General features: G+C 70.0%; 57 protein-coding genes, 2 tRNA genes and 2 pseudogenes (1 of these 61 only partly in view). 28 read left to right on the top strand and 33 right to left on the bottom strand.

The window, feature by feature from the left end:
• Positions 1-187 carry the end of a helix-turn-helix transcriptional regulator gene (locus ASF39_RS16375; RefSeq protein ID WP_055888638.1) on the top strand. It extends 206 nt beyond the left edge of the window, so only the last 187 of its 393 coding nucleotides appear in the window; its start codon lies off the left edge, out of view; it ends in the stop codon at positions 185-187.
• A gap of 287 nt (positions 188-474) precedes the next feature.
• Here the strand turns inward: ASF39_RS16375 and ASF39_RS20755 are convergent, their stop codons facing one another.
• Entirely contained in the window at positions 475-687 is a 213-nt protein-coding gene (locus tag ASF39_RS20755; protein WP_082494621.1) for a hypothetical protein, read from the bottom strand.
• A gap of 107 nt (positions 688-794) precedes the next feature.
• Between ASF39_RS20755 and ASF39_RS16370 the strand changes: the two genes are divergently transcribed.
• The gene (locus ASF39_RS16370) at positions 795-1,112 is read left to right on the top strand and encodes a hypothetical protein (protein WP_055888636.1); all 318 of its coding nucleotides are present in this window, start codon (positions 795-797) and stop codon (positions 1,110-1,112) included.
• A gap of 257 nt (positions 1,113-1,369) precedes the next feature.
• Positions 1,370-2,404, top strand: coding sequence for a tyrosine-type recombinase/integrase (locus tag ASF39_RS16360; RefSeq protein WP_056285869.1), 1,035 nt, complete (start codon positions 1,370-1,372; stop codon positions 2,402-2,404).
• A gap of 88 nt (positions 2,405-2,492) precedes the next feature.
• Here ASF39_RS16360 and ASF39_RS16355 read toward each other — a convergent pair.
• Both ASF39_RS16355 and ASF39_RS16350 read right to left on the bottom strand, forming a co-directional pair.
• Positions 2,493-2,577 (bottom strand) — tRNA-Leu (locus ASF39_RS16355).
• A 231-nt stretch (positions 2,578-2,808) separates the two neighbouring features.
• Positions 2,809-3,114 (bottom strand): FliM/FliN family flagellar motor switch protein, encoded by a 306-nt coding sequence (locus ASF39_RS16350; RefSeq protein ID WP_055888628.1) that lies wholly within the window; start codon positions 3,112-3,114, stop codon positions 2,809-2,811.
• Between the two features lie 93 nt (positions 3,115-3,207).
• Between ASF39_RS16350 and lipB the strand changes: the two genes are divergently transcribed.
• Together lipB and ASF39_RS16340 are read left to right on the top strand one after the other, a co-directional pair.
• Positions 3,208-3,909 carry a lipoyl(octanoyl) transferase LipB gene (gene lipB / locus ASF39_RS16345; protein WP_244472451.1) on the top strand — a complete coding sequence of 234 codons (702 nt, stop codon included), beginning with the start codon at positions 3,208-3,210 and terminating at the stop codon, positions 3,907-3,909.
• Positions 3,910-4,241: 332 nt separating this feature from the next.
• Complete coding sequence (locus ASF39_RS16340; RefSeq protein WP_056285867.1) at positions 4,242-6,227, top strand: calcium-binding protein; 1,986 nt, start codon at positions 4,242-4,244, stop codon at positions 6,225-6,227.
• Positions 6,228-6,302: 75 nt separating this feature from the next.
• Here ASF39_RS16340 and ASF39_RS16335 read toward each other — a convergent pair whose 3' ends face one another.
• From ASF39_RS16335 to ASF39_RS16325, 3 genes are all read right to left on the bottom strand, one after another.
• Entirely contained in the window at positions 6,303-7,190 is an 888-nt protein-coding gene (locus ASF39_RS16335; protein WP_055888624.1) for a cation diffusion facilitator family transporter, read from the bottom strand.
• Between the two features lie 135 nt (positions 7,191-7,325).
• Positions 7,326-7,607 carry a hypothetical protein gene (locus ASF39_RS16330; RefSeq protein WP_244472441.1) on the bottom strand — a complete coding sequence of 94 codons (282 nt, stop codon included), beginning with the start codon at positions 7,605-7,607 and terminating at the stop codon, positions 7,326-7,328.
• Positions 7,604-7,852, bottom strand: a complete 249-nt coding sequence (locus ASF39_RS16325) for a hypothetical protein (protein ID WP_056285863.1) — start codon at positions 7,850-7,852, stop codon at positions 7,604-7,606. Before ASF39_RS16325 ends, ASF39_RS16330 begins: the two co-directional genes overlap by 4 nt.
• A gap of 251 nt (positions 7,853-8,103) precedes the next feature.
• Between ASF39_RS16325 and queA the strand changes: the two genes are divergently transcribed.
• Positions 8,104-9,174, top strand: a complete 1,071-nt coding sequence (gene queA / locus ASF39_RS16320; protein WP_055888619.1) for a tRNA preQ1(34) S-adenosylmethionine ribosyltransferase-isomerase QueA — start codon at positions 8,104-8,106, stop codon at positions 9,172-9,174.
• A gap of 49 nt (positions 9,175-9,223) precedes the next feature.
• On the top strand, positions 9,224-10,372 hold the full coding sequence (gene tgt / locus ASF39_RS16315) for a tRNA guanosine(34) transglycosylase Tgt (protein WP_056285861.1): 1,149 nt from the start codon (positions 9,224-9,226) through the stop codon (positions 10,370-10,372).
• A gap of 13 nt (positions 10,373-10,385) precedes the next feature.
• Here the strand turns inward: tgt and ASF39_RS16310 are convergent, their stop codons facing one another.
• From ASF39_RS16310 to ASF39_RS16300, 3 genes are all read right to left on the bottom strand, one after another.
• Positions 10,386-11,516, bottom strand: coding sequence for a hypothetical protein (locus ASF39_RS16310; RefSeq protein ID WP_056285857.1), 1,131 nt, complete (start codon positions 11,514-11,516; stop codon positions 10,386-10,388).
• A gap of 73 nt (positions 11,517-11,589) precedes the next feature.
• Positions 11,590-12,318 (bottom strand): LuxR family transcriptional regulator, encoded by a 729-nt coding sequence (locus ASF39_RS16305; protein WP_055888613.1) that lies wholly within the window; start codon positions 12,316-12,318, stop codon positions 11,590-11,592.
• A gap of 148 nt (positions 12,319-12,466) precedes the next feature.
• Complete coding sequence (locus ASF39_RS16300) at positions 12,467-12,910, bottom strand: DUF488 domain-containing protein (protein ID WP_056286108.1); 444 nt, start codon at positions 12,908-12,910, stop codon at positions 12,467-12,469.
• A gap of 166 nt (positions 12,911-13,076) precedes the next feature.
• Here ASF39_RS16300 and ASF39_RS16295 point away from each other — a divergent pair, with 166 nt between their 5' ends.
• Positions 13,077-13,931, top strand: coding sequence for a GH25 family lysozyme (locus ASF39_RS16295; RefSeq protein WP_056286104.1), 855 nt, complete (start codon positions 13,077-13,079; stop codon positions 13,929-13,931).
• 451 nt (positions 13,932-14,382) lie between these two features.
• Here the strand turns inward: ASF39_RS16295 and ASF39_RS21500 are convergent.
• Positions 14,383-14,496: pseudogene (locus ASF39_RS21500) on the bottom strand (IS5/IS1182 family transposase); the annotation flags it as partial.
• A 244-nt stretch (positions 14,497-14,740) separates the two neighbouring features.
• On the opposite strand from ASF39_RS21500, the gene ASF39_RS16290 reads away from it, so the two are divergent.
• Positions 14,741-15,352, top strand: coding sequence for a PepSY domain-containing protein (locus tag ASF39_RS16290; RefSeq protein ID WP_082494620.1), 612 nt, complete (start codon positions 14,741-14,743; stop codon positions 15,350-15,352).
• A gap of 382 nt (positions 15,353-15,734) precedes the next feature.
• Here the strand turns inward: ASF39_RS16290 and ASF39_RS16285 are convergent.
• Positions 15,735-15,810 (bottom strand) — tRNA-Glu (locus ASF39_RS16285).
• A 193-nt stretch (positions 15,811-16,003) separates the two neighbouring features.
• Here ASF39_RS16285 and rlmB point away from each other — a divergent pair.
• Complete coding sequence (gene rlmB, locus ASF39_RS16280) at positions 16,004-16,840, top strand: 23S rRNA (guanosine(2251)-2'-O)-methyltransferase RlmB (protein ID WP_082494641.1); 837 nt, start codon at positions 16,004-16,006, stop codon at positions 16,838-16,840.
• A gap of 136 nt (positions 16,841-16,976) precedes the next feature.
• Here rlmB and ASF39_RS16275 read toward each other — a convergent pair whose 3' ends face one another.
• Positions 16,977-18,503, bottom strand: a complete 1,527-nt coding sequence (locus tag ASF39_RS16275) for a CHAD domain-containing protein (protein ID WP_056285853.1) — start codon at positions 18,501-18,503, stop codon at positions 16,977-16,979.
• Between the two features lie 237 nt (positions 18,504-18,740).
• Here ASF39_RS16275 and ASF39_RS16270 point away from each other — a divergent pair, with 237 nt between their 5' ends.
• Both ASF39_RS16270 and ASF39_RS16265 read left to right on the top strand, forming a co-directional pair.
• Positions 18,741-19,499 (top strand): TlyA family RNA methyltransferase, encoded by a 759-nt coding sequence (locus ASF39_RS16270; RefSeq protein WP_055888607.1) that lies wholly within the window; start codon positions 18,741-18,743, stop codon positions 19,497-19,499.
• A 56-nt stretch (positions 19,500-19,555) separates the two neighbouring features.
• Entirely contained in the window at positions 19,556-20,818 is a 1,263-nt protein-coding gene (locus tag ASF39_RS16265) for a methyltransferase (protein WP_056285851.1), read from the top strand.
• 92 nt (positions 20,819-20,910) lie between these two features.
• Here ASF39_RS16265 and ASF39_RS21495 read toward each other — a convergent pair whose 3' ends face one another.
• Complete coding sequence (locus ASF39_RS21495; protein WP_156648535.1) at positions 20,911-21,078, bottom strand: hypothetical protein; 168 nt, start codon at positions 21,076-21,078, stop codon at positions 20,911-20,913.
• 707 nt (positions 21,079-21,785) lie between these two features.
• Here ASF39_RS21495 and oxlT point away from each other — a divergent pair.
• Positions 21,786-23,084: an oxalate/formate MFS antiporter gene (gene oxlT / locus ASF39_RS16260; protein ID WP_055888603.1), complete on the top strand. Its 1,299-nt coding sequence runs from the start codon at positions 21,786-21,788 to the stop codon at positions 23,082-23,084.
• A 168-nt stretch (positions 23,085-23,252) separates the two neighbouring features.
• The gene (locus ASF39_RS22460) at positions 23,253-23,558 is read left to right on the top strand and encodes a hypothetical protein (protein WP_244472440.1); all 306 of its coding nucleotides are present in this window, start codon (positions 23,253-23,255) and stop codon (positions 23,556-23,558) included.
• A 64-nt stretch (positions 23,559-23,622) separates the two neighbouring features.
• On the opposite strand, the gene ASF39_RS16250 is transcribed toward ASF39_RS22460, so the two are convergent.
• From ASF39_RS16250 to ASF39_RS16230, 5 genes are all read right to left on the bottom strand, one after another.
• Positions 23,623-23,874 carry a hypothetical protein gene (locus ASF39_RS16250; protein ID WP_055888599.1) on the bottom strand — a complete coding sequence of 84 codons (252 nt, stop codon included), beginning with the start codon at positions 23,872-23,874 and terminating at the stop codon, positions 23,623-23,625.
• 83 nt (positions 23,875-23,957) lie between these two features.
• Complete coding sequence (gene rpsI / locus ASF39_RS16245; RefSeq protein WP_055888597.1) at positions 23,958-24,437, bottom strand: 30S ribosomal protein S9; 480 nt, start codon at positions 24,435-24,437, stop codon at positions 23,958-23,960.
• 2 nt (positions 24,438-24,439) lie between these two features.
• A complete protein-coding gene (rplM, locus tag ASF39_RS16240; RefSeq protein ID WP_055888960.1) occupies positions 24,440-24,901 on the bottom strand; it encodes a 50S ribosomal protein L13 in 462 nt (153 codons plus the stop codon).
• Positions 24,902-25,102: 201 nt separating this feature from the next.
• Complete coding sequence (gene rsgA / locus ASF39_RS16235; protein ID WP_056285847.1) at positions 25,103-26,110, bottom strand: ribosome small subunit-dependent GTPase A; 1,008 nt, start codon at positions 26,108-26,110, stop codon at positions 25,103-25,105.
• A 179-nt stretch (positions 26,111-26,289) separates the two neighbouring features.
• Positions 26,290-26,748, bottom strand: a complete 459-nt coding sequence (locus tag ASF39_RS16230; protein ID WP_056285843.1) for a PaaI family thioesterase — start codon at positions 26,746-26,748, stop codon at positions 26,290-26,292.
• Between the two features lie 46 nt (positions 26,749-26,794).
• On the opposite strand from ASF39_RS16230, the gene ASF39_RS16225 reads away from it, so the two are divergent.
• The 3 genes from ASF39_RS16225 (at position 26,795) to ASF39_RS16215 (ending at position 29,325) form a co-directional block, all read left to right on the top strand.
• Positions 26,795-27,340: a CoA-binding protein gene (locus ASF39_RS16225; protein WP_055888591.1), complete on the top strand. Its 546-nt coding sequence runs from the start codon at positions 26,795-26,797 to the stop codon at positions 27,338-27,340.
• A 201-nt stretch (positions 27,341-27,541) separates the two neighbouring features.
• Entirely contained in the window at positions 27,542-28,714 is a 1,173-nt protein-coding gene (locus ASF39_RS16220) for a zinc-dependent alcohol dehydrogenase (protein WP_055888590.1), read from the top strand.
• A 71-nt stretch (positions 28,715-28,785) separates the two neighbouring features.
• A complete protein-coding gene (locus ASF39_RS16215; RefSeq protein ID WP_056285837.1) occupies positions 28,786-29,325 on the top strand; it encodes a hypothetical protein in 540 nt (179 codons plus the stop codon).
• Here the strand turns inward: ASF39_RS16215 and ASF39_RS16210 are convergent.
• Entirely contained in the window at positions 29,306-30,601 is a 1,296-nt protein-coding gene (locus ASF39_RS16210) for an MFS transporter (RefSeq protein ID WP_056286101.1), read from the bottom strand. The two genes, ASF39_RS16215 and ASF39_RS16210, sit on opposite strands and share 20 nt — an antisense overlap.
• A 109-nt stretch (positions 30,602-30,710) precedes the next feature.
• A complete protein-coding gene (locus tag ASF39_RS16205; RefSeq protein ID WP_055888586.1) occupies positions 30,711-31,055 on the bottom strand; it encodes a DUF3140 domain-containing protein in 345 nt (114 codons plus the stop codon).
• A 127-nt stretch (positions 31,056-31,182) separates the two neighbouring features.
• Here ASF39_RS16205 and ASF39_RS16200 point away from each other — a divergent pair, with 127 nt between their 5' ends.
• The 4 genes from ASF39_RS16200 (at position 31,183) to ASF39_RS16190 (ending at position 34,461) form a co-directional block, all read left to right on the top strand.
• Positions 31,183-32,463, top strand: coding sequence for an O-acetylhomoserine aminocarboxypropyltransferase (locus ASF39_RS16200; RefSeq protein ID WP_055888584.1), 1,281 nt, complete (start codon positions 31,183-31,185; stop codon positions 32,461-32,463).
• Positions 32,464-32,516: 53 nt separating this feature from the next.
• Entirely contained in the window at positions 32,517-32,693 is a 177-nt protein-coding gene (locus ASF39_RS21490) for a hypothetical protein (RefSeq protein WP_156387794.1), read from the top strand.
• A gap of 61 nt (positions 32,694-32,754) precedes the next feature.
• Positions 32,755-33,141 carry a response regulator gene (locus tag ASF39_RS16195; protein WP_055888582.1) on the top strand — a complete coding sequence of 129 codons (387 nt, stop codon included), beginning with the start codon at positions 32,755-32,757 and terminating at the stop codon, positions 33,139-33,141.
• A 24-nt stretch (positions 33,142-33,165) separates the two neighbouring features.
• Positions 33,166-34,461: an aminotransferase class I/II-fold pyridoxal phosphate-dependent enzyme gene (locus ASF39_RS16190; protein WP_056285834.1), complete on the top strand. Its 1,296-nt coding sequence runs from the start codon at positions 33,166-33,168 to the stop codon at positions 34,459-34,461.
• A 21-nt stretch (positions 34,462-34,482) separates the two neighbouring features.
• On the opposite strand, the gene ASF39_RS16185 is transcribed toward ASF39_RS16190, so the two are convergent.
• The 3 genes from ASF39_RS16185 to ASF39_RS16175 all read right to left on the bottom strand — a co-directional run bounded on the left by ASF39_RS16185 (position 34,483) and on the right by ASF39_RS16175 (position 38,208).
• Positions 34,483-36,819: a bifunctional diguanylate cyclase/phosphodiesterase gene (locus ASF39_RS16185; protein WP_056285831.1), complete on the bottom strand. Its 2,337-nt coding sequence runs from the start codon at positions 36,817-36,819 to the stop codon at positions 34,483-34,485.
• A gap of 65 nt (positions 36,820-36,884) precedes the next feature.
• Positions 36,885-37,640, bottom strand: coding sequence for an RNA methyltransferase (locus ASF39_RS16180; RefSeq protein WP_056285828.1), 756 nt, complete (start codon positions 37,638-37,640; stop codon positions 36,885-36,887).
• A gap of 19 nt (positions 37,641-37,659) precedes the next feature.
• Positions 37,660-38,208 carry a formaldehyde-activating enzyme gene (locus tag ASF39_RS16175; RefSeq protein ID WP_055888954.1) on the bottom strand — a complete coding sequence of 183 codons (549 nt, stop codon included), beginning with the start codon at positions 38,206-38,208 and terminating at the stop codon, positions 37,660-37,662.
• 207 nt (positions 38,209-38,415) lie between these two features.
• Between ASF39_RS16175 and ASF39_RS16170 the strand changes: the two genes are divergently transcribed.
• Positions 38,416-39,627, top strand: coding sequence for an NADP-dependent isocitrate dehydrogenase (locus ASF39_RS16170; RefSeq protein ID WP_055888574.1), 1,212 nt, complete (start codon positions 38,416-38,418; stop codon positions 39,625-39,627).
• Between the two features lie 284 nt (positions 39,628-39,911).
• On the opposite strand, the gene ASF39_RS16160 is transcribed toward ASF39_RS16170, so the two are convergent.
• The 4 genes from ASF39_RS16160 to ASF39_RS16145 all read right to left on the bottom strand — a co-directional run bounded on the left by ASF39_RS16160 (position 39,912) and on the right by ASF39_RS16145 (position 44,201).
• Positions 39,912-40,991, bottom strand: coding sequence for a phytoene/squalene synthase family protein (locus ASF39_RS16160; protein ID WP_056286099.1), 1,080 nt, complete (start codon positions 40,989-40,991; stop codon positions 39,912-39,914).
• 61 nt (positions 40,992-41,052) lie between these two features.
• Positions 41,053-42,591, bottom strand: a complete 1,539-nt coding sequence (locus ASF39_RS16155) for a phytoene desaturase (protein ID WP_056285824.1) — start codon at positions 42,589-42,591, stop codon at positions 41,053-41,055.
• Positions 42,592-42,754: 163 nt separating this feature from the next.
• Positions 42,755-43,186, bottom strand: a complete 432-nt coding sequence (locus ASF39_RS16150) for a CBS domain-containing protein (protein WP_055888568.1) — start codon at positions 43,184-43,186, stop codon at positions 42,755-42,757.
• Between the two features lie 187 nt (positions 43,187-43,373).
• On the bottom strand, positions 43,374-44,201 hold the full coding sequence (locus tag ASF39_RS16145) for a rhomboid family intramembrane serine protease (protein WP_056285821.1): 828 nt from the start codon (positions 44,199-44,201) through the stop codon (positions 43,374-43,376).
• Between the two features lie 233 nt (positions 44,202-44,434).
• Here ASF39_RS16145 and ASF39_RS16140 point away from each other — a divergent pair, with 233 nt between their 5' ends.
• The 4 genes from ASF39_RS16140 (at position 44,435) to ASF39_RS16125 (ending at position 47,739) form a co-directional block, all read left to right on the top strand.
• Complete coding sequence (locus ASF39_RS16140; RefSeq protein ID WP_056285818.1) at positions 44,435-45,040, top strand: PAS domain-containing protein; 606 nt, start codon at positions 44,435-44,437, stop codon at positions 45,038-45,040.
• A gap of 303 nt (positions 45,041-45,343) precedes the next feature.
• Entirely contained in the window at positions 45,344-45,970 is a 627-nt protein-coding gene (locus tag ASF39_RS16135; protein WP_055888562.1) for a PilZ domain-containing protein, read from the top strand.
• A gap of 376 nt (positions 45,971-46,346) precedes the next feature.
• Positions 46,347-46,859, top strand: a complete 513-nt coding sequence (locus ASF39_RS16130; RefSeq protein WP_244472449.1) for a transglutaminase-like cysteine peptidase — start codon at positions 46,347-46,349, stop codon at positions 46,857-46,859.
• Between the two features lie 151 nt (positions 46,860-47,010).
• A complete protein-coding gene (locus tag ASF39_RS16125; RefSeq protein WP_244472439.1) occupies positions 47,011-47,739 on the top strand; it encodes a transglutaminase-like cysteine peptidase in 729 nt (242 codons plus the stop codon).
• 18 nt (positions 47,740-47,757) lie between these two features.
• Here the strand turns inward: ASF39_RS16125 and ASF39_RS16120 are convergent, their stop codons facing one another.
• From ASF39_RS16120 to ASF39_RS16095, 6 genes are all read right to left on the bottom strand, one after another.
• The gene (locus ASF39_RS16120; RefSeq protein WP_055888556.1) at positions 47,758-48,087 is read right to left on the bottom strand and encodes a hypothetical protein; all 330 of its coding nucleotides are present in this window, start codon (positions 48,085-48,087) and stop codon (positions 47,758-47,760) included.
• A gap of 122 nt (positions 48,088-48,209) precedes the next feature.
• A complete protein-coding gene (locus ASF39_RS16115; protein ID WP_055888555.1) occupies positions 48,210-48,422 on the bottom strand; it encodes a DUF3126 family protein in 213 nt (70 codons plus the stop codon).
• A gap of 246 nt (positions 48,423-48,668) precedes the next feature.
• A complete protein-coding gene (gene cysE, locus ASF39_RS16110) occupies positions 48,669-49,514 on the bottom strand; it encodes a serine O-acetyltransferase (RefSeq protein WP_055888553.1) in 846 nt (281 codons plus the stop codon).
• A 230-nt stretch (positions 49,515-49,744) separates the two neighbouring features.
• Positions 49,745-50,629: a helix-turn-helix transcriptional regulator gene (locus ASF39_RS16105; protein ID WP_055888551.1), complete on the bottom strand. Its 885-nt coding sequence runs from the start codon at positions 50,627-50,629 to the stop codon at positions 49,745-49,747.
• 418 nt (positions 50,630-51,047) lie between these two features.
• Entirely contained in the window at positions 51,048-51,908 is an 861-nt protein-coding gene (locus ASF39_RS16100; protein ID WP_055888549.1) for a transglycosylase SLT domain-containing protein, read from the bottom strand.
• A gap of 240 nt (positions 51,909-52,148) precedes the next feature.
• Complete coding sequence (locus ASF39_RS16095) at positions 52,149-52,682, bottom strand: gluconokinase (RefSeq protein ID WP_056285811.1); 534 nt, start codon at positions 52,680-52,682, stop codon at positions 52,149-52,151.
• 222 nt (positions 52,683-52,904) lie between these two features.
• On the opposite strand from ASF39_RS16095, the pseudogene ASF39_RS22455 reads away from it, so the two are divergent.
• Both ASF39_RS22455 and ASF39_RS16090 read left to right on the top strand, forming a co-directional pair.
• Positions 52,905-53,161: pseudogene (locus tag ASF39_RS22455) on the top strand (sugar transporter); the annotation flags it as partial.
• A gap of 102 nt (positions 53,162-53,263) precedes the next feature.
• On the top strand, positions 53,264-54,309 hold a 1,046-nt coding region (locus ASF39_RS16090; RefSeq protein ID WP_056286095.1), incomplete at its 3' end, for a polysaccharide biosynthesis/export family protein.

Here is a 54,309-nt window from a genome sequence, read left to right as displayed (position 1 = left end):
GGCCCTGTTCGACGAGGGCGGCGAGGAAGGTACGTCCGAGATGTTCGACCTTAAGGTCGAAGCAGGCGCCATCGAACTACTCAAGGCCTACGCCGCGATCGAGGATGTGGACCTGCGCCGGAACGTGCTCGCCATCGTCCGCACCGCCGTGCACCTCGGGCACGGACCTAAAGCGATCAGCGCATGATGAAAGGGACGCTCCCGCTATCCCTCCCCTTTCTGGGCTCGTTCGACAGCCTCGGTGGCTCGCTCGCTCGGCTCGGCCGGTGTCTCTTGCACCTCGCCGCTGACCGAATCCTGCGGACCGGAAGCGAGGCCTTCCTCTGGGCGACGGGACAGCCGACCCTTGCTCTGATCGTAGCTCGATTCCGCCAAGGATCCGGGATCAGTCTTCCGTTCGTTCGACATGCGCTGCGCTCCTGTTTTGCAGGAAACGCTTTGACGGAAAGGTCTGTTCGCGCGACCGGCGCCGTCTCAAACCAAAATGTCGACCACCCGGCTCTGCGATGCTGGAAGAGGCCGAGGGGAGTCTTGCTCGCGCGCCTCGGCATCCACCGATCGCCCGATATCGACCGAGACGAGCCGCGGGCCAGCCTCACGGTCAATTGCCGCATCGGTGCGTGCCGCTTGGATCAGTTCCGTCGCTTTCAGCAGCCCCACGGATGTAATCGAGGTCGTGATCGACATGGCTCGGATCTCCTCTCCGATGAGAGGAGCACGAGAACCATGACCGGGAAGTATCGGAAATCGGTCGGTTTCAATCGACCCTTCAACAGCATGCCCAAGGTGCGTGCATGACTACGGACACCCCCATCGCCTGGACCATCGTCGTGACCGACGGCGCCGTCCTGCGCACCATCCACCCGGCCGCGCTCGGGTCGGCCGCTGCGGAGATCGAGCGCATCCTGCGCACCCACCTGTTCGAGAGCGCGCAGGCAGATCCGGTTCCCGCGGTGCAAGCACCGGCTGCGGGCACGCCTCCGGCCCACGAGATCGCACGATCACGCGGCTTTACCGGTGACGCGTGCGGGACATGCGGCAGCTTCGCGATGCGCAGGGCCGGCACCTGTCTAACCTGCCAGGCCTGCGGATCCACGACGGGGTGCGGGTGATGTTGGCCAACGGGAGGCACGGGTGACCACGTTGCCGATCGGCCTCGTTCCGCGCGGGCTCGCCCGCGACCAGGCTGCGGAGTATTGCGGCTGCGAATCCCTCGCGGCCTTCGACGATTGGGTCCGCCGAGGCATCGTGCCCAGAGCCATGGCCGGGACGACCAGGTGGGATCGCAAGGCGATCGATAGGGCCCTTGATCGCCGCTCGGGCCTTCTCGAGAGTGCCGATGCATCCTTCGAGGAGTGGGCGGCGGGCCATGCGGGTTAAGCTCAAGGGCATCAACACCGTGAGCCATACAGCCGCCGATGGCTCGACGACGAAGTACTTCTACCACCGCGCCAGCGGCAAGCGCCTCACCGGCGTGCCGGGGACCGCCGAGTTCATTGCCTCGTTCGAGGAGGCCGGCCGGTCCGTCGCCCAGGCGCGTGGCACCGGCACGGTGATGTGGTTGATCCGCCAGTACTGCGGCTCCCGGCAGTGGGAGAAGCTCGCCGATTCCACGCGCGCGATCGGGCGCCTCAACCTCAACGCCGTCGAGGCAAAATGGGGGGCGACCCCGCTCAAGCACGTCGAGAACCCAAAGAGCCGAGCGATCTTCCTGCGCTGGCACGACGAGCTCGCCCGCACGCAGCCGCGTGCGGCCGACAATAAGCTCGCCGCGCTCGCCCGGGTCTTCTCGTGGGGCTACAACCGCGGCCACCTCACCCATAACCCGATTGCGACGTTCGAGCGCGCCTACGGCAGCAACCGGGCCGAGCTGATCTGGCTCCCCGAACACGTCGCAGCCTTCGATGGAGTAGCGACGCCGGAGCTCAGGCTGTCGCTGCTCCTGGCGCTCCACACCGGCCAGCGCCAGGGCGATCTTCTAAGATTGCCGTGGTCGGCGTTCGATGGCGAGGCCATCGCGCTTCGGCAGGGCAAGTCGGGGCGCAAGGTGTGGATCCCGTGCACGGTGGCGCTGCGCACGGCGCTCGAGGCGGCGCCCAGGCGGGCCGTGACGGTACTGACGAAGGCGGACGGGAAGACCTGGACGAAGAACGCCTTCCACAACGCGTGGAAGTCCGCCTACGAGAAGGCCAAGATCGCCGAGGATCTCCACTTCCACGACCTGCGCGGAACAGCGGTCACGATGCTGTCAGAGGCAGGGTGCACGCCGCAGGAAATTGCGACCATCACGGGTCACACCCTCGCGTCCGTGAATAAGATCCTGGAGGTGTACCTCGCCCGAACACGGGCCCTGGCGCAGAGCGCCATCATCAAGCTGGATGCCCACCGGCGAAACGCTAAGTGAACATCGTCCGCAAAAAGTTTTGCAAAACATAGGTCGGCACGCATGCCGACTTCAGATCATCGAAGGGAAAACACCAACAAAAACAAGTTGGTGCGGCCAAGAGGACTCGAACCTCCACCCCTTGCAGGACTAGCACCTCAAGCTAGCGCGTCTACCAATTCCGCCATGGCCGCATCGTCGCCACGAAGGTCCGTCCCTGTGTCCCGGAGGACGTCGGCGGTTCCGTGTGGAGCGGCGCAGCGGATAACAGATCGATTTCGCCCCGACAAGCACTCCGTTTCGCGACCGGCCCGGAAACGACGCCCGGATCGGGCGGTGCCCGGTCTCAAGCCTTTGGCGGCGCAGACGTTTGCTCCCCGACCGACGAACGGCGAAGAATAGCTGCGCGCACGATGCGACGGGCCTCAGAGAAAGTCGACGCCGCTCTCCAGGATCGGCACGGCGCCCTCGCCGATGGTGACGCCGGGCAGCCGCACCACTTCGGCCTTGCGGATGAGCTGCGTGATCTCGACGGAGATGCGGTTGCCGGTCACCACGATCTGACCTCGCGCGATCGGGTGGTCGTTGGCCAGGATCTCGACCATATCGCTCTCGGTGGATTCGAGTTCGATCACCGCGCCCCGGCCCATGCGCAGCAGCATGTGCAGCGGCATGTGGCTGCGCCCGAGCACCACCGTCAGATCGACCTTGAGGTCTTCCAGAACCGACACGCGCCCGTCTCCCGTCGCCCGAGCGGCCGGACAACGGCGGGCTCTTCGCGCCGACTGTCCACGCCCGATGGTGAAGCCTTGGTAAACGAAACCTTGCGATCGGCCCGCCGCGCCGGCGATTTCACCCCGACCCGCCCGGGTAGCCCGGTGGCGTGGCGGATCGGCGACGCGCCGGTGCCCTACGAGGAGGCCGTGGCGGGCATGGAAGCCCGGGCCGCGGCCATCGCGGCGGGCGAGGCTCCGGAACTGGTGTGGCTTCTCGAGCATCCGCCGCTCTACACGGCGGGGACCTCGGCCCGCGAGGCCGACCTCGTCACGCCTGGCCGCTTTCCCGTCCACACGACCGGGCGGGGTGGGCAATACACCTACCACGGGCCTGGCCAGCGGGTGGCCTACGTGATGCTCGACCTCAACCGGCGACGACCCGACCTGAGGGCCTATGTGGCGGCGCTGGAGGCCTGGATCGTCGCCACCCTCGACGCCTTCGCCATCCGCGGCGAGGTCCGCGAGGACCGCGTCGGCGTCTGGGTGCGGCGGCCCGAGAAGGGCGCGGGCGTCGAGGACAAGATCGCGGCCATCGGCATCCGGGTCCGGCGCTGGGTGAGCTTTCACGGCATCAGCCTCAACGTGGAGCCCGACCTCTCGCATTTCTCCGGCATCGTCCCCTGCGGCATCACCGGGCACGGCGTCACCAGCCTCGTCGACCTCGGCCACCTCGTCAGCATGGAGGAGGTCGACATGGCCCTGCGCGCCGCCTTCGAGACGGTGTTCGGGCCGACGGTCGACGACGGGTGACCGGAGGCGGGGATCGCAGCACCCTCCCGCCCACCCACCCGTCGAGCCCCGAATCATCGATCGTGCCCGACGAGGGCCGGTTCGGCCGCCCACGATCTCGAACCGATGTGCTCACCCACACCGCCCGCAGTGGTCTCGATCGATCCCGCCGCCGTCCAGACCTGACCCTCGATGGCAGACGCTCGGTTCGCGTGCGTCGAGACACATCTTTGCCGATTCCGAGACGACATCACTGCTGAAGACATTCGATCAAGACCTGTCGTCACGAAAAAAGACGACCCCGCAAGTGTGGGAATGGGTCTTCGACGCGTGCTATTCTTCAGGAGGGGTCGATGAAGACCACAGTCGCCATCACGCCGATCAAGACTCCCGTCCTCACGGGCAAGGCGCCGCTCGTCGTCCAGGGCACCGCCCGCAACGACGACCTTCGCTACACCGGCACGCGCCCGGTGAGCATCGATGGGGGCGCGGGCAACGACACGCTCCAGGGCGGCTCCGGCGACGACAGCCTCGTGGGCGGCACCGGCAACGATCTCTTCCTCCATTCCGACGGCGCCGACGTCTACGTCGGCGGCCAGCTGCCCAAATCCGGCGGGACGCCGGTCTTCCCGTTCCCGGCGCCCGAGGTCGACACCGTCAGCTTCGCCAATGCCGCCGTGAAGACCGGCGCCGTCATCGACCTCGTCCGCCAGGAGCAGAACGCCGGCCTCGCGGCGGGCGACCGCTTCGTCGGGATCGAGCGGATCGTCGGCAGCCTCGGCGGCGACACGATCAAGGGCGACGCCACCGCCAACACCTTCTACGGCATGGCCGGCAACGACATCCTCGAAGGCCGAGACGGCAACGACACCCTGGAGGGCGGCGCCGGGGCGGACCGCCTCGACGGCGGCGCCGGCAACGACGTGCTGAAGGGCGGCAACGAGGGCGACGTCGTCACCGGCGGCACCGGAAACAACACCGTCGACGGCGACCAGGGCGCCGACACCATCCTCGGCGCCAACGGCCTCGACACCGTCCATGGCGGCGACGGCAACGACCGGATCGACTACACCGGCAGCACGACGGTGCGGGCCGACCTCTACGGAGACGCCGGCGACGACGTCATCCTGAGCGGCTCGGCCAGCCTCGTCGACGGCGGCGACGGCAACGACGCCATCACCGGCAATGCGAAGTCGGGCAGCACGGTCGCCTACGGCGGGTCGGTCTACGGTCGTTCCGGGGACGACACGATCGACTATGCGGCTTCGTCGGGAACAACCCGCATCAGCGGCGACCAGGGAGCGGACTCCATCCTGGGCGGGGCGGGGTCCAACCTCATCTTCGGCGGGTCGATCCACACGACGCCGCAGGGCTACATCATCGTCGAGGACGTCGACGACGGCGACGGGGCCGACGTCATCGACGGCGGTGGCGGCAGCGACCGCATCTACGGGAACTGGGGCGACGACACCATCACCGGCAGCGCCGGCAGCGATACGGTTCTGGGCGGTCAGGGCCGCGACAGCCTCGACTACCACCAAGCCACCCTCTCCCAGGTCCTGGTGGGCGGGTCGGGCATGGACGCGATCCTGGGCGGGGCGGGCAACGACACGATCTACGGAGGGTCGACGATGCTCTATGGCGCCACCCAGATCGATGTCGGGACGACCTCCCCCACCCCCGCATTCGGCCCGCTTCTCCCCGACGGCGCCGACATCATCGAGGGTGGCGCCGGCAACGACCGGATCTTCGGGGACGAGGGCAACGACACCATCACCGGCAGCGCCGGCTCGGACATCGTCAAGGGCGGCGACGGCGACGACACCATCGACTACCGCGCCAGCGCCAGCCTCAACGACCTGAACGGCGGCACCGGCAACGACATCGTCCGCGGCGGCAGCGGCGTCGACTACATCACGGCCGGCCAGGGCATCGACCGGCTGAGCGGCGGCGCCGGGGCCGACGGCTTCAAGTTCGGCAGCGACCTGTCGGGCACCTTCGTCACCGGCAAGACCACGGCCACCGCCGACGCGATCACCGATTTCCAGACCGGGTTCGACTTCATCCTGACCGGCAACGGCGCCGGCAACGATGCGAACTACCGCGAGTTCGCCGACGTCCGCGTCACCAGCGCCGAGATGGCGCTGCTGGTCTACGCCAACACGACGCACGACAACCCGGCCGCCGGCGGCGCGTCCTACACCTTCGTCGCCGGGGCCAGCGACGGCTACCTCATCCTCGATGCCAACGGCATCGCCACGGACGGCGCCACCGGCGTCCTGCGCCTCGACGGCCTCAACCTCCTCACGGGATTTTCCGCCGTCGACCTGCTCGCCTGAGACGATCCTCCGGCCGGCGGCCGTCCTCGACCGCGACGGATCGAGGACGGCCGCCGGCCGGTTCGGATCTCGGGCTCAGATCACCGGCAGCCCGCGCGCCTTGGCGTGCTCGCCGGGTTCGACGTGGATCACCACCACCGCGCCGGGCACCGCCCCTTCGATGACCGTCTCGAGCCGGTCGCAGATCTCGTGGCTCTCCTGCACCGTCATCTCGCCGGGTACCACGAGGTGGAAGTCGATGAAGGTGGCCTGGCCCGCGTGCCGGGTGCGTACGTCGTGCGCCTCCAGGGCGCCCGCGCCGTGGTCGGAGATGAGGCGGCGGATCTCGCCCACCATCTCGGGGGGGGCCGCCTTGTCCATCAGCCCGCTCACCGACTCGCGCACCATGCCCCAGCCCGACCACAGGATGTTGAGGGCGACGAGGCCGGCGATGATCGGGTCGAGGACGAACACCCCCGTCACCGTCACGAGGGCGACCCCCAGGAGCACGCCGCCGGAGGTGACGACGTCGGCCATCACGTGGCGGGCATCGGCCACCAGGGCGGGCGAACGCCAGGCCCGGCCGCGGCCGAGCAGGATTGTCGCCCAGACGAGGTTGACGGCGGTGGCGAGCGCATTGATCGCCAGGCCCGCGAGCGGAGCGTCGAGGGGCGTCGGGGCCAGGATGCCATGGACCGCCTCGCGAAAGATCAGGAGCGCGGCGACGATGATCAGGGCGCCTTCGACCACCGCCGAGAAGAACTCGGCCTTGTGGTGACCGAACGGATGCTCCTCGTCCGCCGGCCTGGCCGCCACGCGCAGGGCGACGAAGGCGAACGCCGCCGCGACCACGTTGATGATGCTCTCGAGCGCGTCGGAATAGAGCGCGAGGCTGCCGGTGAGCCAGAAGGCGCCGAACTTGAGGGCCGTGACCACCGCGCCGATGCCGGCGCTGGCCAGGGCGGCCTTTTGGGTGCGGTCCAACGAAACCTCCGGGGCGGCGAACCGCCGACGAGGGGCGTCATACGGCAGGCCGGCGCGCCAAGGCCACGGCACAGGTTGAACCGCCGCCCACAGGGTTTAGCCCGGGCTATCGAGGGCCCGATCCGATGGGGTGGGTCAGGACGGCGCGTCGTCGGGCACGCGCGGCGCGCGCTCGGCCTCGCGCGCGCGGCTGCGTTCGGCCTGTGCCCGAGCCCGGGCCGCCTTTCGGGCGTAGCCGCGCGCGATCCAGCCCCAGCTCGCCTTTGCGGCGAGCTGGTCGAGGCGCAAGGCCTCGCGTTCCCAATAGGACAGGAGCTGCCCGTCCAGGGTCACGCGCTTGACGACGGGCCTGGGCCGTCGCGCGGGCGCCGTCCTCTCGCGCCCCGCCGGATCGTCCGTCATGGTAGCGTCCGTCATGGCTGATCCGGGGCGGCGGGTGCGTCACAGGGGTCGATGACGAGGGAATCGTCCTCGTGGAGCCCGGCCTCTCCCGCATCGGCCACGGGTGATCCCGGCGTTCCGAACGGCCGGCTCGGATAGGCTTCGAGGAACCGGGCCCTGGCCTCGTCGGGGTCGGCCGCCTTCAGCGTGATCACCGGGCTCTGCGGCAGCGGCCAGCGCGGGTCGGCGGCATCGCGCGGGCGGATCGCGTACCAGGGCATGAAGGTCCTCTCGCGTGCGCCGGGCGAAGAATTCGGCACCGGAACGCCTCGGCAAGAACAGGAGGCCGGGCCGGTGGTTCCATGGGAATACCCACACGTCAAGGTTGGACGCAGGTTTCGAACCCGCCCGATGCCTCCCGGACGGCACCGATTGTTCGATCGCCGCCCGAACGGGCGGACCGCCCCGTCGGGCCTCGCCCGACAACCGGGCGCCATTGATCCCGGCACGCAAACCATGCTGTTGGCGCGCCATGCGCGTCGACCTGTTCGATTTCGACCTGCCGGAGGCGAGCATCGCCCTGCGGCCACCCGAGCCACGCGATGCGGGGCGGCTCCTCGTGGTGCGTCCCGGGGCACCGCCGGAGGACCGGGTCGTGCGCGACCTGGCGAGCCTGCTCAGCCCCCGCGACGCCCTCGTCTTCAACGACACCCGGGTGATTCCCGCCCGGCTCCACGGCATCCGCCACCGCGAGAACGCGGCCGGATTGCGCATGGAGGCGATGCTCCACCTGCGTGAGGCGCCCGACCGCTGGCGCGCCTTCGCGCGGCCGGGCAAGCGACTGGCGGTGGGCGACCGCCTCGTCTTGGGGGCCGATGCGTCCGAGCCGCTGACCGCGCGCATCGTCGAGAAGGGCGAGGGGGGCGAGGTGGTGCTGCGCTTCGAGGCCTCCGGCCCGGACCTCGACGCGGCCATCGCCCTGGCCGGCACCCTGCCGCTGCCCCCCTACATCGCGGGCAAGCGCCCGGCCGACGCGCGCGACGCCGTGGACTACCAGACGGTCTACGCCCGCGAGCCCGGCGCGGTGGCCGCACCCACCGCCGGCCTGCATTTCTCGCAGTCGCTCCTGGCCGCGATCGATGCCGCCGGCATCGCCCGCCATAGCGTGACGCTCCACGTCGGGGCCGGCACCTTCCTGCCCGTGAAGGCGGAGGATACCGCCGACCACCGGATGCATGCCGAGATCGGCGTGCTCGACGCGGCCACGGCGGAGGCCCTGAACGCCGTGCGCGCGGGCGGCGGCCGCGTCGTCGCGGTGGGCACCACCGCCCTGCGCCTCCTGGAAAGCGCCGCCGATGCCGAGGGCGTGCTCCACGCCTTTTCGGGGCCCACCGACATCTTCATCACGCCGGGCACGCCGATCCGGGCGGTGGACGCCCTGATGACCAACTTCCACCTGCCGCGCTCGACCCTGTTCATGCTGGTCAGCGCCTTCTCTGGCCTGGAGACCATGCGCGCGGCCTACGCCCATGCCATCGCGGGCGGGTACCGCTTCTACTCGTATGGGGATTCGAGCCTGCTGTTTCCCGCCGCGCCCCGATAGCGGGCGGCATTGCGCTCGCCGACGTTGCCCGTGTCGGCGCGTTGCCCGTATGACACCGCCGATGTCGCAACATTTCACCTTCCGCGTCGACGCCACCGACGGTGCCGCCCGCACCGGTGCCATCGCCATGCCGCGCGGCACCATCCGCACGCCGGCCTTCATGCCGGTGGGCACGGCGGCCACCGTCAAGGCGATGTACCCGGGTCAGGTCCGCGACCTCGGGGCCGACGTGGTGCTCGGCAACACCTACCACCTGATGCTGCGGCCGGGCCCCGAGCGCATGGCGCGGCTGGGCGGGCTGCACCGGTTCATGAACTGGCCGCACCCGATCCTCACCGATTCCGGCGGCTTCCAGGTGATGTCGCTGTCGGCGCTCAGGAAGCTCGACGAGCACGGCGTCACCTTCCGCTCGCATGTGGACGGCTCCTCCCACCACATGAGCCCGGAACGCTCCATCGAGATCCAGGGGCTGCTCGGCTCCGACATCCAGATGCAGCTCGACGAATGCGTGCGCCTGCCCGCCGACGAGGCCACCATCGCCAAGGCCATGCACCTGTCCCTGCGCTGGGCCGAGCGTTGCCGGGTGGCCTTCGGCGAGCAGCCGGGCAAGGCGATGTTCGGCATCGTGCAGGGCGGCGACGTGCCGGCCCTGCGCGTCGAGAGCGCGCGGGCGCTGGTCGACCTCGACCTCAAGGGCTACGCGGTGGGCGGGCTGGCGGTGGGCGAGCCCCAGGCCGTGATGCTGGCGATGATCGAGACGGTGGAGCCGCACTTGCCGCGGGACAAGCCGCGCTACCTCATGGGGGTCGGCACCCCCGACGACATCCTGCGCTCGGTGGAGCGGGGCATCGACATGTTCGACTGCGTGATGCCGACCCGGGCCGGGCGCCACGGCCTCGCCTACACCCGCCACGGCCGCATCAACCTGCGCAACGCCCGCCATGGCGAGGACACCCGGCCGCTGGACGAGGCCTCCGCCTGCCCGGCGGCGCGGGACTACGGCCGCGCCTATCTCCACCACCTCGTGCGCACCGAGGAGATCCTGGGCATGATGCTGCTGACCTGGAACAACCTCGCCTACTACCAGGAGCTGATGGCGGGCATCCGCGCCGCCGTCGCCGCGGGCCGGTTCCAGGATTTCGCCGCCGAGACCCGCGAGGGCTGGGCCAAGGCCGAGGCCGAGCGGGCCGCGGCCTGAACCGAGACGACCCTCACTCGGCTCCGTCTGGGGCAGGCTCGGCCGGTGCCGCCTCGGCCGGAGCATGGGCGAGCACCCGGAAGAATCCCGCCTCATCGTCCGCGCCCGTGGTGCGGGCCCGGGCCAGGGCCTCGACGATCCGGGCCGCCACCGGCAGCCGGTAGTGCAGCGGGTCCCAATAGTTGCGGTCCTGCGTGGTGACGGGGGACGGCATCCGGAAATCCACCACCGTGGCGCCGCGGCGCCGGCCGATGGCGGCCACATGCGCCTTGCAGGCCGCCTCCCGGGAGCCCCTGGCCGTGCCGGGGCGGCCCTGGACCGCCACATGGACGGGCATGAAGGCCAGGAGCTTGGTGGTCGCGGCCGGCATCGCGGCGAGTAGGGCATCGAGCCAGTCGAGGGCGGGCATCGCCTGCGAGACCTCGGGCGCCCGGCCGGGTTCCTCTGCCCCCTCTGCTCCCTCCACCGCCGTGGTGCCGCCGTGGATGTGCCGGGCGGCGCGGGCGGCGTCGTAGTGCTCGTCCGGTGGGGTGAAGACGGCGTAGCCGTCCCTGCGGATGCGCGCGGGCCGTTGGCCGATGCGGTGCAGCACCACGTCCGCCCCGGTGACGAGGCTCTGCCAGTTCACCTGCCGCAGAACGGAGAGGTGCCGCATCATGGGGGACGGATCGGGCTCGTAGAGCCAGTTCGGAAACGGGCGCGGCGTCACGAGGCGGGTGTCGGCATCGGCCTCGCACCAGGTCGAATCGAGGGCGAGCAGCATCGTCCTCGGCGCCCCCTGCGCCAGGACGAGGCGGGCCATCGCGCGCTGCTCGAAGGGCGTCGCGGCATTCATCGCGAGGTTCGCGAAGCGTCCGCCGAGCGCCCGGTCGAGGTCGCGCGGATCGAGGAGGCGGGCGGTGGAGGTGCCGATGACGGCCGAGTCGTAGGCCCCTCCGCGCACGATCTGCGGATAGAGGAAGCGCTGGTTGGAATCCATGAGCGGGCCGGGCGCCCGCCCGGGTGCGGCGCGCAGGCCGTAGGGATCGGTCGCCGCGACGAAGCCGATGGCGCCGGCGCCGAGCACGAGGCTGCCGAGCGCGAAGGCGACGGCGAAGCGGCGCCAGGCGCTGTCCCGCGCCGTCGGGTCGTGATCGAGCCTCATCGGGCCCGCCGCTCCCACGAGATGATGGCGACGGCGGGGCGGCCGCCCTCGTCGCGCGCTGTCCCGCCGGCCGTCAGATGATGAGGCCGCGGCGCAGGGCCATGGCGACGGCCTGGGTGCGGTTGGTGGTCCCGAGCTTGCTGCGGGCCGAGCGCAGGTGGAAATCGACGCCGTGGGTCGAGATGCCCATGACCTCGCCGATCTCCCAATCCGTCTTGCCCTCCGCGGCCCACTGCAGGGCCTCGCGCTCGCGCGGGGCCAGCCGCACCGGCGCGGCGAGCCCCTGCCCGTTGAGCAGCAGCAGGTGCCCGAAGGCATAGGTGGCCACGAGCTGGAGCATGCCCCGGTCGATGGGGTCGATCCCGAGCCGCTCGCCCGAGACGCTGAAGCCTGCGATCTCCCCGTCCAGGGTCTGGAGCGGGATCGTCAGGCCTTCGCGAAGGTCGAACTCGGCGGCTTCGTCCATCACGCGGCAGGCGGTCGCGTCATCGGTGGCCGCGCGCACGTCGCCCCAGGCGAAGGGGATCGCGCTCGTCCCCAGGCGCCGGACGGTGGGATCGTGGAAGGCATAGCCCCGCGAGAGATAACGCCGGCCCCATTCGCTGGGGAAGGTGTTGAGCAGGACGTGGTTCTGGTGTTGCCGGGCCGGCGTGCCCGGTGTCGGCACCGTCGCGGCCATCACGTGGGTGACGCCGAGGTCGGACAGTTCCGCCAGGAGAAGATCCGCCACGTCGCCGCTGCTGGCCGTGCGGTCCAGGGAGCGCAGGAAACTGAGGGTGTGATCCAGGGATTTGCGCGTCATCCCCGTCACTCCGCCCGCCGTCCGCAATCGTCACAGAGAGGTATGACGTAGAGTCATTGTCAATGATCTCAGGTCGATAAAACGGACCGGTATCGCCCGCTGCGATCCTGCCTGCGCAAGCGCCATACAAGTGGTCGTCGCCGGTCCTTCAACCGAACAGGTCGACCACCGCGAAGCCCCGTTCGGCGAGGCGCTCGGCCAGGATGCGACGATGGCAGCGCTCCGGCTCGCGCTCGAAGCACAGGAGGCAGGTCGGTCCCCGTGCCGCCAGGTCAGCCAGGGCGTCGAGGGCGAGGCCGCCGTCGCCGGTGTCGAGCACCGCCTCGCAATAGATCCTGCGCATGAGGCCGGCATCGTGGGCCCGGGCGGCCTGCCGGCCGGCCTTGGGCGTGCCCAGTGCCCGGAGGTGATCGTAGGAGACGCCGCCGTCCTCGAGGAAGGCGGCGAGCGCCGTCTTCGAGAAGCCGCGCTTGCGCGAATTGGCCACCGCCCGGACGTCGGCGAGGCGGGTGACGCCGGCCCCTGTGAGGGCGGCGCGCAGGCGCTCGGGGTCGAGCCCTTCGTAGCCGATCGTGAAGAGGGTCCGCGTCATCGTGCGATCCATGCGGGGGGCGGTGTCCACACGTTGCTCACAGGCAACGGCTTCCGGAAATCTGCCTCAATCTCGGCAAACGTCTGTTAACTGCGCTCGGGCATCCATGATCCAGGTGTTTGCATGATCGAAGTGCGTGGCGCGTAGGGTGATGGACGTGGGTTCGATGTCTCTGACGAACGAGCGCCCCCCGACGACGGGTCGCGACCCCGGCGCCTGGATGCGCCGGACCGCTGCCATCGCGCTGATGGCGGGGCTGGCGGCCTGCGCGGGCGGCACCACGGACTTCTATCCCGACAAGGGCGACGTGAAGCCCCACCCCGGCGTCGCCCGCGCCAAGAGCCACCCGATCCAGGGCATCGACATCTCGAAGTGGCAGGGCCGGGTCGATTGGGCCTCGGTGCGCAAGGCCGGCACCCAGTTCGCCTTCATCAAGGCCACCGAGGGCGGCGACCACGTCGACGAGCGGTTCCGCGAGAACTGGGACGGCGCGGCGCAGGCCGGCGTGCCGCGCGGGGCCTACCACTTCGTGTTCTGGTGCCGCTCGGCGCAGGACCAGATGGCGTGGTTCAAGAAGAACGTGCCCAACGACCCCACCGCCCTCCCCCCCGTCCTCGACGTGGAGTGGAACGGCCATTCCCAGCTCTGCCCAAAGAAGCTGCCCAAGGCCCAGGCGCTCGCGATGGTGCAGTACATGCTCGACGAGATGGAGCGGTACACCGGCAAGCGCCCGATCATCTACACCGACATCACCTTCCACAAGGACGTGCTCGAGAACGAGCTGCCGGACTATCCCCATTGGGTCCGCTCCACCGCGGCCGAGCCCGAGCAGCGCTATGCCCGGCGCAAGTGGATGCTGTGGCAGTTCACGTCGACGGGCCGGGTGCCGGGCGTGCGCGGCGACGTCGACCGGAACGCCTTCTACGGGACCACGGCCGAATGGGCGTCGTTTCTCTCCACCGACTGCGATCCGCGCGATCATCACCGCCTCTCGCCGCAGGGCCTCTGCACGAACAAGTGAGACGGTGTCCGCTTGAATCAAGCGGGAGCCGTATCACCGGGCCCGCACGGCGCCTGAGCGAAGCCCATGTCGGCATCGCGACGTGATCGGCTGGACATGGTTATGAGCGCGCTCGCACCTGCGTTCAAACCCGAGGCGGTTGCCTTGCCGAAGCGCAGTGGCTGTCCGCTGAGAAAATCGCGATCCCGTCGGCCTCGGACGAGCCGTGGCGCATCGTGCCGACGGGTGGCTCTCGACCGTTGCCGTCGGCACGCTCACCGGGCTGACGTCGCCCCTCGCCGGCAGACCGTTCCACCTCATCCTCCGCGAGCGATCGCGCAAGTTCGTCGGCCGCTCTTACCCTGTCTGCCCACGGGGGCGGCGGGAATGGCCTGAGGTCCTTCGGGATCACCCGGCGGAATCGGTCCGTGCCAAGCCGGATCGCGCAGGACCTGCGACGTCAGGCCAGCGCAAGTGCGGCCCGGTTCTCGATCGGACGACGCCCACCCTTCGGATGGGACCGAGGCGGTGGAAGGAGCGGAGCGATCTCATCCCCGAGATCATCGGGAAGACGCGGTCCGGCCATGCCAAACGAAAACTCAAAACTCCGCTCGGTGCCATTCTGTCCGGCGCTCCGAGTGCTATCGCCCCCGCCTCCCCATGGGAAGCGCGCGGCGAAGGGCCTTTTGGATCAGGGATGGCTGGCGATCTGCGAACGAAGGCACGTTCGCGTTTCCGACAAGCCCCGCCACTTGCAGTGAACGCAATCCGCAGAACCGCGTTCTTTGCCCGGGCTTCGGCTCACTATCACATGGAAGATGGATACCAGCATGTTGAAGCGTTTTGCCGCTACCGCCGGTCTACTCGCACTCGGCACCGGTCTTGCCCTGGCTCAGACCACCGCCCCGGCTCCCGCGCCCACGCCGGGTACGCCATCGACTGCCGGAGGAGCCACCAACGCACCTGCCATGCGGACCAATGGTGACATGAAGGAATGGCAGGCTGCGAAGGTGGCTAAGGTCAGCCTGACGAAGGCGCTGATGGCTGCCGAGGGCAAGGGCGAGGAGAAAGGCGGCCGTGCCATCGACGCCGACTTCGAGAACGTCGAGGGCAAGGACCCGGCGCATTACGAGATCAAAGTGGTCTACCCGAGCGGCAAGCTCGTCGAGCACTACATCAACGCCGACACGGGCGAGGTTTACAAGACCGAGAACCAGCCGATCGAGCGGTACTTCACCCGTTTAAAGCCTGCCGATTTCCAGAATGCCAAAACCACGCTCAAGGACGCGCTGGCGATCGCCGAGCAGAAGGTGCCTGGCGGCAAGGCCTTCGAGGCTGACGTGTCCAAGGACGGTTCTGCGGTACAGTACGAGATCAAGGTGGCGGGCGCCGACAACGAGCAGACCGTCAAGGTTGGCGCGGACGGCAAGGTTGTCGACTGACCCGGTCGTGACGGTTTCACCTTAGCTGGCGAAGCCACCCTCTTCTGAGCCTGCTCACGGGCTCCGACAGAGACCGCGAAAGCTGACGAACAAGGCCTCCCCGCCGCCCGATCTGATCACGGGCCGGCGGGGTGGGTCGTCCATCTCACAGGTGAGCCGGTACGCAACTTGGCTCGTGACTGTGATGTCGGACGACAATTAGCCGAGCATCAAGCACGTCGCGGAGGCGTCGCACCAAAACGGGAATCGCAGTCTGTTCCTGACGAACGTCTGCGATCGTGGGCTGCGGGAAATCCTCCGGCCCACCGTTTGGCACACAGTGCTAAGTGAGACGTCTCTTATGAGACCACGCCCAAACCACGACCCAAGGCGTTGATTTGGTTGGCGCGCCCTACGGGAATCGAACCCGTGTTTTCGCCGTGAAAGGGCGACGTCCTGGACCGCTAGACGAAGGGCGCTTTGGTCGGGCGAGGGTTCTATAGGGGGGTTCGTCGCGCTGTGCAACGCTCCTCGTCGGTTGTCGTGCGGCGACGGGGTCGCGGACCGGGACGTTGCCGGACGATGAGGCGCATTGGCGCCGCTCGCGGGCCGGGGTGGCTTGACGAACGAGGTGCGGGCCGGTTTGTCGCGGGTTTGGATCGGACCGCCCTCATGACCAGCCACAGCGACGACCCGCCGACACACAAGCCCCGGCCGACCGGCGGGGATCGCAAGGAGCGCGGCCGCCGGTTCGGCTCCGGCGCGGTGCGGGATCGCTTCCGACCGACCGGGCCGAGCGGCGACCGGGTCGTCCTCTACGGCTGGCACCCGGTGTTCCAGGCGCTCGCCAACGACGGGCGGCGGCTGCATCGGCTGCTCGCCACCGAGAACGGGGCGGCCCGCCTGACGGCCGAACTCGGGACCCTGCGGATCGAGCCGGAACTCGTCCGGCCCAGCGCCATCAACGCCCTGCTCGGGCCCGATGCCGTGCACCAGGGGCTCTACCTCGAAGCCGATCCGCTACCCGGGCCGGACCTCGACGACCTACCCGACGATGCCCTCCTGCTCGCCCTCGACCAGATCACCGATCCCCACAACGTCGGCGCCATCGTCCGCACCGCCGCCGCCTTCGGCGTCGCCGCCATCGTCACCACCGCCCGGCATTCGCCCAACGCCACCGGCGTACTGGCCAAATCGGCCTCTGGCGGCCTCGAGCACGTGCCGCTGGTGGTGGTGCGCAACCTCGCCGAGGCGCTGATCGACCTGGGGAAGCGCGGGTTCACCCGCATCGGCCTCGATTCCGATGCGCAGACGACGCTCGACGCCGTCGGCCCGCGCCGGCCTGCGGTGATCGTGCTCGGAGCCGAGGGCAAGGGCCTGCGCCAGCGCACCCGGGATTGCTGCGACGTGCTCGCCCGCATTCCCTTCTCGGGGGAGATCCGCAGCCTGAACGTCTCCAACGCCGCGGCGATCACCCTCTATGCCCTGAGCGTCCGCCCCGCGGAGTGATACCGTTTCCGCTTGATTCAAGCGGAAACGGTATCACCGAGCCGGCGCGGCGCCTGAGCGAAGCCCATTTCCGCATCACGAAGTGATCACCCGGAAATGGTACGATCCGGTTCCTGCCTGGTCCCGAGCGGGCTCGTCAGCGCCAGAACGGCGTCACGTCGATGAGCGCCTCGTGCGCCTCGGCGGCCGCCTCGAGCAGGGCGCCGGCGCCGGCGTCCCCGTCGGCGGCGGTCAGCCCGGCCGCGAACAGGGCCTCGCCGTCCGCCTGCGTCACGAGGAGGCCCGAGACGATGCCGTGGGCGGTGGCGAGGTCGTTGAGGGCGCCGAGGTGGTCCTGCAGGTCCGAGAGCGCGGCGACGAAGGCCTTGTGGCGCTTGGCCGTCTTCTTGCCCGCGTAGAGCGACCCGAAGAACTCGGCGCCGTAGCGCAGCTTCTTCGCCTCGATCCGCACCCGGTGGCGCGCGTCGGCGTCGAGCCTGTCGAGGTGGCGCCCGCCTTTCTTGATCCGGCGGCGCGCCCGCTCCAGGATCGCGGCCGCGACGTCGCGCGCCGGCGCGGCGCTGGCCCCCTGTGCCCGCCACGGGCCGGTTTCGATCCAGGCAGCCAGATCGAGGACGAGGCCGCGCCACTCGGCCGCCTCGAGGATGGAGAGCACCACGTCGTAGGCGCGCAGCCTCTCGCCCTCCAGGGTCTCGCGCAGGGCGGTCAGGCTCGCCTCGTCCGGCCTGCGGGCGATCTCGGCGGGCAGCGTCTCGTTCAGGAAGACGTCGATGTTGCGCGCCTGGCCGAACGGCTCGGAGACCCGCTTGATCTCGGCGCGCAGGTGCTGCGCCGTGGCGTCGCCGGCCAGCATCGCCTTGAACAGGGTGAAGGCCGAGCGCAGGCGGCGCAGGGCGACCCGCATCTGGTGCAGGGCCTCCGGATCGCGGCCGTGCAGGAAGACGTCTTCGTTGCGGCGCAGGTGGCGCAGGCACGCCTGGGCGATCGCCAGGAAGGCGTCGCCGGCCGTGGCCGTCTCCTCCAGGCGGACCGCCCTGGCCTTGCTCGGCCGGCGCAGCGTCCCGTCGAGGAGAGCGAAGGCCCGTTCGCTCTTGCTCAGGGCGCCGAGCCGCAGCGGTACCGTCTCGGCGAGCGCCTGGGCGAGGCCGAACAGGTCGGCGGCCCGGCCCTCCACGAGTTCGAGCTCGACCTCGCACAGCGGCACGTCGCCGTCCGGCGTCTCGACCCGGCCCTGGTCCAGGGTCACCGAGATCCGCGACTCGCCGTAGCGGACGGGACGGGTCGTGCGCTCCACCACCGTGGCGAACACCGCGTGGAGACCTGCGCCTTTCGCATCCGCCAGGATCGCGGCCGCGGGCGTCGCCGCGAGGGCGGCGAGGTCGGGCTCGGGACCCTCGACGGGACATTCCCACTCGGGCCTATCGAACAGGCCGGCGCCGGCGGCGGCGGCCTTCACGGTCTGGACGTGTCCGGTCGGCGTCCTGCGCACGCGCAGAGTGAGGCCGGCGGCGGCGAGGTCCCGGTCGGCCGTGTCGAAATACGTCGCGCTCAGGACCGCCGTGTCCTGCGCCTCGCCGGTCCGCAGCAGTGGGTGTTCGGCCAGGGCGGCCATGTCGTGCAGGCCGGCTTCCAGCTTCAGCTCGATCTCGCGTGGGCCACTCATGGCGTCGATTCGCTCCTTGATGCCGCGTCTCCGGCGGTGTCCGCCGGGGCTGCGGCGCTCCGCCGTCGCCCGGTCGGATTTGTCGCGGGCAGCCTACCATGGCTTGCCACCGCATGTGAGACGCCTGCGGTGGGACGCTCCCCCCGTCTCCGCGGCCTTTGACAAGCCGGCCGAATGCCGTAGCTCCTCGCGGACCCCGCCGGGACGAGGCCGGGCGGAGGTCGTTGGGACATCGTGATGACGCAGGACCGGCCGAGGGCCGATCGCCTTCTGGTGGAGCGGGGGCATTTCGAGAGCCGAGCGCGGGCGCAGGCCGCCATCGCCGCCGGCCTCGTGCGGGCCGACGACCGCCCGGTGCTGCGCGCCGCCGACCGTCTCGACCCGCACGCCAGGATCGAGGCGGAGCAGCCCCACCCCTTCGTCTCGCGCGGGGGGCTCAAGCTGACAGCGGCCCTCGATGCCTTCGGGATCGACCCCGCCGGTCGCCACTGCCTCGACGTCGGCGCCTCCACCGGCGGTTTCACGGACGCCCTGCTCGCCAGGGGAGCGGCGCACGTTCATGCGGTCGACGTCGGGCGCGACCAGCTCCACGCTTCCCTGCGCGCCGATTCGCGGGTGACCAGCCTGGAGGGTACCGACGCCCGCACCCTCGACGCCGCGTCGTTCGCGCGGGCGCCGGATTTGGTGGCCGTCGACGTGAGCTTCATCTCCCTGCGCCTCGTCCTGCCGGCCCTGGTGCCCCTGCTGGCGCCGCGCGCGGTCCTGGCCGCGCTGATCAAGCCGCAGTTCGAGGCCGGTCGCGATCGGGTCGGGCGCGGCGGCATCGTGCGCGACGGAGCCGTCCACGACGAGGTCTGCGCCGGGATCGAGGCTCTGCTGGTCGAGCTCGGCTTCGACGTCCTGGGCCGCGTGCCCTCGCCGGTGACGGGGGGAGACGGCAACCGCGAATTTCTGGTGGGCGCCCGCCTCGCCCCTCGAGCGGGGCGTCCGGCATGAGACACCCTGTGTCGACTCCGCCTGTTTCAGGCGAGAACCCGCTGCCGGAAACCGGCGTGACCGACATCGTGACCATCGACCGGCTCGGGGCCCGCGGCGACGGGATCGCCGCCGACGGGCTCCCAGTCGCCTATGCCCTTCCCGGCGAGCGGGTCACCGTCACCCGCGCGGGCGGACGCGGCCATCTCGTCTCGGTGGAGACCCCCTCCCCCGACCGGGTCGCACCCTTCTGCCCTTATTACGGCACCTGCGGCGGCTGCGTCGTGCAGCACCTGGCGACCGAGCCCGCCGCCGCCTGGAAGCGCGGTCTCGTCGACAGGGCCCTGGATCAGGCCGGGCTCGCGGTCGCGGCCGAGCCGGTCCGCATCGCCCACGGAGAAGGCCGGCGCCGCCTTACCCTCCACGTTCGGGCGATCGACGGCGCCGCCCGGGCTGGCCTGATGGCGGCGCGCAGCCACGACCTCGTATCCATCGACCATTGCCCGATCACCGTCCCGGCCCTGCACCGGGCACCCGCCGTGGCCCTGGCGCTCAGCGCTCCCCTCGGCCACGGCCGCAAGCCCCTCGACGTCGCGGTGACGGCCACCGGCGGCGGGCTCGACGTCGACCTGCGCGGGCATGGGCCGGTGAGCGAGGGCGTGCGCGCCGCCCTGGTGCGTCTGGCCGCCGACCTCGACCTCGCGCGCCTGTCGCTGCACGGCGAGGTGGTGGTGGAGCGCCGGGCGCCGTTCCTGCACGGGGAGGCAGACGCCTGGGTGCCGCCGCCCGGCGGCTTCCTGCAGGCGACCGAGGCCGGCGAGACCCTGCTCGGCGAACTCGTCCTCGCCGCCCTCGACAAGAAGACCAAACGGGTGGCCGACCTGTTCTCCGGCTCCGGGCCCTTCAGCCTCGTCCTGGCGCGGCGCTGCGAGGTCCATGCGGTGGAGGGGGAGGCCGCGGCCCTCGCGAGCCTCGAGCGGGCCTATCGGGCCACGCCGGGCCTACGCCGAATCACCACCGAGCGGCGCGATCTGTTCCGCCGGCCGCTGCTGCCGATCGAGCTCGACGCCTACGACGCCGTGGTGTTCGATCCGCCCAGGGCCGGGGCGCAGGCGCAGGCCGCCCGGCTGGCCGAATCGGCCGTCCCCCTGGTGATCGGCGTCGCCTGCGATGCCGGTACCTTCGCGCGGGACGCCGCCACCCTGGTCGCGGGCGGCTACCGGCTGGAGCGGGTCACGCCCGTGGACCAGTTCGCGTCCTCCGCTCACGTCGAGCTCCTCGGCGTGTTCCGGCGGGCGCCCAAGCGGCGCGGATCTCCCCTGCGCAGCCTGCGCGGTTGATCCCGACCCTCGGTCAGGAACGGCGATTCGCCATGAAGAAAGCCCGCCGCGGCCTGGGCCGGGGCGGGCTCAATCGTTCCGGTACCGCGAGATCAGGCGGCGACGCGGGCCTTGACGGTGGCGTTGTCGTTGAGGGCGACGAACATGCCGGCCGAGGCGGTGTCGGTGGTGGAGGCGACCGCGTCGTCGCGATCCAGGAGGATCGTCATGGCGGGACCGATGGCGGCGGCGGCGAGGCCGAGGATGAAGAGAGCGATCATTGGGGTGGCTCCTGAAGAACGTCGATGACCGTCATATCGCACCGCACCACGGCATTTGGTATGCCACATCCCAGAATGCTGGCATGCAATTCATGCATGGATGAGCCTGTCGAGGCCTGTCGGCAGGGTTCTACCGCGGGCGACGTTCCGGCTTTGGCCCGAATTACTGATTTATAGTGCCAGTTTTGTTGCTGGCCGGCCAATGCCCTGGCCGAGGCGTGAGAGGCCGCCCCGTGTCGATCCGAGTGCGCCGCATCATGGGTCTGACCGTCGATTCACGGGAATCCCGCGCCTGTCGGCTGTGCATGCAGCCCATCTCGTCTCGACAGCGCCGAAACATTCGATATGCAAGCGTAATGAACCGTTTAAGACGATCCTGAGGATCGGGTCCGATGGCGGGTTCGTCCCGGTCGGGACGGCGGCGAGGGAGATGCCTTCGCCGCTTTCCGGTGGGAGATCGGTGGGATGGCGGGGATGCGAATGCGGCTCGATACGAATGGCGGGAATGCAATAATCCGGCCATTTTTCGAAAAACCGCAGAATTATTTTGCTTGCTCCGCCATCTGATATACCAAATACTACATACCAGTTCGTCGAAGGATCCCGGTCCGAGGTCCTCGGCGGCGGAGGAACGCATCGCATCGGCGCTTATGCCACGCTCCACGCCTCATCCGGGCGTCGGTGCATGAACCACAGGGGGAAATGCCATGGCCTTGTCTAGCGCTGCGCCCGTCGCGGCAAAAACGTCGAGCAATCGATGGCTACAGCTCATTCTCGGCGTCGCCTGCATGGTGGCCGCGGCCAACATCCAGTACGCCTGGACGCTGTTCGTACCCGAGATCCAGAAGACCTTCGGCTGGGATCGCGCCGCGATCCAGGTCGCGTTCACGATCTTCGTCATCGTGCAGACCTGGCTGACGCCGATCGAGGGCTACTTCATCGACAAGTACGGCCCGAGCCGGGTCGTGATGTTCGGCGGCCTCATGACGGGCCTCGCCTGGGTCATCAACTCCTACGCCACCACGCTTTCGGGCTTCTATTTCGGCTCGGTGGTCGGCGGCATCGGCGTCGGCTGCGTCTACGCCACCTGCATCAACAACGCCCTGAAGTGGTTCCCGGACAAGCGCGGTCTGGCCGTCGGCCTCACCGCGGGCGGCTACGGCGCCGGTTCGGCCCTCACCATCATCCCGATCGCCAACATGATCTCGCAGGGCAGCTACGCCCAGGCGTTCTTCGTCTTCGGCCTGATCCAGGGCGCGATCATCATCCTGGCCTCCATCGGCCTTCGCGGCCCGGGCAAGGGCGAGGTCGTCTACTCGAGCAAGGTGCTCCAGTCCCGTCGCGACTACACCCTCGGCGAGGCCCTGCGCACGCCGGTGTTCTACGTCATGCTCCTGATGTTCACCTGCACCGTCACCGGCGGCCTGATGGCCGTGGCCCAGCTCGGCGTCATCGCGCAGGACCTCGGCGTGAAGGAGTTCAAGGTCGACCTGTACTTCTTCGCCATGGCCGCCCTGCCCTTCGCGCTGATGCTCGACCGTATCCTGAACGGCATCTCCCGCCCCCTGTTCGGCTTCATCTCCGACCGGATCGGCCGCGAGAAGACGATGTTCATCGCCTTCACGATGGAAGGCATCGGCATCGTCGCCCTGGGCTACTTCGGCAGCAACCCGTGGGCGTTCATCATCCTCTCGGGCATCGTGTTCCTGGCCTGGGGTGAAGTGTACTCCCTGTTCAGCGCGACGGCGGCCGACACGTTCGGTTCGGCCCACATCGGCAAGATCTACGGCGTCCTCTACTGCGCCAAGGGTGTCGCCGCCCTGTTCGTGCCGCTGGGCAACATCCTGATGCAGGCCACCGGTACCTGGGCCACGGTGCTCTACACCGTCGCCGCGATGGATCTCCTGGCCGCCTTCCTGGCCATCGCGGTCCTGAGGCCGATGCTCAAGCGCCATCACGCCGCCAACGGCTCCGTGATGCCCGCCGCGAACCTCGCCCACGCCTGAAGACCGTCTCACGCCGAACACCCGGCCCGCCCCCGCCTCGCGCGGGAGGCGGGCCGATCCGTTTTCTGCTTCCCGATGTGCCTGACGCTGCGTCGTCCGCCGGCTCGATCGTGGCGCTGTCGGATGGGCCCGCTCGCGATGGGCGGGGCGCTGGACGGTCCTTCGCCCGTGGCGCGACTCCTGCACCGTGTGCCGGAACCTCCGGTACGGCCGCCGATTGTCACCGGCTGGCAGACCCGGCAGGACGCACACCCTTCGCCGGATGCCACCACCCCGATGATGATCGCCGCCGCCCTTGCGTTGCAGAGCCTTCCCTTCGCCGCCCTCGTCCTGGCCTCCGACCCGGGCAACCGCGACGTCTTCGTGGTGGCCTACACCGCGGCCCTGGGGCTGGTTCTCTCGCTGATCGTCCTGTGGGACGGCGCCGCCACGACCCCGATTTTGCCCATGCTCGAGATCCCGCCTCCCCGTTAGGGGGCGGGACCGAGGCTTTGCGCGGCTTGGCCGACGGGGTCGGTGCGATCGCCCGTGAGGCGGCCTACCCCTGAAGGTCTCCCCAGGACGGCTTCCACAGCCCCTGGGGGTCGATCACCACCATCTCCATCGCCCCCTCGTTGGCGATGTGCACCGCGATCCCGAAGGCCTCGGCGATGGGCAGGAGGCCGGTGGTGCTGAACTGGCGGCCGTTGGCGAGCTTCACCTCGGCGGCGACGGCACCGTCCTTCCTCGCGAGGCAGAGCGTGACGGCCGCAGCCGCGGGGGCGTGAACGCGCCGGAAGGTGTTCGCCATGTCGGATGAGTCCTCGGCCCTCGCCACAAACGAAAAGGGCGGCCTGAGGGCCGCCCTTTCCCGATTCGATGTAAGGTGGTCGCTCAGCGCTTCGAGAACTGGAAGCTGCGGCGGGCCTTCTTGCGGCCGTACTTCTTGCGCTCGACCACGCGGCTGTCGCGGGTAAGGAAGCCCTCGCGCTTGAGCGGGCCGCGCAGTTCGGGCTCGAAGTAGGTCAGGGCCTTGGAGAGGCCGTGGCGCACGGCGCCGGCCTGGCCGGAGAGGCCGCCGCCATGGACGCTGACCATGATGTCGTACTGGTCGACGCGGTTGGCGATCTGGAGCGGCTGGCGCAGGATCATGCGCAGCACGGGCCGGGCGAAATAGACCTCGATGGTGCGGCCGTTGACCACGACCTGGCCGGTGCCGGGCTTGATCCAGACGCGGGCGACCGCGTCCTTGCGCTTGCCGGTGGCATAGGCGCGGCCCTGGGCATCGAGCTTCTGGACGTGGACGGGCGCCGCGTTCTCGGGCGACTCGACGTTCGACCGGTTGAGGTCGGCGAGGGACTGGAGGGTCGCCATGATCAAGCGCTCACGTTCTTGCGGTTGAGGGCGCCGACGTCGAGCGCCTGCGGCTGCTGGGCGGTATGGGGATGCTCGGTGCCCTTGTAGACACGCAGGTTGCCCATGATCTGGCGGAACAGCGGGCCGCGCGGCAGCATGCGCTCGACGGCCTTCTCGACCACCCGCTCGGGGAAGCGGCCGTCCAGGATGTACTTGGCCGTGCGCTCCTTGATGCCGCCCGGGTAACCGGTGTGGTGGTAGTACACCTTCTGCTCGCGCTTGCGGCCGGTGAACTGCACCTTCTCGGCGTTGATGACGATGACGTTGTCGCCGCAGTCGACGTGAGGAGTGTAGGCGGGCTTGTGCTTCCCGCGCAGGCGCATCGCGACGATGGTGGCGAGCCGGCCGACGACCAGGCCCTCCGCATCGACGATGATCCACTTCTTGTCGACGTCGGCGGGTTTCAGCGAAGTGGTCTTCATCGCGCTGCTCATCCCGTGGCGTTCCGTGTGATCCGTTAGAAAACGATGCGCCGCCGCGTGCGAGACGCGGCGGCGTTGGAGCGTCCTTTAGGCAGGTTTACCGGCCGCGTCAAGCCTTTCCGGCGCACGTAACAGGCGAAAACCGCAAGCGATAGAGAGGCTTCCGCCTTGCGGTATCATGATACCGCGTGAGCCTTGCGCTCAGCGCCGCTTGTTGCCGCGCGGGCCGGTCACCACCGGCGTGTTGTGGCGGTTCTCGGTCAGGAGCTTGCGCCACCGGTTCAGCCGTTCCGGATCGAGGGTGCCCGCGGCTACCGCGGCCTGCACGGCGCAGCCCGGTTCGTGGGCATGGGTGCAGTCGCGGAACCGGCAGGCGGGCGCGAGCTCGGTGATCTCGGAGAACAGGGTCCCGATCCCGCCGGCCGCGTCGCCGACGTGGAGGGTGCGCATGCCCGGCGTGTCGATGACGAAGCCGCCCCCGGCCATGGCGTGCAGCGAGCGCGCCGTGGTGGTGTGGCGGCCCTTGGCGTCGTGCTCGCGGATGCCGCCGGTCAGCTGCGGCAGGGCCTGGCCCGGCCCGGCCAGGGTGTTGACCAGGGTCGACTTGCCGACCCCGGAGGAGCCGACCACCGCCACGGTGCGGCCGGGGCCGCACCAGGGCGCCAGCGCCCCGGCCGCCGCCGGCTCGCGCGGGTTGAGGACCACCACCGCGAGCCCGCTCTGCAGGGCCGCGGCCTCGGTTTGGTAGCGCGCGACCGCGTCGGTGGTGTCGGCCTTGGTCAGGACGATCACCGGGTCGATGTCGCCCTCGTTGGCCATGGCGAGGTAGCGTTCGAGGCGGGCCGGGTTGAAGTCGGCGTTGCAGGAGGTGACGACGAACAGCGTGTCGACGTTGGCGGCGGCGAGTTGCGCCACCCGGCTGCCCTCGGTGCGCCGCTCCAGCACGGACTTGCGATCGAGGCGCCGGCGCAGGGTTGTGGTCGCGGGATCGACGAGCACGAAATCCCCCACGGCGAAGTCGCCGGTGGTCGCATGCACCGCCAGGACCGGCGCGACCGGGCCGGCCTCGCCCAGCGCGGTGAGGCGCGCGCGGTGGACGCTGGCGATCCGCGCCGGCACGAGGCCGGCTTCCTCCGGCAGGACCTGGTCTGCGAAGAAGGCGGACCAGCCGAGGTCGAACAGGGAGGGGGCGTCGGGATGATCTGTCACGGTGGATGCCCCATCGCACGCCGGGCCCGGGAGGGACAGGGGCGGCGCTCCACGCGAGGCGCGAGAGCAGCCGAGCCTAAGCAGGTTTCGCAAAAGTGGTCACCGGTTTTGCGTCGAAAACCTGCGACATACCAAGGACCTAAGCATGGTGAAGCGTTGGCCTGCCAACGCGAACCTGCTTAGCGGATCGGCGTCACGCTGCCGGCCTTGTCCGGCGGGATCGAATAGGTGCCGGTGGCGTGGCAGACGAGGTCTTCGGACGACGCCTCGGTGATCAGTACCTCCCCCACCGCCAGCCGGCGCCCGAGCTTGAACAGGCGCGCATCCGCCACCAGTCCCTTGGTGCCGGGCTTGCGCAGGAAGTTGAAGCTGAGGTTGGTCGTCACGGCCAGACCGATCGGGCCGATGTTGGCGAGGATGGCGGCATAGAGCGCCAGATCGGCCAGCGTCATCATTGCCGGGCCGGAGACGGTGCCGCCCGGGCGCAGGAAGCGGTCGTGGTGGTCCATCCGCATGGTGGCGCTCAAGAGGCCCACCGCCTCGAGGTGGTAGGAGCGCCCGCCGTGGTGCATCTGCGGGAATTCCCGCTCCAGGAAGGCGACCGTCTCGGCAAGGCTCATGAGGGGCGTGCTCGACATCCTCGTCTTGCAGCACAGGCCGCGATGCCCGACAAGTCGATGCATCATGACCGACACCCCCCGTCCCCACCTCCATATCGCCTACCCCGACGCGCAGATCCGCGCCCTGCTCACGGGCACGCGCACCATCGCGCTGGTGGGTGCCTCGGCCAACCCCGCCCGGCCGAGCTGGATCGTGCTGAAGTACCTCCTCAGCCGCGGCTACGACGTCACCCCGGTCAACCCCGGCCTCAGCGGCCAGATGCTGCTCGGCAAGCCGGTGGTGGCGCGCCTGGCCGACCTGCCGCACCCGGTCGACATGGTGGAGATCTTCCGCAGCTCCGACGCCGCCGGCGGCCTCGTCGACGAGGCCCTGGCGCTGCCGGTCCTGCCGAAGGTGATCTGGATGCAGCTCGGCGTGCGCGACGACGCGGCCGCCGCCCGCGCCGAGGCGAAGGGCGTCACCGTGGTGATGAACCGCTGCCCCAAGATCGAGTACGGCCGCCTGTCGGGCGAGATCGGATGGTCGGGCGTGAACTCGCGGATCATCAGCGCGAAGAAGCCGGTGCTAGGGGGCAAGGGGGTGCAGCGGCTGACGATCGAGCGGAGGTGACAGGATCGTCGCCAGCACATAGGCGGCCGGTCGTTCTTGGAAAGTCCGCTCTTAGGACGTCCGTTCTTGGCAAGTCATTACACGCAGCGCTTGCGCGAGTATTAACTTAAGTAAATCGAAGAACGATCTCGAAACTTGTTGCCTCCTCGCGAGGTTTTCTCCTCACACGCCCAATCGCGGCGCACCGGGGAGAGAACCACCATGAGAGCCCTCGTCTGGCACGGCGCGCAGGACATCCGCTGCGATACGGTCCCCGATCCCGAGATCGAGCAGGACCGCGACGTCATCATCAAGGTCTCCGCCTGCGCCATCTGCGGCTCGGACCTGCACCTCTACGACCATGTCATGCCCGGCATGGAGAAGGGCGACATCATGGGCCACGAGTCCATGGGCGAGGTCGTGGAGGTCGGCAAGGGCATCAACGGGGCCCTCAAGAAGGGCGACCGCATCGTGGTGCCGTTCACGATCATCTGCGGCGAGTGCGACCAGTGCAGGCGCGGCTTCTTCTCGGTCTGCGAGCGCTCGAACCGCAACAAGCAGGTCGCCGCCAAGGCGTTCGGCCACACCACGGCGGGGCTGTTCGGGTACACGCATCTCACCGGCGGCTACGCCGGCGGCCAGGCCGAGTACCTGCGGGTGCCCTATGCCGACGCCACCCACATCAAGGTGCCCGACAGCCTCACCGACGAGCAGGTGCTGTTCCTGTCCGACATCTTCCCCACCGGCTGGCAGGCGGCGGTGCAATGCGACATCCAGCCCACCGATACGGTGGCGATCTGGGGGGCGGGCCCGGTCGGCCAGATGGCGATCCGCTCGGCGATCCTGCTCGGCGCCAAGCACGTCGTCTGCATCGACAACGTGCCCGAGCGCCTCGAGATGGCGCGGGCGGGCGGCGCCTCCACCATCAACTTCTCCGACGAGAGCGTGATCGAGCGCCTCAACCAGATGACCGCCGGCAAGGGGCCGGAGAAGTGCATCGATTCGGTGGGAATGGAGGCGCACGCCACCGCCACCATCGACTCCATGGTGGACCGCGCCAAGCAGGCGGTGATGCTGGAGAGCGACCGCCCCCACGTCCTGCGCGAGATGGCCTACGTCTGCCGCGGGGCCGGCGTCCTCTCGATCCCCGGCGTCTACGGCGGCCTCGTCGACAAGTTTCCGATGGGCATGATCATGAACAAGGGCCTGACCATCCGCACCGGCCAGACCCACGTGAACCGCTGGACCGACGACCTCGTGCGCCGGATCGAGGCCGGTGAGATCGACCCCTCCTTCGTCATCACTCACCGGGTCGGGCTCGAGGACGGGCCGGAGATGTACAAGACGTTCCGCGACAAGAAGGACGGCTGCATCAAGGTGGTGATCAAGCCGTAGGGGCGCCTCGCCCGACCCCTCTCCCCGTGGGCGGGGAGAGGGGAGATATCCCCTCCCGGAGGAGAAACCCCATGCGCTACGAAGGTCCCCGTTCCCCCCGCCGCGGGCATCCCGACACCGCCACCGACGCCCTCGCGCGTGGGCTCGGCTGGTTCTCCATCGGCCTCGGGCTCGCCGAGATCCTGGCCGGCGGCGCCATCGCCCGGGCGCTGGGGATGCGCGGCCAGGAGGGGCTGGTGCGCGCTTACGGGGTGCGCGAGGTCGCCACCGGCGTCGGCATCGTCACCGCCGAGGACCCGACCCCGTGGATCTGGGGCCGCATCGCCGGGGACGCCCTCGACCTCGTCACCCTGGCCGCCGCCTACGAGGGCAACAGCCGGAAGGACAACCTCCTGATCGCCGCCGCGGCGGTGGCCGGCGTCACGGCGCTGGACGCGATCTGCGCCGACCGCCTGACCCGCTCGACGGCCGTGCCGATGCCCCACATTGGTAACTACCGGACACGCACCGGCTATCCGCGCGGCATCCGGGAATCGCGCGGTGCGGCCACCGACGTCGAGGGCAGCGAGGGCATGCTGACCCCGGCCCTCCTCAAGCCCTGGGCGGCGTGAGATCCGCGTCGATCTCGCCGCGCCCTGTCTCCTGCATCATCCACACCGCCACAAAGCTGATCGCTGCGGCGATGGCGAGATACAGCCCCACCCAGCCGATTCCGCCCCGGGCGACGAGCTGCTGGGCGAGGTAGGGGGCGGCCGAGGCCCCGAGGATACCCGCGAGGTTGTAGCTTACCGAGGCGCCGGTGTAGCGCACCCGCGTCGGAAACAGCTCGGGCAGCAGCGCGCCCATCGGGCCGAACAGCCAGCCCATGGCGAGCAGCCCCAGGCAGAGGAAGCCCAGCACCAGGGGGCCCTCGCCGCTGCCGAGCATCGGGCCGAGCAGCACGCCGAGGCCGGCGGTGAAGGCCAGGCCCGTGAGCAGGACCGGGCGGCGGCCGTAGGCGTCGGCCGCCCAACCCGAAACCGGGATCGCCAGCGCCATGAAGACCACGGCGATGCATTCGAACAGGAGGAAGGTCGGCCGGGTGAAGCCCAGCGTCGTGGTGCCGTAGCTGAGCGCGAACACCGTCGAGAGGTAGAACACCGCGTAGCACGACACCATCGCCAGGGTGCCCAGCACCGTGGCGCGTAGGTGGCGGGTGAAGATCAGCGCCAACGGCACCCGCTCGGGTGCGGCCCTGGCGAGGGCCGCCTGGAACACCGGCGTCTCGGTGAGCTTGAGCCGGACGTAGAGCCCGACGCTGACCAGCAGGGCCGAGGCCAGGAACGGCACCCGCCAGCCCCACGACTGGAACGCCTCCGGGCTCAGCGTCAGCGCCAGCGCGAGGAAACTAAGGTTGGCCGCGATGAAGCCGATCGGCGCGCCGAGCTGCGGGAAGATGCCGTAGAGCGCCCGCTTGCCCGGCGGGGCGTTCTCGACCGCCAGCAGGGCCGCGCCGCCCCATTCGCCGCCGAACCCCAGCCCCTGCCCGAACCGCAGGACGCACAGGAGGGCCGGCGCCCACCAGCCGATCGCCTCGTAGGAAGGCAGGCAGCCGATCAGCACGGTGGACACGCCCATGATCATCAGCGAGGCCACCAGCGTCGCCTTGCGCCCGACCCTGTCGCCGAAATGCCCGAAGAAGGCCGCGCCCAAGGGCCGCGCGACGAAGGCGATGGCGAAGGTGGCGAAGGCCGAGAGCGTCTGCACCGCCGGATCGCCGGAGGGAAAGAAGATCGGGCCGATCACCAGCGCCACCGCGGTGGCGTAGATGTAGAAGTCGTAGAACTCGATCGCGGTGCCGACGAAGCTGGCGACGAGGATGCGGGAGGTGGGCACGGGCGCGGTCATGGCGGCGGCCATAGCCGAGCGACGCCCATCGGCATAGTCGGCGCCCGGGCGCCAGGCTGCGGAGCCCGACCCCACCCACGATCCCGCCCCGCAACGGAACGGGACGACGCTATCCCTTCAACGGGTCGTGTCCCCAGTTCATCAGGGACATCCGCCAGGGCGAGTCCTTCACCTTGGCCTCGTCCTCGGGGCCGCCCTGCTCGAGGTGACGGTTCACGTAGCCGACGACCTTGCGCATGTGCGCGTAATCCTCGTCGTCGAGGTCGCCCTTCTTCTTGCGAAGGATGGCGACGATGCGCCGGCCTTCCGCATGCCCCTTCGATTCGGCGCCTTGCGACGCCTTCTGGCCGACGGAGCGGCTTTCATCCGTCTCCAGGAACGTTTCCAGCGCCGAGGCGGTCATGTTGACGGCCTGCCCGAACTCGGTCCACGTCGTCTCGTGATCGTCGGCCATGCGGGGTCTCCCTTGCCCATGCCGGTCAATCGGAGAGGTCGGCCGCGGTTCCGGCCGCCTTGACCGGGTCGGCGCGTCCGGCATAAAGAACTAGCGTTCGTTAACGCGAACGCGCGAGGAGGATTGCATGACCGACCGCCTGCCCGGCTTCAACACCCTGGCGATCCATGCCGGTGCCGCCCCCGACGCGACCACGGGCGCGCGGGCGACGCCGATCTACCAGACCACCTCGTTCGTGTTCGACGACGTCGACCACGCCGCCTCGCTGTTCGGGCTGCAGGCCTTCGGCAACATCTATTCGCGCATCACCAACCCGACCAACGCGGTGCTGGAAGAGCGCATCGCGGCTCTGGAGGGCGGCACCGCCGCCGTGGCGGTGGCCTCGGGCCATGCCGCCGAGTTCCTGGTGATGCACGCGCTGATGCAGCCGGGCGACGAGTTCATCGCCGCCAACAAGCTCTACGGCGGCTCGATCAACCAGTTCAACCATTCCTACAAGAACTTCGGCTGGACCGTGGTCTGGGCCGACACCGACGACCCGTCCTCGTTCGAGCGCGCCATCACGCCGCGCACCAAGGCGATCTTCTGCGAATCGATCGCCAACCCCGGCGGGGTGATCACGGACATCGCCGCGTTGTCGGCGATCGCCCGGCGGCACAACATCCCGCTCATCGTCGACAACACCATGGCGACGCCGTACCTGATCCGGCCGTTCGAACACGGGGCCGACATCGTGGTGCATTCGGCCACCAAGTTCCTGGGGGGGCACGGCAATTCCATCGGCGGCCTCGTCGTCGACGGCGGCACCTTCCCCTGGGCCGGCGACGACCGCTATCCGATGCTCTCCCAGCCGCGGCCCGAATACTCGGGGATGGTGCTGGCCGAGACCTTCGGCAACTTCGGCTTCGCCATCGCGATCCGGGTGCTGGGCCTGCGCGACCTCGGGCCGGCGCTGTCGCCGTTCAACGCCTTCCTCATCCTGAACGGCATCGAGACCCTGCCCCTGCGCATGCAGCGCCATTGCGACAACGCGCTGGAGGTGGCGACCCACCTCCACGGCCATCCGGCCGTCGCCTGGGTCAGCTATCCGGGCCTCGAGACCGACAAGTACCACCAGCTCGCCCGGCGCTACACGCCGCTGGGGTCCGGCGCGGTGTTCACCATCGGGCTCAAGGGCGGCTACGACGCCGGCGTCAAGCTCGTGGCCAACCTGCAGCTGTTCTCGCATGTGGCCAACATCGGCGACACCCGCTCGCTCGTGATCCATCCGGCTTCCACCACCCACCGCCAGCTCAGCGATGCGCAGAAGACCGCCGCCGGCGCCGGGCCGGAGGTGGTGCGCCTGTCGGTGGGTATCGAGGACCCCGCCGACCTGATCGAGGATCTCGATGCCGCCCTGTCGGCTTAAGGTTCGGTTAACCCTGTCCCCGGCACGATCGCGGTCGTCACGGGGAGGCGGGCATGACGGTCACGACGATCGCGGGCGGGTTTCACGGCGGCGTCGCCTCGAGTGCCGTCCTCCTCGGTCTGGCGGGTCTCGCCGCCTTTTTCTGGCGCCGCTGCCATGCGCCGGAGGCCGAGCCGGTGCCCGTTCGGGCGGTCCGGCGGAACGGAACCGGCGGCTCGCCGCGTTCTTGACGGGCGTGGGCGCGGGGACTAGGCCCCGGCCAACGGTCACAGCGGGACCAGCCGAGACCTGATGACAGACGATTCCTCCGACCTTCCCGTCGTGCTCCTGGTGGAAGACGACGGCCTCCTCCTGATGGAGGCCGCCGACACCCTGTCGGATGCGGGATTCCGGGTGCTCGAAGCGTCGCATGCGGACAAGGCCCTGAAGCTGCTGCAGGACCACGACGACGTCGGCGTCCTGATGACCGACGTCGACATGCCCCAGGGCTCGATGGACGGGTTCGCGCTCGCCCGCTTGGTCGCGCGGCGCTGGCCGTCGATCCCCGTCCTGGTCGTGTCGGGCATGGGGACGCCCGGCCCTCACGACCTGCCCGATGGCGCCCGCTTCATCCCGAAGCCCTACGAGCCCGCCACCCTGGTGCGGACCCTGCGGGCCTTCGTGCAGCGCGCCGCCTGACCCGATCCTCGAAACGGAGGCCCCATGGCCACCGAGACCCGTACCCATCGCTTCGCCACGCAGTCGGTCCACGCCGGGGCCTCCCCCGATCCGTCCACCGGCGCGCGGGTGCAGCCGATCTACTTCACGAACGGCTTCGTGTTCGATTCCACGGAGCAGGCGGCCGACATCTTCGCGATGCGCAAGACCGGCTTCTCCTATTCGCGCGGTTCGAACCCCACCGTGGCCGCCCTCGAGCGTCGGGTGGCGGCTTTGGAGGGCGCCAAGGCCGCCGTGGCGGTCTCCTCCGGCCAGTCGGCCGTGCTGCTCGTGCTGATGACGCTGATGCAGAGCGGCGACGCCTACGTCGCCTCCCCGCGCCTCTTCGGCGGTTCCCTCGGCCTGATGCGCCGCCTCGACGGGCGCTACGACCTGAAGCCGCAGTTCGCCAAGGGGCTGACCCCGGCCGATTTCGAGGCGCAGATCACGCCGCAGACGAAGGCCATCGTCTGCGAGTCGATCGTCAACCCCTGCGCCACGGTGATGGACCTCGTCGGCATCAGTGAGGTCGCCCGGCGCCACAACCTGCCGCTGGTGGTCGACAACACCCTGGCCTCGCCGGCGCTGATCCGCCCCATAGAATACGGCGCCGACATCGTGGTCCATTCGACCTCGAAGTTCCTCGGCGGCTCCGGCCAGACCATCGGCGGCATCATCTGCGACGCCGGCCGGTTCGACTGGACGGCGACGGGCGGGCGCTACAACCTCATCACCGAACCCTGGTCTGACTACGACGGCCTCGTCATCACCGAGCGGTTTCCCGAGATCAGCTTCGCGGTGGCCTGCCGCCTGTTCGGCCTGCGCGACCTCGGCCCCGGCCTGTCGCCGATGAACGCGTTCCTGACGCTCACCGGCATCGAGACCCTACCGTTGCGCATGGCACGGCATTGTTCGAACGCCCGCACCGTCGCCGCCCACCTCAAGGACCATCCGGCGGTGGAATGGGTGAGCTATCCCGCCCTCCCCGGCCAGCCGGGCGAGTCCATGGCCGCCTGCTACGTGCCGCAGGGCCCCGGATCGATCTTCACCTTCGCCCTCAAGGGCGGAGAGGCGGCGGCCAAGACCTTCATCACGTCCCTCGAGCTGATCTCGCACCTCGTGAACATCGGCGAGATCAAGTCCCTGGCGATCCATCCGGCCACTACCACGCACCGCCAGCTCGGCGATGCCGACAAGGCGGCGGCCATGGTCGGGCCGGAGACGGTGCGCCTCTCGATCGGTCTGGAGAACGTCGAGGACCTCATCGCCGACATCGACCAGGCGCTCGCCAAGCTGTCCTGAACGACTCCGGTCCGAAGGGGGTCATCCCGCCAGGCGCGGGCGCGACCCGTCGTCGTCGCCGAGGATGTCGGGGCGGTTCCTGAGGAACCACGGCACCCGGCTCGCCGACATCGGCTTGGCGTAGAGGTAGCCCTGCGCCGTGTCGCACCCGTTGGCGTCGAGGAACGCGGCCTGGGCCTCGGTCTCGACCCCTTCGGCTGTGACGCGCAGGCCGAGGCTGCGGCCGAGATGCAGGACGGCCACCACGATGGCCGCGTCGTTGGCGTCCCGTTCGAGGTCGCGCACGAAGCTGCGGTCGATCTTGATCTCGTCGACGGGGTATTGCTTGAGGTGCGTCAGCGAGGCGTAGCCGGTCCCGAAGTCGTCCAGCGCGACGCCGATGCCGGCCGAATGCAGCGCGTCGAGGACGCTGGCGACGCGGTCGCCGTGGCCGCCCAGGAGCACCGTCTCCGTGACCTCGATGCCGATGCGATCCCGGGCCAGCCCGGCGCGGTCGATCTCGCCGAGCAGGGTCCTGGCGAGGTTGTCCTGCGCGAACTGTGTCGCCGAGAGGTTCAGGAAGACGCGGCCTGGGTCGAGGCCCAGCGCCACCCATCCTGCCACGTCCGCGCAGATCCGCCGCATGAGGCACAGGCCGACCGCGTTGCCGATGTCGGGATCGTCGAACACGGTGGAGAAGTCGGCCGGAGCGAGAAGGCCGCGGCTGGGATGCTGCCAGCGGGCCAGGGCCTCGAACCCGACGATCCCCCGGCCCTGCAGTCCGACCTTGGGTTGATAGAACGGGACGAGCTGCCCTTCGTCCAGGGCGGTGCGCATCTCGCCCGCGATCCTGACCCGCGTCTCGATCTGCACCCGCAGCGAGGGCGTGAACAGGACGGCCTGGTTCCGCCCGGCCGCCTTGGCGGCGTAGAGCGCGAGGTCGGCGTTGGTGAAGAGGTCGCCGCCGCCGCCGGCATGGGCGGGAAACACCGCCAGGCCGAGGCTGGCCCTGGGCGCTACGATCCGCCCGCCGATCGGCATGGCCGGGTTGAGGACGTCGAGGATGTCCTCGGCGAGCCGGTGCAGGTGCACCGTGGCCTGCCCGTCGCCGGGGATGGCTGCCAGCACGACGAACTCGTCGCCGCCGAGCCGAGCGACGAGGTCGCCGGGTCCGGCGACCCGGCCGAGCCGCCCCGCGACTTCCTTGAGCAGCGCATCGCCCGCCTCGTGGCCCAGGGTGTCGTTGACCTCCTTGAAACCGTCGAGGTCGAGCAGGATCAGGCCGACCTCGGCTCCCGTCGCATGTCCGCCCGCGATCGCCGCCTCCAGGCTGGTCTGGAACAGCGCCCGGTTCGGTAGACCGGTGAGGGCGTCGTGGTGGGCGGCGATCCGGATACGTTCCTCGGCCGCCTTGCGGCTGGTGATGTCCACGAGGCTCGAGATGGTGCAGGCCTGCCCGTCGATGTTCACGGCCGCCACCGAGAGGAGGATGTCGTGGCGCCGCCCGTCGCGTCCGGTGAGGCCGACTTCGAACCCCTGCTGTCCGGCGCTGCGGCTGATGCCGGAGGCGATGCGGCGGCGGTCGTCGCCGCTGAGGTGACGGCGGATCGTGTAGTCGCCGAAGGCGCGGGTGTCGGGCACGTCGAAGAAGGCCAGGGCGGCGTCGTTGGCGCTGACGATCCGGCCGCCGTCGGCCAGCGAGACCACGATCGGGATTGGGACGGCGCGAAACAGCGCCTCGAACAGGTGGCGGCTCTCGGCCAGTTCGGAATTCGCGTGGCGTTCGGCCTGGGTCGCCGCCCATTCGAGGCGGCGCAGCCGGTTCCAGCGGATGACGAACAGCACGAGGACGACCTCGCCCATCACCGTCGTGACGAGGAAACCCGTCGCCGCCGTCGCCTCCGGCTCGTGCCAGAGGTAGCCGGTCGCCAGTGCCGCCATGGCGACGCTGCCGCAGGCCAGCGTCCAGCGGAAACTCGTGGGCACGACGAGGAAGTAGATCGCCGGCAGGACGATGAGGACCAGCGGCGCGATCTCGGACCGCAGGGAGCACAGCACGCCGAGGCAGACGGCGGTGACGATCTCCCAGACGACGAGGCCGCGCTGGACGACGGAGAACCGCGTCGCCTGCCAGATGGCGACGAGGCACAGGACCGAGATCGCGACGATGGCCAGGCGCGCCGGTACCGCGATCCAGAAGTGGGGGTGGCCGAGGAAGCGCCAATCGATGATCAGGGCGAGCGCGTTGATCGCGGCCGAGATGCCGAGGATGAGGCGGGCGGTCCGCAGGGTCTCAGGGAGCCGGTCGGCCCGGAAGGCCGCTTCCCTGGAAGCGGATGCGAACTCGCCGCCGATCGCGCTGAAGTGAGTCGTCGCCATGCGCAGCAGGGTCGCACGCCAACCCTGCAGACGAGGTTAAGGCCGCGCGCGCGTCGCCGGCGATCTCAGCCCCCGGCGCCCTTCCGCAGGAGCGCGCGCAGGGCACCGCGGACGGTGCGCACGTCCTGCTCGGTCATCGCCATGCGGTGGAGCATGTCGCGCATGTTGCGCACCACGATCTCGCGCTTCTCGGGCGGATAGAATCCGGCCCCGTCCAGCGCGCCCTCCAGGCTCGCGAACAGCGACAGCAGCGCCTCCCTGGTCGCGGGAGGCGACAGCATCTCGCCCGCGAACGGAAGCCGCGCCAGGCCCGCGGCGCGGCGCCATTCGTAGCCGACGAGCAGCACGGCCTGGGCGAGGTTGAGGGAGGAGAAATCGGGGGCCACCGGGAAGGTGACGATGGCATCGGCCAGGGACACCTCCTCGTTGAGGAGCCCGACCCGCTCGCGGCCGAACAGGATGCCGACCCGCTGCCCGGCTCTCGCCGCGACCTCGGCCATCGCCGCATCGGGGCCGAGCACCCGCTTCATCTGGCCGCGCTCGCGCGCGGTGGTGGCGAGCACGCAATGGAGATCGGCGATGGCCTCGGGCAGCGTCGCGTAGACCCTCGCCCCGTCGAGGGCGGCGGTGGCCCCGGAGGCGGCCTCGCGCACGCCCTTCATCGGCCAGCCGTTCTTGGGGGCCACCAGGCGCAGCTCGGTCAGGCCGAAATTGGCCATGGCCCGGGCGACCATGCCGACGTTCTCGGCGAGCTGGGGGGCGACGAGGACGATCGCGGGGGGACGCGGCGACGCCCCGCCCTCCTCTGCCGTGTCCGACATCCCCGGTGCGGGTCCGGCCTCAGATCTTCCCGTCCAGCCCCATCTGGTAATACTTGTGGACGATCTTGTCTTGGTTCTCGAGGAGCCAGTCGATGGACGGCTCGTTGGCCATCGCCTTGCGGATCGCCTCGGTCATGCCCTTGCGCTGGATCTCGAACAGCGCCTTGTGATCGACGGTCTCGGCCTCGATCACGCCGGGGCTCAGCCAGACCGAGCAGATGATGCCGAGATCGTTGGCCTTCTCCTTCGGGATGTAGCCGGCCCGCACCGCGTCGAGGACGCCGTTGGCGATGGCGAACTGCACGGTGCCCATCAGGATCGAGGTGTACTTCGAGGTCTCGACGCTGACCTTGGAGACGCACAGCGTCACCGGCCGCACCATGATGTCGGTGTTGAGGAGCGCGAAGACGCGGCTGTGGCCCACCACCTGGTCGCCCGTGAGCGTGGCCAGCGCCGTGCCCACCGGCCCGTCGAGCTCGCCGATGATCACCTCGGGCTCGGCCGCGGTGTTGGGCGGGCCGCCGGCCACCAGGGCCTCGCCGGCGCGCAGGATGATGCGCTCGCTCATGATGTCGTCCTCTCGACGGTCTTCGATGGGATCGCACATTCCCGGCGGGGCGGCCGATGTCCAGGGGGCGGCCCGGAATTTCTCGCTCCGTACGGCGCGGCGCATCTGTCACGGGCACGGGTTTCGCGTACCCGTGGCGCACGCTATGACCGCGCCACGCGGGAGCGCGGCCCACCCGGCCGCGTGAAGAGAAAGGCACTGAGGATCATGTCGAAGATCAAGGTCGCGAACCCGGTCGTCGAACTCGACGGCGACGAGATGACCCGCATCATCTGGAGCGAGATCAAGACCAAGCTGATCCACCCTTATCTCGACCTCGACCTCGATTATTACGACCTGGGCGTCGAGCATCGCGACGCCACCTCCGACAAGGTCACGGTGGATGCCGCCGAGGCGATCAAGCGCCATGGCGTGGGCGTCAAATGCGCCACCATCACCCCCGACGAGGCCCGGGTGAAGGAGTTCAAGCTCAAGGAGATGTGGAAGTCGCCCAACGGCACCATCCGCAACATCCTCGGCGGCGTCATCTTCCGCGAGCCGATCATCTGCAGGAACGTGCCCCGTCTCGTGCCGGGCTGGACCCAGCCGATCGTGGTCGGGCGCCACGCCTACGGCGACCAGTACAAGGCCACCGACTTCAAGGTGCCCGGCAAGGGCCGGCTCACCATCAAGTTCGAGGGCGACGACGGCACGGTGATCGAGAAGGAGGTGTTCAGGTTTCCCTCCCCCGGCATCGCCCAGGCGATGTACAACCTCGACGATTCGATCCGCGACTTCGCCCGCGCCTCGCTCAACTATGGCCTCAACCGCAAGTACCCGGTCTATCTGTCCACCAAGAACACCATCCTCAAGGCCTACGACGGGCGCTTCAAGGACCTGTTCGAGGAGGTCTACGAGGCCGAGTTCAAGTCGCGCTTCACGGCGCTCGGCATCACCTACGAGCACCGCCTCATCGACGACATGGTCGCCTCGGCGCTCAAGTGGTCGGGCGGCTACGTCTGGGCCTGCAAGAACTACGACGGCGACGTCCAGTCGGACACCGTGGCACAGGGGTTCGGATCGCTCGGCCTGATGACCTCGGTGCTGCTCACCCCGGACGGCCGGACCGTGGAGGCGGAAGCCGCCCACGGCACCGTGACGCGCCACTTCCGCGAGCACCAGAAGGGTAAGGAGACCTCGACCAACTCCATCGCCTCGATCTTCGCGTGGAGCCGTGGATTGGCGCACCGGGCCAAGCTCGACGACAACGCGGAACTGGCCAAGTTCGCCACCACCCTGGAGACGGTCTGCGTCGACACGGTGGAGAAGGGCTTCATGACGAAGGATCTCGCCCTCCTCGTCGGCCCCGACCAGAAGTGGCTCTCGACCACGGGCTTCCTCGACAAGGTCGACGAGCACCTGAAAGCCGCGATGGCGTAAGGGGCGTCAGGGACCCTGCGATCCGGCATGACCGCCCGCGCTCTCCTCCCCCTTGTGGGGGGAAGTGGGGGCGGCTGGGTGGCCCTGCCGCTGACCATGCGGCGCCACCCCCACCCCCGGCCCCACCCCACGAGGGGGCGGGGAAACCGCGTCGTCCGTTCGTCGCTCCGCCGCCTCCCGGTCGCGCCGGATGCTGCGCTTGAGCACCACGAGCTGCCAGATCGCCAGCCCGAGCGGGATCGAAAAGACGAGGCCGATATCGAGGACCGCGGCGATCGGGTGGGTCACGGCGAGACGGGCGCGGCCCCCTCGCGGAAGGCCTCGCGCTCGCGCAGGACCTCGATGAGGTCTAGAACGCGCACGAATTGGCCCGGCAGGTTCCACCAGGCTGGGCTGCGCACCGCCTCGGACGGGCGCTGGACGACCGCCTCGATGATGCCGGCGATCTCCGGCACGGGCGGCTCCCGCAGGAGGGTCGTGCCGCCCAGCGGCAGCAGGGCGCGCGCCATCAGCACCGCCTTGCGCCGGCCCGGCACGCGGGCGCGGCGACCCACCGAATCATGGCCCTCCCGTTCGAGGTCGCGTCCGATCTCGGCATAGATCAGCCGCGCCGCCCGGATCGCCGGACGGCAGCCGGGCGGCAGGCCGCCGATCCCCGCCTCGGAACGCTCGTAGAGCCCGTCGGCCACGGCCAGCAGCCGCGCGATCACGCCCCGGAGTTCGGGCGTCGCCACGGGATGGGCGAGGAACGCCTCCGGATCGATCCCGGCCTCGCGCAGCCAGGCCAGCGGCAGGTAGAGGCGCCCGGCGCGGGCATCCTCGCCGACGTCGCGGGCGATGTTGGTGAACTGCATGGCGAGCCCGAGGTCGCAGGCGCGGGCCAGCACGTCCGGGTCGCGTCGGCCCATGATCAGCGTCATCATGGCGCCCACGCTCGCCGCCACCCTGGCGGCATAGGCGGTGAGATCCGAAAGCGTCTCGTAGCGCCGGCCCTGAGCGTCCCAGGCCAGCCCCTCGATCAGGGCGGCGGGCAGCGCGTGGGGAATGGCGTAGTCGGCGACGATGTCGGCGAGCGCGCGGTCGGCCGGGCCGTCCATCGGCTGGCCGGCGTAGACCCGGACGAGCCGGTTCGAGAGCCGCGCCACCGCCGCCGCCTTGCCGGCCTGCGCCACGTCGTCGACGGCGTCGTCGGAGAGGCGGCAGAAGGCATAAAGGCCGTAGGCGGGCCGCCGCACCGAGGCCGGCAGCAGCGCGGAGGCGGCAAAGAAGCTGCGCGATCCCGTCCTGATCGCCGCCCGGCAGGCGGCGTGATCCGCCGCATCGGCATGACCTGCCGCATCGGCATGGCCCGCCGGCGCGACCAGAACGTCCTCGCGCCATTCGGTTTGGTCGCGCCAATCGGCTTGGTCGCGCCAGTCGGCTTGATCACGCAAAGACACGAGCATCCGGCACCACGCGATCGAGAACCCTGGCGGAGGAAAGGACCCCGGGAAGCCCGGCACCGGGATGGGTGCCGGCGCCGACGAGGTAGAGATTGGCTACGTCTTCGGACGCGTTGTGCGGCCGGAACCAGGCCGATTGCGTCAACACGGGTTCGAGGCCGAAGCCGGAGCCGCGGACGCTGAGGAAATCCGTGGCGAAGTCCTGCGGCGTCGTCACCTTCGAGGTGACGATGGATTCGGACAGGCCCGGCATCACGGTGGCGTCGAGGTGGCGTTCGATCGCCTGGCGATACGGCTCGGCCTCGACCCGCCAGTCCTGGCCGCCGTCGAGGTTGGGCACCGGCGAGAGCACGTAGAAGGCGTCGCAGCCGGCGGGCGCCAGCAGCGGGTCGGTGGCGGTGGGCCGGTGCAGGTAGAGGCTGAAGTCCTTCGACAGGTGCTTCTTGGAAAAGATGTCGTCGATCAGTCCGCGGTAGCGCGGCCCCATCAGGATGGTGTGGTGGGCGACCTGCGGAAACTTCCTGTTCGTGCCGAAGTACCAGACGAACAGGCCCATGGAGGAGGACGCCCGCTTCAGCTTGGCCGCGCTCCAGCGCCGGCGCTTCTGCGGCAGCAGCCGGCCGTAGGTGAAGGCGGAATCGGCGTTGGAGACGACGATGTCGGCATCGATCCGCTCGCCGCCCTGGAGGATCACGCCGCGGGCGGCGTCCTTGCCGTCGTGCGTCTCCACCCGGATCTGCGCCACGTCGGCGCCGCAGCGCAGGGTCCCGCCCTGCCCCCGGATCAGGCTCGCCAGGCCGTCGACGAGGCGCCCGGTGCCGCCCATGGCGAAGTGGACGCCCCAGCGCCGTTCGAGATGGGCGATGAGGCAGTAGATCGCGCTCGCCCGGAACGGGCTGCCGCCGATGAGGAGCGGATGGAAGCTGAAGATGGTGCGCAGGCGCTCGTCGCGGATGTAGCCGGCCACCACGTCGTAGACGCTGCGATGGCCGCTCAGGCGCAGGAGCGCCGGGGCGATGCGCAGCATGTCGGTGACCGAGCCGAACGGGACGTGGCCGAGCTGCTCGAAGCCGAGTTCGCAGATCTCGCGCGAGCGTTCCATGAAGCGTTCGTAGCCGGGCACGTCGCTGGCGGAGAACCGCGCCACCTCGGCGCGCATGGCTTGCGCGTCGCCGCTGTAGTCGAAGGTGGCGCCGTCCTCGAAGCGGATGCGGTAGAACGGCAGCATCGGCGCCAGGGTGACGTCGTCCTCCATCCGCCGTCCGCACAGCGTCCAGAGTTCCTCGAACAGGAACGGCGCGGTGACGATGGTGGGGCCGGCGTCGAAGGTGAACCCGTCCTCCCGATGGACCCGGGCCCGGCCGCCGGGCTGTTCCAGCCGCTCCAGCACGGTGACGCGGTAGCCCCGCGCCCCGAGGCGGATCGCGGCGGCGAGGCCGCCGAATCCGCTGCCGATCACCACGGCGTGAGGCGGCTGGAGCGGGGCGGTCTCGGCGCTGGGGATGTCGGCGAGTGTCAACATAGAGTGACACTAGCAGTGTCAAATTCTCTGACGCAAGCGGTGTTTTTCGCGAGGCGGCCATGGGCCGGCACGGTCCGCGCTCGCGGCCCTCTGGGACGTGCGCGCGCGGCCGGCGCCCCGCAAGGGCGTCGGGGGTAAGGTCGGACGCGCTACCGCGGTGGCGTCAGGCCATGGTGATGTAGTCGCGCATCGCCTGATGCTCGGCCTCCACGGAGGCGATCCGCAGCTTGACCACGTCGCCGATGGAGACGAGCCCGGCGAGCTGGCCGTCCTCGACCACGGGAACGTGCCGGAAACGGCCGTTGGTCATGATCTGCATCAGGTCCTCGACGCTGGCGCTGCGTGCGCAGGTCACCACCTCGGCGGTCATGTGGTCGGCCACCCGCGCGTCGAAGGCGGTGGCGCCGCGGTCGGCCAGGGCACGCAGGATGTCGCGCTCCGACAGGATACCCAACACCACGCCGTCGTCCTCCGCGACCACCAGGGCGCCGATGCGCTTCTCGGCCAGCAGGTGGATGGCGTCGTCGAGATTGCGGTTCGGCTGGATGGTGACGACGGTGCGGCCCTTATCGGCCAGGATGCGCGCGACGGTCATAGGGTCTCCCTCCCTGCGGGATGAACGGTGGCGTGCACCCGAGGATGGGGCACGAAGACGTGCGGCGCGGGTTGGCTCCCGCGCTCGGCAGGGGACGAGTGTGTCGCCGCTGCGGCGATCTGGCAAGCGTGGGCGCCGGCCAAGTGTCGTGAGATGCGGGGCTATTTCTCGTCGAGCGCGAGATCGGTCAACGGATCGGGCGTCGGCGCCGGTCGATCAGCGGCAGCAGGAAGAACCCGATCACGAAGCCGCCCAGATGCGCGTCCCAGGCGATCGACGAGCCGTCGGCTCCCAGCGGCAGCGCGATGACGCCGAACAGGAGGTTCGTGGCCAGCCAGATGACGAGGAACACCACGGCGGTGCGGTTGCGCAGCAGTTCGGGGATCGTCTGCAACGGCGGCGGCACCGGGATCTGCCAGGGCGGGGCTGCGGGGCTGATCAACGGCGGCGGCTGGAACACGAAGCGGGCCGCCGCCGCCATCAGGGCCGAGACCGAGGCCGAGGCTCCGATCAGCGGCGCCAGGCTCATGGGATCGAGGAGGAGATGCAGCACGGCGCCCGCCACCGCCCCGGCCAGCGCCAGCAGGCAGAAGCGCAGGGTGCCGCAGCGCCGCGCCACCGGCGAGCCGAAGGCGGCCAGCCATACGCTGTTGAAGACGAGATGCATCCACGACCCGTGCAGGAGCGCATAGGTGGCGAAGGTCCACGGCATCGCCGCGGGATCGGCCGCGATGTAGCGCGCGAAGGACACGTAGGCGTCGAGGGTGCTCGCGTCCGAGACCCTGGCCGAGGCCGCCGCCACGAGGGCCTCCGCCTGCGAGGGATCCATCGCCACCGTCCAGCGGCCGGGGATCAGGGCGAGGTCGAGGAGGACGGCGAGGTCCCAGGTATCGGGCAGCACGAACTCGCGCAGGGCGTGGATCGCCACCAGGATGCCGATGGCGGCGGAGACGACGCCCGGCATGTTGAAGACGGGAACGCGGCTCTGTCGCGGCAGATCGGGGCTGGCATCCATGGTCTCACCATGTCGTCCGCTCGCCGCCGAGCGGCAACCCCTCGCGGAGGCAAAAAGGCATTCGCCCCGCCCCGCCGGCGTTAACCCTGATGAAAGCTTAATGCGGCGCGCCGATTCGAGCGGGCATAGGCTGTGCGCAATGGAGGCTAAAGGCCCGGTGCGCCGGTGCCGGACCGGATCACCTGATCCAGAATCATACAGGCCCGGCGACGGGCTTGCCAGCGCGGGACACCATGAAGCATCCGACCAGCCGCCTCCTCCATGCCTATTGGGACCGGGTTCGGCGCGATCGTGCCGCGCCCGAACGTCGGGAGATCGAGCCCGGAGCGATCCGCAACCTCCTCTCCGATGCGCTCATCCTCTCCGTCGACGTGCCGGCGGGCAACGCCGCCTTCCGCCTCGCCGGCACCCGCGTCTGCGCGCTGTTCCGCCGCGAACTGCGGGGCGCCGACTTCGCCCGCCTCTGGGGCGAACCCACCGCCGATCCCTGGCGCCTCGTCGAGGCCGTGGCCGTCGATACGGTCGGGATGGTGGCGGGCCTGCGCGGCGAGACCTCCGAGGGCGAGGCGGTCGACCTCGAACTCCTGCTGTTGCCCCTGCGCCACCGCGGGCAGACCCAGTCGCGCATCCTCGGCGCGCTGAGCCCTCAGGTGATCCCGCATTGGCTCGGCCTGCGTCCCCTCGTCCACCTCAGCACCACCTCCCTGCGGGTGCTCGGCCCGGATGCCCTCCCCGCCGCACCCGCCGACGACGTCCTCGATGCCGTGCCCCAACCCGCCAACGACCGGATGCCGCGCCGCCGCGGCCATCTTTTCGTCCATCCGGGCGGGCGGGCCTGACCGCACCGTCGCCCGATTCGCGCGGGCACGGGGCCGGCGAGCCGGCGCCGCGGTGACATCCGCACCCGGACGCGACCGACCGATCATCGGCTGTCGGGCAGGTTGTAGAATCGGTGGCGAGAGCACGCGATCGGCCGGGGAAAAAGTCTTTCGTAACCAAATCCGGCGATGGTCCCGGCATGTCCGGCATGGCGCGGGGGTGACCCGTCGCTGTCCACCGCCGGGCGGACCCCGTCGTTCCCGTCTGCCCGCCGCGGGTCCCGCCGCGACGGCAGGCAGGGCTGGAGCCGTCGCGCGATTGCCATGATCGAGACCGCCATCTCATCGGACACGCCGCGGCCGCACGTCGTGCGCCACGCCGACATGCGCCGCCACCAGCGCGTGAAAGTGGCGCTGCTCGGGCGCTACATGCTTTCCGACCGCCAGGAATACCCCTGCCAGACCGTCGACATGTCCCCCGGCGGCGTTCGCCTGACCTGTGCCGTGCTCGGACAGGTCGGTGAGCGGATCGTGCTCTATCTCGAACAGATCGGCCGCATCGAGGGCACCATCGCCCGGATGACGGCCGGCGGCATCGCGGTGAAGCTGTCGGCCACCCTGCGCAAGCGCGACAAGATCGCCTCGCAGCTCACCTGGCTCGCCAACCGCGAGACCCTCGGCCTGCCCGAGGGCCGGACCCACGAGCGGCTGGTGCCGATCCAGCCCGGCATCGTGATGCGCCTGGAAAGCGGACGCGAGATCGCCGCGCGCATCATCGATCTGTCGATGTCCGGCGCCGCGCTCTCCACCGTGACGGTCCCCCAGCTCGGCGCGAGCGTCACCCTGGGACGCACGCCGGCACGGGTGGTGCGCTATTTCGAGGGCGGCATCGGCGTCCAGTTCATGCTGCCGATCTCGCCCGACCGCTTCCACGAAGGCCTGACGCTCTAGCCGATGCGGCATTCGCGGACCGGGCCCGTGGCCGCCGCGCGTCCGCGACGCCGGGGCGCAGCCTGCGTGCTAGCCCCGTCAAGGTTGCCCATCCGCTAATCCGATCCCGATCATTGTCGTGACCCTGGCAGCCCGGAATTCGGGCTGTCCGCAGGCGGACCGGCCGGCGGCGTGATTGCGTAAAATTGCGCGGATCGGCTTCAGCGCCGCGGAGGGGCCGTCGCCCCATCCTCACCTCGAAGACGAGGTGATGGCGATGCGCGGCGCAAACGTGACGAGACTGGCGGTGTTGGCGGTGGTGACCGCCCTGGCTTTCTGGCCGGCGGCCGTTCTCGCTCAGCCGTCCGCGCCGCTCCCGCCGGTGTCGGTGGCGGCGATGGCCGTGGGCGACGCCCGGCCGATCGCCGCCTGGGTCACCTTCTGCCAGGCCTATCCGGCCGAATGCGCGCTCGACCCCGCCGAGCCGGCCGCCGTGCCGCTCTCGCCCGCGGTCTGGAGCACCGTCGTGTCGGTCAACCGGCGGGTGAACACGTCGCTCCGCGCCGTCACCGACCAGGACCATTGGGGCGTGCCCGACCGCTGGGACCTCGCCGAGGACGGCGCCGGCGATTGCGAAGACTTCCAGCTGCGCAAGCGCAGGATGCTGGCCGCCGCCGGCCTGCCGCGCCGCGCCATGCGGATGACCGTGGTCATCGACGAAAAAGGCGAGGGCCATGCCGTCCTCACCCTGATCACCGACCGGGGCGACTACGTCCTCGACAACAAGACCAGCGAGATCCTGCCCTGGTATCGGACCGGCTACGTCTTCATCAAGCGGGAGAGCCAGGCCGCCGTCGCCTGGGTGTCCCTGGGCGGCGTCACCTCGCCGGCCACCACCGCCAACCGCTGAAAGATCCGATCGGCGAGGGGTCGAGGACGAGAGGATGGTTCTCCCGCCCCCGTGACCGAAAGCCGTATTTTTTCGGAACCGATGCCGGTTTGAGAAGTTAACAAGGCCTTCATTTTTCCGATTGAGTGACGGCCTGGACCGTGCAAACCTCGTGCCTCAGCCCCAGGATGGCGAGGCGATCGTGATGCGGCATACCGGTCTGCACGATATCGGGACGGGATCCATACGGACAATCCCCCTCGCCGTCCCTCTGGCCGGTCGCCTCGCCAAGGCTGTCCAGCTCGCCCTGGCCGGGTCGATCCTGATGCTGGGAGGGGCCAGCGCGGAGCCCGACGCCGTGGCCTCCCTGCCCGACGTGCCGGTCATCGAAGAGGGCGGCGGCGCCAAGCCGGTGGCGGCCTGGACCGCGCTCTGCGCCAGGCTTCCGGCGGAATGCGCCGTCGACACCTCCCAGCCGGCCAACATCGCCCTCAACCCGGCGATCTGGCGCACGCTCTCCAGCGTCAACCGGCGCGTCAACGCCCGGATCAGGCCGATCACCGACATCGCCCATTGGGGGGTCGTCGACCGCTGGGACTATCCCGACGACGGCTTCGGCGATTGCGAGGATTTCCAGCTGCTCAAGCGCAAGATGCTGATCGAGCGCGGCCTGCCGCGCCGGGCCCTGCGCATGACGGTGGTGATCGACGACATCGGTGAGGGGCATGCGGTCCTGATGGTCCGCACCGATCGCGGCGACCTCATCCTCGACAACAAGACCAACGCGATCCTGCCGGGACTGCGGACCGGCTACACCTTCGTGAAGCGCGAGGGGCAGGACGGGATGGCGTGGGTGGCGCTCAACGGCGTCGCCTCACCGGTCACCACCGCGAATCGCTGAGGCTGTCGAGCCCCGCTTTCAGATGCCCGCGATGAAGTGGGCCGCATCGAGGACCAGCCGTCCCGACAGCAGGCTCCAGCCGCAGGCGATCATCGTGGCGATCATCACGAAGGGGATCGGCCGTCCCTCGATCCGGCGGCCGCGCACCGTGTTGCGCAGGATGATGAAGGGGGCGCCGAAGACCAGCACCGGCAGGACGGCCGCGGCGGCGACGCCGCCGCGATCGAGCAGGCTGAAGCTCGCCCGCCGCTCGGTGAACAGTTCGAACGCCGTGGCGAGGAGGCCGGACAGGGCGAGGCCGAGGCAGAGCGTCTGGATCGATTCGACGGCCGACGGGCTGATATCCATGGCTGAGGCGGGCTCCACCCTAGAGGGACGATGGAGCGCACTCTGCCCGAGCGTTTACGAAGTGTTAAGGATCACCTCGCGTTAGGGTAAACGCCGACCACAGGCGATTGGTCGGCCCGCGCTCAATCCTCGAGGTCGATGTCGAGGATCGCCATGGCGAAATTGAACGAGCGGTCGCCGTCCTCGTCGTCCACCGAGACCACGCCGAGGAATTCCTCGCCGATGTAGACCTCGGCCGAATCGTCCTTCTTGGGACGGGGAACGAGGCGGATGTTGGTGTTGGAGAAGGTGCGGCGCAGGTAATCCTGGACCTTCACGATGTCTGTCTTGTTCACGCGGCGACCTCTGGGCGGTGGCCGATGGCGGGTGTCCGCGTCCCCGGTCGGGGAGCGCCCGCCATCGCGATGGGATGGGTTCGGGGCTTCGCTTGCCATGGCCGCCGTGAGGGGGCAACCCGCAGCGGCTGCATCCCAAGCATCATTCCGCGACGTGGTCCGCGGTTCGCGGGAGACCATGATGCGCCATCGAAGAGACCTCGGCTGGCCTTCGCAGGGCAACCCGCGACTGCCTGCCGAGGCCGGTCAGATGCCGTCGGCCATGTGGATGAATTGATCGAGGCTCACGAACTGGTCCATCGCGCGCGAGGGCTCGGCGCATCCGGCGGTGCCGACCACGCGGGCGGGCACCCCGACCACGGTGGTGTTGGGCGGCACCGGCCGCAGCACCACCGAGCCCGCCGCCACCCGGGCGCAGGCCCCGACCTCGATGTTGCCGAGAATCTTGGCGCCCGCCCCGATCATGACGCCGCGCCGGATCTTGGGATGGCGGTCGCTGCCCTGCTTGCCGGTGCCGCCGAGCGTCACCGCGTGCAGCATCGAGACGTCGTCCTCGATCACCGCGGTGGAGCCGACCACGAGGCCGGTGGCGTGGTCGAGGAAGATGCCGCGCCCCACCCGGGCGGCGGGATGGATGTCGGTCTGGAACACCTCCGAGGATCGGCTCTGGAGGTAGAGGGCGAGATCGCGCCGGCCGTGCGTCCAGTACCAATGCGCCAGGCGATGGGCCTGGATCGCGTGGAAGCCCTTGAAGTACAGGACCGGCTCGAGCGCCCGGCTCGCCGCCGGATCGCGGTCGAGCACCGCGACGATGTCGGCGCGAAAGCTCTGGCCGATGCGGGGATCGTCGGCGATGGCCTCGTGGAAGCCGTGGGCGACGAGCTCGCTCGACAGGGAGGCGTGCCCGAGCCGCGCCGCCACACGATGCGAGACGGCCGATTCGAGGCTGGCGTGGTTGAGGACAGTGGCGACGATGAAGGAGGCGAGCTGGGGCTCTTCGCGCACCACCGTCTCGGCCTCGGCGCGCAGGCGGCTCCAGACCGGATCGAGGATCGCCGGCTCGCTGGGGCTGATGGACGGGCTGGCGGACATCGGTGGGCTCCTCGAGGAGGACGCGGGTGACGCTCGGCCGGGCCTCGCCCCGATGCGATCGCGCATCGACGCCGCCGGTCGAGCCATAGCGTGGTGCGCGGCACCCCTGCGATCAAGGTCGCCGCACTTCTATCGCATCGGACCGGACGGTCGCTGCCGGCCTTCGGAGACATCCGATGCTCCGACGATGCGCGAGTGAGCGACGAGCGCCCTCCCTCGGCCCGTCGTGCTCAGCCCGTCGTGCCGACCTGCCCGAACCGGGCCTCGATCGCACCGGCGAGGCGGTCGACCATCACGTCGATGCCGACGTCGGAGGTGTCGACCACCGCCGAGGCGCGCGCATAGAGGGGTTCGCGGCTCAGCAGCACCGCCCGCAGCTCCTGCATCGCCGAGGCGTGGTCGCCGGTGGTCGGCAACTCGCCCTGTTCGCGCACCCGCTGCATGTGCTCCTCCGGCTTGGCCCGCAGCCAGATCGTGAAGAAGGCCTGCAACAGGAGGTCGTAGGTCAGCGGCTCGGCGACGATGCCGCCGCTGGTGGCCAGCACGAACGGTCCGGGACGCTCGGTGAGGCGGCGCAGGGCCCCCTGCTCGAGGCGGCGATAGCCCTCCTGTCCGTAGATCGCGAAGATCTCCTTCACGGACAGGGCGTTCTCGCGCTCGATCTCGGCGTTGAGTTCGACGAAGGTCCAGCCGAGGCGCTCGGCCACCATGCGTCCGAGGGTGGACTTGCCGGCCCCGCGCAGCCCCACGACGGCGACCCGCGGCTGCAGGACCTCGCCGGCCGCCCCCGCCTTGCCCGAGAGGATGCCCTTGGCCAGGGCGATCTGCTCCCCCGACGCGGTGGCGAGAAGATCGCGCACCACCTGCCACTCCGACGCGATGTCCTGGCCGGCGATGAGGTCGTCGAGCCGCACGCCCATGGCGTTGGCGACCCGCCGCAGCAGGATGATCGAGACGTTGCCCTGCCCGCCCTCCAGCTGGGCGATGTAGCGCTCGGACAGGCCCGAGGTCTGCGACAGCAGCTTGCGCGACAGGCCACGGACGGTCCTGGCATGCCGGACCCGGCGGCCGAGCTCGGCCAGGAAGAGCGATTCCTGTTCCACCGCCTCGGTCATGAGGTCGCGCGTCCCTGAACCGACGTCACGATGCACCGGCCGCGTGGCGGTCGGACCGCAGGGGCGTCGGGTGCGCCCTGCCCCGGCCCGGCGGCGAGGCGCGGGACGGTTCGAGGACCTGTGGATAAGGCGTTGCCGTAAAACATCGTTCCGAGTCGACAGGTTGGAGCGTCACCGGTGGCCGGAGCGCCTGCATCCCGCCTGCATGCTATGTTCCACTTCGCATCGCAACATATGGTTTGTGCATGCCGTGATGACACGACCGCCGCTCGGTGGTCCGCCGGGGTCATCCGTGTTTCGCGCTCTTGGCCGGTGATCGGCCACCCGACCGGCGTTCCGTGCCGCCGCGCCCGCCGCAGACGGCCGATATGGCGATCCGGCCCGACGATTCCGCGTGATCCCCGGCCTCGGCGCGGGTCTATTGCACCGACGGGAGCGCCGAGGCCTCCAGCACCGGAGCGGCGGCGGCGGGCTTCTTCGCGACGATCGGTCGCCCGACCGAGGCCAATTGCACGAGGGAGGGACGCCGGGGCGGCAGCGGAACCGCCACGGTCTCGACGATCGTGGCATCGGCCGTCGTCGCCGGGCCCGCAACCACGGCGGCCTCCGGGGACACGGCGGCTGCCGTTGCCGGGACGGACGCGACGGACGCGGTCGCGACGTCGACGAGGAAGGCGGCCGGCCGGCGCGGCGGCAGCGGAACCTCCACGACCTCCGTCGGGGCCGGATCGGTGGCGGCGGACGGCGCGTAGGCGAGTGCCGTGCTGGCGGCGGTCAGGTTGGGGTCCGTGGCCGGACGCAGGCCGAACAGGCTGCCGAAGGCGGCACCCGATTTCGCGGCCGGAGCCGGATCGAGCGCGGCAACGCTGGTGCTGATGCCCAGGCGCTTGGCGGCGTAGTAGTAGCCGCGGCTGTAGTAGCTGTAGGCCTGGATGATGTCGCCCTTGGCGGCGCGATAGGCTCCGGCGAGATAGGCGATGCCATAGCGCAGGTTGGTCTCGGGATCGTAGAGGCCGGCGGCATCGCCGCCGTAGCCCATGCCCCGGGCGGTGGCGTGCTTGATCTGCATCAGGCCCAGGGCCGATCCGCCCTTGGCCTTGGGATTGTAGTTGCTTTCGCGCTTGACCACCTGGTGGACGAAGCTCGACGGCACGCCGGCCGCCTTCGCCTGGGCCTCGATCAACGCGTTGATGTTGTCGCGGGGGACCGCTGCCTGCTGCGCGAGGGCCGGCGCGGACCACAACGTGGCGGCGGCGAGGAGCAGGAGGCGCTGGTTCATGCTGGTCGGGACCCGGTGTGGCGTTGAGCCGTCCGGTCATCGGTCGAGCCCAAATGCGGCCGGAAAGCGGCTCGGGCGCCGTTGCGGGGTGCAAGCACGGCCGTTTGCCTGTGTGTTGTGGCGCACATGACACAGCCGCTCGGCGGCTCCGACCGACCCGCACTCCGGAGATCCGCACATGGTGTCAGGAGGTTGGAGCCGGCCGATGCCGGCTGCGGCGGCCGGGACGGTGCCGGGGGCTCAGGCGCGGGACGCGAGCTCGCGCAGGATGGCCTCCACCATGGCGTCGGGTGATTCGGTGACGGCCGCCACGATCGGGTTCTCGTCCGGGCCCGGCGGCTCGAAGTCGGCGAACTGGCTCTCGAGGAGGGCGGGCGGCATGAAGTGGCCGCGCCGCGCGCCGAGCCGGGCGGCGATCAGCGCGCGGTCGCCGGAGAGATGGACGATCAGGACGGAGTCGCGCCCGCGCACGAGGGCGTCGCGATAGGCGCGCCGCAGGGCCGAGCAGGCGATCACGCCCGAGCGACCCTCCGCCAGGCACCTGTCGATCCAGGCTGCGATGGCCGCCAGCCAGGGCGCCCGCTCGGCGTCGCCCAAACCCAGGCCTGACCGCATCCTGGCGATGTTCCCATCGCTGTGGAACGCATCGCCGTCCGCGAAGCGCCAGCCGAGCGTCTGGGCCAGCAGGGCCGCGATCGTGCTCTTTCCACAGCCCGACACCCCCATCACGACGAGGACGCGGGCGGGTGCGGCGGGCGGCAGCGTCGATGGCATCCGTGCTTCCGTCGTGGACGACTGCGGTCCAACGGACCGGGGGATCGGTTAAAGGGGGGTGAACGATTCGCGCGCTGATGGTGGGACACGGTGCGGGGCGTGTGGGCAACGGGGATGGCGGGGGCGGGCGCCGCTCGCGGTGTGACTGTGACCCACCCGCCACGGACTTCGCGGTGCCGATGGTCTAGGCAGCAGGCTGGCGAAACCGACAGGCTGCCCTGGATGCGTACCCTTCCCTACCTTCTCTTCACCGCGCTGGCGGTGTCGGGCTGCTCGTCGATCCTGCCTGCGGCGGGTCCGACGACGAGCGCCGTTCTGGAGGGGGCGGACGTGACGACGGCGCAGGGGACGTTCGCGCGCTACGAGATCGTCGACCTCGACGCGGCCGTGATCGAGGCGATGCGGGGCCGGGCGCTCGACAGCCTGCTGGCCTCGTTCGGGGACCGGCGGCCCGCGCTCGAACCGGTGATCGGGGTCGGNAGAGGACGACGGCCGAGGACAGCTTCAGGTCGGCCTGGGCCACCTCGGCCTCGCTTCGTCTGTGGCAGAGGCGATGGGAAAAGCCAAAGCCCGAGGCGACCCTGGCGACGATCCTGCTCTCGGGCTGCTCGTCGATCCTGCCTGCGGCGGGTCCGACGACGAGCGCCGTTCTGGAGGGGGCGGACGTGACGACGGCGCAGGGGACGTTCGCGCGCTACGAGATCGTCGACCTCGACGCRGCCGTGATCGAGGCGATGCGGGGCCGGGCGCTCGACAGCCTGCTGGCCTCGTTCGGGGACCGGCGGCCCGCGCTCGAACCGGTGATCGGGGTCGGCGACTACGTCGCGGTCTCGGTGTGGGAGGCGGGCTCGGGCGGCCTGTTCTCGGGGCCGCTGGTGGCCGACCGCTTCTCGGCCGGCTCCAAGTCGGCGATGATCCCCGAGCAGGTGGTCTCGCGCGACGGCGCCATCTCGGTGCCCTACGCCGGGCGCATCCAGGTCGCCGGCCGCCGCACCCAGGACGTCCAGTCCCTCATCGAGAGCGAACTCGCCGGCAAGGCCATCCAGCCCCAGGTGCTCGTCTCGGTCACCCGGCCGATCTCGCAGTCGGTCACCGTCACCGGCGAGGTCGCCGCCGGCGCCCGCGTGCCGCTCTCGGGCAAGGGCGACCGCATCCTCGACGTCGTCGCCGGCGCCGGCGGCGTCAAGGCGCCGGTCAACGAGACCTTCGTGCGCCTCTCGCGCGGCAACCTCACCGCCACCGTGCCGATGACCACCATCGTCTCGAACCCGCGCGAGAACATCTTCCTGCGCCCCAACGACGTCCTCACCCTGGTGCGCGACCCCCAGACCTTCCTCGCCGTCGGCGCGCTCGGYAACGCCACCGAGATCCCGTTCTCGGCCGAGGGCATCACGCTGGCCCAGGCGCTCGCCAAGTCGCGCGGCCTGTCCGACAACCTCGCCGACCCCGCCGGCGCCTTCATCTTCCGCTTCGAGCCCGCCAGCGCCGTGCGCCGCCTCAAGCCCGACAGCCCGCTGCTCGCCACCAACCTCGTGCCCGTCGTCTACCGCATCAACATGCGCGACCCCAACAGCCTGTTCCTCACCCAGGCCTTCCGCATGAGAAACCGCGACCTCATCTACGTCTC

The sequence above is a fragment of the Methylobacterium sp. Leaf108 genome, assembly GCF_001423265.1.
GTDB lineage: Bacteria > Pseudomonadota > Alphaproteobacteria > Rhizobiales > Beijerinckiaceae > Methylobacterium.
This window is presented reverse-complemented; position numbering and strand designations above follow the sequence as displayed.

Excerpts from the sequence above, each read along its gene's own strand:
- ASF39_RS20755 (WP_082494621.1), bottom strand. The coding sequence starts at position 687 with ATGTCGATCACGACCTCGATTACATCCGTGGGGCTGCTGAAAGCGACG.
- ASF39_RS16370 (WP_055888636.1), top strand. The coding sequence starts at position 795 with ATGACTACGGACACCCCCATCGCCTGGACCATCGTCGTGACCGACGGC.
- ASF39_RS16360 (WP_056285869.1), top strand. The coding sequence starts at position 1,370 with ATGCGGGTTAAGCTCAAGGGCATCAACACCGTGAGCCATACAGCCGCC.
- ASF39_RS16340 (WP_056285867.1), top strand. The coding sequence starts at position 4,242 with ATGAAGACCACAGTCGCCATCACGCCGATCAAGACTCCCGTCCTCACG.
- ASF39_RS16330 (WP_244472441.1), bottom strand. The coding sequence starts at position 7,607 with ATGACGGACGCTACCATGACGGACGATCCGGCGGGGCGCGAGAGGACG.
- ASF39_RS16325 (WP_056285863.1), bottom strand. The coding sequence starts at position 7,852 with ATGCCCTGGTACGCGATCCGCCCGCGCGATGCCGCCGACCCGCGCTGG.
- queA (WP_055888619.1), top strand. The coding sequence starts at position 8,104 with ATGCGCGTCGACCTGTTCGATTTCGACCTGCCGGAGGCGAGCATCGCC.
- tgt (WP_056285861.1), top strand. The coding sequence starts at position 9,224 with ATGACACCGCCGATGTCGCAACATTTCACCTTCCGCGTCGACGCCACC.
- ASF39_RS16310 (WP_056285857.1), bottom strand. The coding sequence starts at position 11,516 with ATGAGGCTCGATCACGACCCGACGGCGCGGGACAGCGCCTGGCGCCGC.
- ASF39_RS16305 (WP_055888613.1), bottom strand. The coding sequence starts at position 12,318 with ATGACGCGCAAATCCCTGGATCACACCCTCAGTTTCCTGCGCTCCCTG.
- ASF39_RS16300 (WP_056286108.1), bottom strand. The coding sequence starts at position 12,910 with ATGACGCGGACCCTCTTCACGATCGGCTACGAAGGGCTCGACCCCGAG.
- ASF39_RS16295 (WP_056286104.1), top strand. The coding sequence starts at position 13,077 with ATGTCTCTGACGAACGAGCGCCCCCCGACGACGGGTCGCGACCCCGGC.
- ASF39_RS16290 (WP_082494620.1), top strand. The coding sequence starts at position 14,741 with ATGTTGAAGCGTTTTGCCGCTACCGCCGGTCTACTCGCACTCGGCACC.
- rlmB (WP_082494641.1), top strand. The coding sequence starts at position 16,004 with ATGACCAGCCACAGCGACGACCCGCCGACACACAAGCCCCGGCCGACC.
- ASF39_RS16275 (WP_056285853.1), bottom strand. The coding sequence starts at position 18,503 with ATGAGTGGCCCACGCGAGATCGAGCTGAAGCTGGAAGCCGGCCTGCAC.
- ASF39_RS16270 (WP_055888607.1), top strand. The coding sequence starts at position 18,741 with ATGACGCAGGACCGGCCGAGGGCCGATCGCCTTCTGGTGGAGCGGGGG.
- ASF39_RS21495 (WP_156648535.1), bottom strand. The coding sequence starts at position 21,078 with ATGATCGCTCTCTTCATCCTCGGCCTCGCCGCCGCCGCCATCGGTCCC.
- oxlT (WP_055888603.1), top strand. The coding sequence starts at position 21,786 with ATGGCCTTGTCTAGCGCTGCGCCCGTCGCGGCAAAAACGTCGAGCAAT.
- ASF39_RS16250 (WP_055888599.1), bottom strand. The coding sequence starts at position 23,874 with ATGGCGAACACCTTCCGGCGCGTTCACGCCCCCGCGGCTGCGGCCGTC.
- rpsI (WP_055888597.1), bottom strand. The coding sequence starts at position 24,437 with ATGGCGACCCTCCAGTCCCTCGCCGACCTCAACCGGTCGAACGTCGAG.
- rplM (WP_055888960.1), bottom strand. The coding sequence starts at position 24,901 with ATGAAGACCACTTCGCTGAAACCCGCCGACGTCGACAAGAAGTGGATC.
- ASF39_RS16230 (WP_056285843.1), bottom strand. The coding sequence starts at position 26,748 with ATGTCGAGCACGCCCCTCATGAGCCTTGCCGAGACGGTCGCCTTCCTG.
- ASF39_RS16225 (WP_055888591.1), top strand. The coding sequence starts at position 26,795 with ATGACCGACACCCCCCGTCCCCACCTCCATATCGCCTACCCCGACGCG.
- ASF39_RS16220 (WP_055888590.1), top strand. The coding sequence starts at position 27,542 with ATGAGAGCCCTCGTCTGGCACGGCGCGCAGGACATCCGCTGCGATACG.
- ASF39_RS16215 (WP_056285837.1), top strand. The coding sequence starts at position 28,786 with ATGCGCTACGAAGGTCCCCGTTCCCCCCGCCGCGGGCATCCCGACACC.
- ASF39_RS16210 (WP_056286101.1), bottom strand. The coding sequence starts at position 30,601 with ATGACCGCGCCCGTGCCCACCTCCCGCATCCTCGTCGCCAGCTTCGTC.
- ASF39_RS16205 (WP_055888586.1), bottom strand. The coding sequence starts at position 31,055 with ATGGCCGACGATCACGAGACGACGTGGACCGAGTTCGGGCAGGCCGTC.
- ASF39_RS16200 (WP_055888584.1), top strand. The coding sequence starts at position 31,183 with ATGACCGACCGCCTGCCCGGCTTCAACACCCTGGCGATCCATGCCGGT.
- ASF39_RS21490 (WP_156387794.1), top strand. The coding sequence starts at position 32,517 with ATGACGGTCACGACGATCGCGGGCGGGTTTCACGGCGGCGTCGCCTCG.
- ASF39_RS16195 (WP_055888582.1), top strand. The coding sequence starts at position 32,755 with ATGACAGACGATTCCTCCGACCTTCCCGTCGTGCTCCTGGTGGAAGAC.
- ASF39_RS16190 (WP_056285834.1), top strand. The coding sequence starts at position 33,166 with ATGGCCACCGAGACCCGTACCCATCGCTTCGCCACGCAGTCGGTCCAC.
- ASF39_RS16185 (WP_056285831.1), bottom strand. The coding sequence starts at position 36,819 with ATGGCGACGACTCACTTCAGCGCGATCGGCGGCGAGTTCGCATCCGCT.
- ASF39_RS16180 (WP_056285828.1), bottom strand. The coding sequence starts at position 37,640 with ATGTCGGACACGGCAGAGGAGGGCGGGGCGTCGCCGCGTCCCCCCGCG.
- ASF39_RS16175 (WP_055888954.1), bottom strand. The coding sequence starts at position 38,208 with ATGAGCGAGCGCATCATCCTGCGCGCCGGCGAGGCCCTGGTGGCCGGC.
- ASF39_RS16170 (WP_055888574.1), top strand. The coding sequence starts at position 38,416 with ATGTCGAAGATCAAGGTCGCGAACCCGGTCGTCGAACTCGACGGCGAC.
- ASF39_RS16155 (WP_056285824.1), bottom strand. The coding sequence starts at position 42,591 with ATGTTGACACTCGCCGACATCCCCAGCGCCGAGACCGCCCCGCTCCAG.
- ASF39_RS16150 (WP_055888568.1), bottom strand. The coding sequence starts at position 43,186 with ATGACCGTCGCGCGCATCCTGGCCGATAAGGGCCGCACCGTCGTCACC.
- ASF39_RS16145 (WP_056285821.1), bottom strand. The coding sequence starts at position 44,201 with ATGGATGCCAGCCCCGATCTGCCGCGACAGAGCCGCGTTCCCGTCTTC.
- ASF39_RS16140 (WP_056285818.1), top strand. The coding sequence starts at position 44,435 with ATGAAGCATCCGACCAGCCGCCTCCTCCATGCCTATTGGGACCGGGTT.
- ASF39_RS16135 (WP_055888562.1), top strand. The coding sequence starts at position 45,344 with ATGATCGAGACCGCCATCTCATCGGACACGCCGCGGCCGCACGTCGTG.
- ASF39_RS16130 (WP_244472449.1), top strand. The coding sequence starts at position 46,347 with ATGGCCGTGGGCGACGCCCGGCCGATCGCCGCCTGGGTCACCTTCTGC.
- ASF39_RS16120 (WP_055888556.1), bottom strand. The coding sequence starts at position 48,087 with ATGGATATCAGCCCGTCGGCCGTCGAATCGATCCAGACGCTCTGCCTC.
- cysE (WP_055888553.1), bottom strand. The coding sequence starts at position 49,514 with ATGTCCGCCAGCCCGTCCATCAGCCCCAGCGAGCCGGCGATCCTCGAT.
- ASF39_RS16105 (WP_055888551.1), bottom strand. The coding sequence starts at position 50,629 with ATGACCGAGGCGGTGGAACAGGAATCGCTCTTCCTGGCCGAGCTCGGC.
- ASF39_RS16100 (WP_055888549.1), bottom strand. The coding sequence starts at position 51,908 with ATGAACCAGCGCCTCCTGCTCCTCGCCGCCGCCACGTTGTGGTCCGCG.
- ASF39_RS16095 (WP_056285811.1), bottom strand. The coding sequence starts at position 52,682 with ATGCCATCGACGCTGCCGCCCGCCGCACCCGCCCGCGTCCTCGTCGTG.